Genomic DNA, 47,351 nt, shown 5'->3' on the forward strand with positions numbered 1-47,351 from the left:
TACACCCGGGACAACGAGTACGCCAAGGCCCAGGAGGGGCTGGAGGAGGCCCGCGAGACGGGCGAGGACACGCTCAACGGGTTTCCGGCGGTCAACCACGGCGTCGACGGGTGTCGGGAGCTGATAGCGCGCGCGCCCGGTCCCGTCGAGGTCCGCCACGGGACGCCCGACGCCCGCCTGCTCGCGATGGTCACCTTCGCCGGCGGCTTCCAGTCGTTCGAGGGCGGCCCGGTGTCGTACAACATCCCCTACACCAAGCGCCGCGACCTCGCGGAGACGATCGAACACTGGCAGTTCGTCGACCGGCTCGCCGGCCTGTACACCGAACTCGGCGTCCGGATCAACCGCGAGCCGTTCGGTCCGCTCACGGGGACGCTCGTGCCACCCTCTATCGCCATCTCGATCATGCTGATCGAGGGGCTGCTCGCCGCCACGCAGGGCGTGCGCAGCCTCACGCTCGGGTACGGACAGGTCGGAAACCTCGTGCAGGACGTGGCCGCCCTGCGCGCCCTCCGGAGTCTCGGCGAGGAGTACCTCCCCGACGAGGTGACGGTCACGACCGTCTTCCACGAGTGGATGGGCGGCTTTCCGCCGGACGAGGCGCGGGCCAACGGCGTCATCGGGCTCGGCGGCGCGACGGCGGCGGTCGCGAAGCCGGACAAGGTCATCACCAAGTCGCCGCAGGAGTTCCGCGGCGTCCCCACGATGGAGGCGAACGCCGCCGGCCTCCGAACGACCAGACAGCTCATCGACATGCTCGCAGAACAGGAGATAACGCTCGACGGAGTGGACGACGAACAGGCGTTCATCGAACGATCGACCCGCTGTCTCGTGGACGCGGTCTTCGAGCGCGGCGACGGCGACGTCGCCGCCGGGACGGTACGCGCGTTCGAGTCGGGCGCGCTGGACGTGCCGTTCGCCCCGAGCGAGAGCGCGAAGGGCGCGGTGTTGCCCGCCCGCGACGACGACGGTCGGGTCCGGATCCTCGACTTCGGCGACCTCGCGCTCTCCGACGACGTCAGGGAGACGCACGCGGCCCGACTGGACGAGCGCGCCCGGACCGAACGGCGGGCCTGTTCGTTCCGGATGGTCGCTGACGACGTGGACGCGATCAGCGAGGGGCGGCTCATCGGTCGGCCCCGGGGGGGCGAGCCGTGAGGATCGAGGCGGTCCGGGCGGTGCCGACCGTCGCGGGCTTCTTCTTCGACGACCAGCGCGCGATCAAGGCCGGCGCGGAGCGGGAGGGGTTCGACTACCGCGGCTCCCCCCGCACGCCCGGCTTCCGGCGCGTCCGCGAGGCCGGCGAGGCCCTGTCCGTCGAACTCGAACTCTCCTCGGGCGAGGTCGCGGTCGGCGACTGCGCCGCGGTCCAGTACTCCGGCGCGGGCGGACGGGATCCGCTGTTCCGCGCCCGCGAGTACCGCTCCCGCGTCGAGGGGGCGGTCGCGGAGGCGCTGGTCGGCCGCGATCCGGGCGCGTTCGCCGACAACGCCGCCGTCGTCGAGGGGCTCGAACCCGACGGCGACCGCCTCCACACCGCGGTCCGCTACGGCGTCTCGCAGGCGCTCCTCGACGCGGCGGCCCGGGCGACCGGAACGACGATGACCGACGTGCTCGCCCGAGGGTACGACGCCGACCCGGCGGCCGAGGCGATTCCGGTGTTCGGCCAGTCGGGCGACGAGCGCCGCGCGAACGCCGAGAAGATGCTGCTAAAGCGCGTCCCCGTGCTCCCACACGGGCTGTTCAACAGCGTCGAGAAGGTGGGCGAAGCGGGGGGAGAACTCGTCTCCTACCTCGCGTGGCTCGCGGAGCGGGCCGACCGGATCGACGGGTACGAACCGCGCTTCCACGTCGACGTGTACGGCCTCCTCGGTGTTCTCTTCGGCCCGCCCTACGACCGGCCGGCGGTGACGGACTACTTCGCCGACCTCCGCGAGGCGGCCGCGCCGTACCCCCTCCAGATCGAAGGGCCGATGGACGAGGGCGGTCGGCGCGAGCAGATACGCGCGATGGCCGAACTCCGCGAGGGTCTCCGCGACGCGGGCGTCGGCGTCGGGATCGTCGCCGACGAGTGGTGCAACACCCTCGACGACGTGCGGGCGTTCGTCGAGGCCGGCGCGGCCGACCTCGTGCAGGTGAAGACGCCGGACCTCGGCGGGATCCACCGCAGCGCGGAGGCGGTGCTCGCCTGCCGCGGGACGGACACGCGGGCGTACCTCGGCGGCACCTGCAACGAGACGGACGTGTCTGCGCGCGCCTGCGCGCACGTCGCGCTCGCGACCGACGCGGCGCAGGTGCTCGCCAAGCCCGGGATGGGATTCGACGAGGGCTTTCTGATCGTGACGAACGAGATGCGCCGAACGCTCGCCCGCCGGGAGGCCGCCGGGCGGGCGGAGGTGGCCGCCGATGACTGACGACCCGTGGCTCGACCGGATGGGCGACGCGCTCGACCGGGCCGACACCCTCGAAAAGGGGACCTACTTCGAGGGGTTCGCCGAGGGCGAGACGATCGAACACGCGCCGGGCCTTCGACTCAGCCGCGACGGGAGCGAGCTGTGGGCGAGCGCGACGCTCAACCACGATCCGGCGTACTGGCGAGCCGACGCGGCCGCGGAGCGCGGGTTCGACGGACCGCCGATCCACCCCGACTACCTGCTCGCCTGCACGATGGGGCCGAGCGTCGAGGACCTGAGCGAGAAGGGCGGGTACTTCCTCGGGCGCACCGGCGTCCGGTACCACCGCGACGCGGTGTACCCGGGGACGGAGCTGCGCGTCGAATCGCGGGTGGTCGAAACGCGACCCTCCTCCTCGCGGCCCGCGTACGGCATCGTGACGTGGGAGACGACGGGGTTCGACGCCGCCGACGAGCCCCTCTGTTCGTACGAGCGGACGAACATGGTGCCGCGGCGGGAGCCCGTCGAGACCGACGGCGGGGGGTCGTCGCGGAACGAGTCGGGGAGACGTTCCGACCCCGACCTCCCGACGGAACTGCTCTCGCCCGACGGCCCCTTCTTCGAGGACTTCCGGGACGCGCTCGATCGCGCCGAGGGGCGGGACGCGGCCGTCGCCTACCGGCACGAGCGCGGCCGCACGATCGACGACGTTCTCATCTCCGTGCTGCCGCTTCGGACGCTCAACACCGCGAAGCAACACCACGACGCCGACGCCATGGCCGACTCGCCGTCGGGCGAGATCGTCGCCTACGGCGACGTGACCCGGTCGATCGCCCTCGGGCACGCCCGCTCCGACGAGGCGACCCGGCGCGAGATCGGCTGCGACGACGAGCGCTTCCACGGCTTCGTGACGCGCGGGGACACGATCTACGGCTTCACCCGCGTCGTCTCGGCCGAAGAGGGAGAAGGAGACGCGGGCCGCGTCACCTTCGAGCACTACGCGGTCAACCAGCGCGACGAACCGGTGTACTCGGGGACGAGGACCGCGCTCGTGCGACGGCGATGACCGCGATCGCCGCGAATCGCCACGAATCGCCACGAGTCACCACGAAACGACACGAAGAACCACGAGATACCGAGAAACACCGAACCAGAATATGACGACGCAGACCCCGCGGCTCTGCCGCACGTTCCAGACCGCACCGGCCGCCGTTCCGAAGGAGAACACGGCGAAGTACCTCGAATCGGGCCTCGCGAGCGAGGGGTTCGCGAAACCCGACTGGCTCGTGCCGGACGTCGAGGACGGCACCGCGCCGGACATGAAGGAGGCGGCCCTCGAAAACGTGATCGACCGCCTGCCGGACGCCGCGTTCGTCGGCGAGATCTGGCCCCGCGTGGAGTGGAGCTACGACGACGAGCCGTTCCGCGACCGCGGCCGGGAGCAGATCGACGCGCTCGTCCGCGAGGTCGGCGAGCACGTGGACGGCGTGGTCGTCCCCAAGGTCGGCCGGCTGGCCGACGTCGAACGCGCGGAGCGGATCGTCGCCGACGCCGAGGAGGCGTACGGTTACCCCGAGGGGACCGTCGGGATGAGCGTCATCGTCGAGACCGCGCGCGCAGTCTCCGACCTCCGGGAGATCGCCGCCTCCGGCGCGACGTCGCGGCTGGAGGGGTTGATCTTCGGCCCCGTCGACTACGCGGCCGAACTGGGCGGCCGGGAGACGGGCGGCGAGCGCCCGCGGTGGGACGCCCTCCTCGCGACGCTCTCGAACGAGGCGAGCGCGAACGGCCTCGTCGCCGTCGGCGGGCCGTTCGACAGGCTGTTCGGCGAGCGCGCCGGGGTGCGCTTCTACAACGGCGACGCCTACGCCGACCAGGTCGAGCGCGAGGCGCGCGTCGGCCTCGACGGAAGCTGGTCGCTGCACCCCCAGCAGACCGCGCAGGCGAACCGGATTCACATGCCGAGTTCGGACGAACTCGCCCGCGACGTCCGCCGCATCGAGGCGTTCGAGGAGGCGAAGTCCGCCGGCACGGGCGCGGTGACCGTCGACGGGCAGATGATCGACGAGGCGACGTACAAGAACTTCAGGAACACCGTCGAGACGGCGCTCGCCATCGAGCGCGCCGCGCCCGAACAGGCGGCGGAGGCGTACGATTCGGCGCTCCTCGACCGGGCGCGGGCGCTCGGGGAATAACGACGACGGGACCGGTTGACCATCGCCAGTCGCCCGCGTACGTCGCCGATCAGCTCGTCCCCCCGCTCGCAGACGCGTACGAGACCCTCTCGTACTACTACTCGCACGTCGACGAAATCCGTCAACGGCGGCGCGAAAACCGCACCGCGTTCGAGCGCGTCCGCGACGCTTCCTTGAAACCGAAGGAACGAGCCAAGTGACGGGGACACCGAAGATTCTTCTGGACGCGCACGTCAGTCCACCGTCGCGCTCGACGCCCGGTCGAGGTAGTACACCGCGACCGCGCCGAACGCGAGGTCGAGGGCGACGAGGACGGCGAGCGCCGGGAGGATCGTCTCCCACGCCCAGCCGTCGAGGACCAGCGCGCGGGCGGCGTCGACGCCGTACGTGATCGGGTTGACGCCGCTTATCACCTGGATCCACCCCGGCAGGAGGTCGACCGGCAGGAACGCCGAACTGACGAACAGAAGGGGAAGCTGGATGACGTTCGCCGCGATGATGGTCGACTCGCTGTTTCGCGTCCTGATGGCGACGACGTTCGAGAAGGCCGTGAACCACACGGAGAAGACGACGGCGACGCCGATGATGGCGAGCGCGCCGGGCAGGCCGGTGACGACGTTCGCGCCGAGGAGCGTCCCGAGAACGAGGATGAGCGTCACCTGGATCGCGATCCGAAGGACCTCCGAGAGCGTCTTGCCGACGAAGACCCCGAGGCGACTCATCGGGGAGGCGAGCACCTTCTCGAACATCCCCTCCTCTATGTCCCGGACGAGACCGATCCCCGACGTGGCGGCCGCGATGAGCGCGACCTGGATCACGATGGCCGGCATGAGGAAGCTGACGTAGTCCGCGCTCCCGCCGGTCCCGCCGATCGCGCCCGCGGCGACCCGCCCGAACACCTCGGTGAACAGCACGAGGAAGATCACGGGGTTGAGGAGGGAGACGACGAGCACGAAGGGGTTCCTGACCGCCTTCAGGTTCCACCGGAGGAAGTTCACCCACACGTCGCCGAGGAAGCCGTTTCCGGGCGCGAGCGACCGGGCGGCCGCGGGCCGCTCTCGCGGTCGGACGGAACCGCTCACCGGAACGCCTCCCGAGCCTCCCCGTCGCCCGCCGGATCGACCGTCGAGCGGTCGCCGGTGACGGCGAGGAACACGTCGTCGAGGGTCGGCGAGCGGACGTTGAACCCGGTGACGTCGAAGCCGGCGTCCCGGAGCGCGACGAGCAGATCGGTCCCGCTACGTCTCGCCTCCGTGGCGGTGACGCGCACCCCGGACTCGGTCGCGACGACGGCGTCGGTCGCGCCGAACAGCCCCGTTTCGCGGGCGACCGCCGCCGCCCGCTCCGCGTCCGCCGGCGAAGGGCGGTCGAGGTCGATGTCGAGCACGTCGCCGCCGACCCGCCGCTTCAGCTCCGTCGGCGGTCCCGACGCGACGATCTCGCCGTTCAGGATGACCGAGATGTCCGAGCACAGCGCGTCCGCCTCTTCGAGGTACTGCGTCGTGAGAAAGACCGTCGTTCCCTGCCGGTTTATCTCCCGGAAGTACTCCCAGAGGCGGTTTCTCGCCGTGGGATCGAGTCCGGTCGTCGGCTCGTCGAGGAACACGATCGGCGGGCGGTGCACGAGGGCGGTGGCCACGTCCAGCCGCTTTTTCATCCCGCCGGAGAACGTCTTCGCCTGCCGGTCGGCTACGCCGGCGAGATCGACGAGGTCGAGCAGGTCGTCGATCCGATCGCGTCGCTCGGTCGTCGGGACGCCGTACGCCCGGCAGGCGAACCGCAGGTTCTCCCGCGCGGTGAGTTCGGGATCCACGCTCGTCTCCTGGGCCATGTACCCGATCGACCGCCTGACCGCCCGCGGGTCGGCGACCGCGTCGTACCCGTTGACCTCGATCCGGCCGGCCGTCGGCCGCAGCAGGGTGACGAGCGTCTTGATCGTCGTCGTCTTGCCCGCCCCGTTCGGGCCGAGAAAGCCGAAGAACTCGCCGTCGGGAACGGTGAGGTCGACCCCTCTCACGGCCGCCGTCCCGTCGGCGTAGGTGAGTTCGAGACCGACCGCTTCGATCGCGTTCACACCGAACCCAAGCGCGCGACGGGCATAACCCCTCGTTCCGTCGCGGCGGACTCTCCGCCCGTCTCGCGATCGACGGATCGCGAACGGGGCCGGACGGACCGCGCTGCCCTCCGTGCGAACGCCGATTTATCACGGATCGCGCCGTAGGTGATGGGTATGAAACTCGTAGCGTTCGGCGCGAGCGGCCGGACCGGTCGGCCGCTCGTCCGGCAGGCGCTCGCCGCCGGCCACGACGTCGTCGCGTTCGTCCGCGATTCCGCGGCGTTCGACGTCGAGGACGACGGACTCGTGGTCGCGGATGGCGGTCACCTCTCGGTCGTCGAGGGCGACGTTCTCGACTCCGACGCCGTTTCGCGGGCCGTCGACGGGGCGGACGTCGTGTTCAGCGTGCTCGGTCACGCGAGGGGATCGCCGAACGACGTGCTCTCGGTCGCGGCCGACCACATCGTCGAGGCGATGGAGGCGCGCGGCGTCCCCCGGCTGATCGTCCTCTCGGGCGCGGCGGTTCGGACGAACAAGGACCCTTCGTCGCTCGGCGCCCGGGCGATGACGGGGCTCGTGAAACTCGTCCCCGGCGATCTGTTCGCGGATTCGAAGCGGTACGTGGGGCGGGTCGCCGAGAGCGATCTGGAGTGGGTCGTCGTCCGCGCGCCCCGGCTCACCGAGGGAGAACACACCGGCGACTACCGCGTCGGCTACCTGAAGCTCGGCCCGCGCGCGACGGTCTCGCGCGCCGACGTCGCCGACTTCATGCTCGGGGAGATCCGAAGCGACGAGTGGGTCGGCGAGATGCCGATGATCACCTCCTGAGATGCCCGCCAGAGCGATTCTCGTCACCGGCGCGACGGGGACCGTCGGCTCGGAAGTCCTCGCGTCGCTCGCCGACGACGGTGACGGCCGGCGCGCGTCAGACGACGTCGAGCGCGTCAGGGCGGGCGTCAGGAACGTCGGAGCGGACGATCTCGGTGACGGGTACGCGCCCGCTGACTCGTCGCGCCCCGCGGTCGACGCCGTCGAGTTCGACTTCGAGCGCCCCGAGACGTGGGGGTTCGCCTTCGAGGGCGTCCGGGCGATGTTCCTCGTGCGCCCGCCGTCGGTGCCGCGCGAACGCGTCGTCGCCGCCGCGGAGGCCGCGGTTCGATCGGGCGTGGAGCACGTCGTCTACCTGTCGGTGCTCGGCGCGGAGCGGAACCCGCTCCTCCCGCACCGCCGGATCGAAAAGCGCCTCGAATCCGCGGATGCGAGGTGTACGTTCCTCCGCGCGAGCTACTTCATGCAGAACGTGACCGGGATCCACGCGCCGGAGATCCGCGACTGCGACGAGGTGTTCGTTCCCGCGGGCGACGGTCGGATCAGCTTCGTCGACGCCCGCGACGTCGGCGCGGTCGCGGCGGCCGCGCTGGCGGGAGATGGCCCCGGTCGAGGGAGCCGGGCGTACGATCTCACCGGTCCGGCGGCGCTCGACTTCTCGACGGTGGCCGCGGTTCTCTCCGACTCGCTCGGTAGACGGATCGTCTACGCCGATCCCGGCCCGGTCGAGTTCGTCCGACGGATGCGTGCTCGGGACGTGCCGCTCGGGTTCGCGGTCGCGATGCTCGGAATCTACGCCCCCGCCCGGTTCGGCCGCGCGGGGAGAGTCACGGACGACGTCGAGCGCGCGCTGGGTCGGCCGCCGACGTCGCTTCGCGCGTTCGTCGACGACTCCCGCGACGCGTGGGTTCGGACCTGACGGTCGGCCGGACCGCCGCGAGGTCCCGACCGGGCGCGGTTTCGTGACTCTTAAGTACGCCTCCCGAGTTAGTTCGTGTGCGTACACTGTAGGGACGCCGCGTCCCGAGTCGCGGAGCGACGTGCTCGCGGGGCGACGATAATCGGCACGCAGTGTTGCGGTAGCCAAGCCTGGCCCAAGGCGCTGGGTTGCTAACTCAGTGGCGTCAAGCCTCCGGGGTTCGAATCCCCGCCGCAACGCTCACCCACACCATCCAGCCATGAGTGCAGAAGAACCACAGGACGGCTCGCCGGAGGAGGACGAGAACCTCCGTTACTTCGTCCGCATCGGGCAGACGGACCTCGATGGGACGAAGACGGTCGAGCGCAGTCTCACAGACATGAAGGGTATCGGCAAGCGCACGGCGCGCATCGTCGCCGAAACCGCGGGCGTGGACCGAACGGCGACGTTCGGCCGCCTCGACGACGAGGCGATCGACGCCGTCGTCGACGTCGTCGAGAACCTCGACGACCACGCCCCGGAGTGGCTCAGCAACCGCCGGAAGGACTTCTACACCGGCGAGACGAGCCACGAAGTCGGCACCGACCTCGAACAGACGCGCCGGCAGGACATAAACCGGATGCAGATGATCAGCTCCTACAAGGGCGTCCGACACAAGCGCGGTCAGAAGGTGCGCGGCCAGCGGACCAAGTCCACGGGTCGCAGCGAAGGCACCATCGGCGTCAACGTCGAGGCGATCAAGGAAGAGGCCGCCGAGGCCGGTGAGGACGAATGACGACCGGACACAACACCAAGTTCTACGAGACCCCGAACCACCCGTTTCAGGGCGAGCGCATCGCGCAGGAGGCGGATCTCGTCTCCCGGTACGGACTCAAGAACAAGGAGGAGCTGTGGCGCGCGCAGTCGCAGCTGCGTAACTTCCGACGCGAGGCCCGCCGCCTCCTCGGCGAGGCGCAGGGCGACACCGACGCCGCGGCGGCGGCCGGCGAGGGCTTTCTCGCCCGGCTGCGCCGACTGGGAATCCTCGGCGAAGAGGACGACATCAGCGAGATCCTCTCGCTCGACGTGACGGACCTGCTGGAGCGCCGCCTCCAGACCGTCGCCTACCGAAAGGGACTCGCGAACACGCCCCAGCAGGCGCGTCAGTTCATCGTCCACGGCCACGTCACCGTCGAGGGCGCGCGCGTGACCGTCCCCTCGAAGAAGGTCGAGGTGGACGAAGAGAGCACCGTGAGCTTCGACGAGACGAGCCCGCTCGCGGACGAACTGCACCCGGCACGCGCGGAGGCGCAGGAGTAACACCATGAGCGAATCCGACGACAGCAAGTGGGGCATCGCACACGTCCACGCATCGTTCAACAACACGCTCATCACCGTCACCGACCAGACCGGCGCGGAGACGATCGCCAAGTCGAGCGGCGGATCCGTCGTGAAGCAGAACCGCGACGAGGCGTCGCCGTACGCGGCGATGCAGATGGCGGAACAGGTCGCGGAGGAGGTCAAGGCCGCCGGGCTCGCGGGACTGCACGTCCGCGTGCGCGGTCCGGGCGGCAACGGCAACAAGAGCCCCGGTCCCGGCGCGCAGGCGACGATCCGCGCGCTGGCCCGCGCCGGGCTGGAGATCGGTCGCATCGAGGACGTGACGCCGATCCCCCACGACGGCACGCGCGCGCCGAAGAACAAGCGCCTGTAGATCATGCCAGGGGAATTCGACGTCGAGTTCATCGAACGCGACGACAGGAAGGCCCGCTTCGTCGTCCGGGGACTCACTCCGGCACTGGCGAACGGCATCCGTCGGGCCATGGTCGCGGACGTGCCGACGCTGTCCGTCGACACCGTCCGGTTCATCGAGAACTCCTCGGTGATGTTCGACGAGATGATCGCGCTCCGGCTGGGGCTCGTTCCGCTGACGACGCCCCTCGAAGACTTCGAGGAGGGCGAGACCGTCACCCTCGCGCTCGATGTCGAAGGGCCGGCGACGGCGTACTCCGGCGACATCCGATCGTCGGTACCGGAGGTACAGCCCGCCAACGAGAACGTCCCCATCATCGAACTCAAGCGGGATCAGCGCCTCGAACTGGAGGCGGAAGCGGTGCTCGACTCCGGAAAGAGCCACGCCAAACACCAGGGCGGCGTGGCGGTCGGCTACCGGCACCTCCAGCGGGTCGAGGTCGTCGGCGACGCCCCCGAGTTCGAAGAAGCGGAGCCGAACATCGTCCGCGGGGTCGTCGAGACCGACGCGGGCGAGCTCGTCCTCGCGGACGAGTTCGACAACGACCTCTCGGAGCGGTACCCCGGAAAGGAGGTCGAAGTCCACGACGTGCCCGGCGCGTTCGTCTTCCACGTGGAGACCGACGGGTCGTTCAGCGTCGACGAACTGGTCCTGCGCGCGATCGAATCGATCGATCTGCGCGCGGCTGAACTGGAAGAGAAGGTCACAGTCTAACGATCCACACGATGTCCCCTTCGTCCACCGTCCGACAGTCGCCCGCCCCGCGAGTCGCGGGGCACGCCGGCAGCTCCGGGACTCCTGGAGCGGTCGGCGGATCCGACGCAGAGCGCGTCGGCCGGCGTCGGACCGAAAGTGGTTTGAAGGGTCGTGTGGTACAGCGAAACGCGTGCAGGGATAGCCAAGTCTGGCCAACGGCGCAGCGTTCAGGGCGCTGTCTCATAGGAGTCCGCAGGTTCAAATCCTGCTCCCTGCACTTCCTTTCTCAGGAGGTCACATCATGAGCAAGACGAATCCGAGACTCAACAGTCTCATCGCCGAGCTGAAGGCGGTTTCTCGCGAGTCCGGCGCCGGTGTCTGGCAGGACGTCGCGAGCCGCCTCGAAAAGCCCCGGCGCACCCACGCGGAAGTCAACCTCGGGCGCATCGAACGGTACGCCCACGAGGACGAAACCGTGATCGTCCCCGGCAAGGTGCTGGGGAGCGGTGTGCTGCGGAAGAACGTCACCGTCGCCGCCGTCGACTTTTCGGGAACCGCTCGGAAGAAGATCGAACAGGTCGGCGATGCCGTGGCGCTGGAACAGCTAGCCGAACAGAACCCCGACGGGACGAACGTGCGGGTGATCCGATGAGCCTCGCGGAGTTCGACGCGGACGTCGTCGTCGACGCCCGCGACTGCATCATGGGTCGCGTCGCGAGCGAAGTCGCACAGCGCGCGCTTGACGGCGAGCGGGTCGCCGTCGTCAACGCCGAGCGGGCGGTCATCACGGGCTCCGACGAGGACGTGATGAGCGTCTACCGTAAGCGCGCGGAGCTCGGTTCAGACCGGGGGCCGTACTACCCGAAGCGGCCGGACCGCATCTTCAAGCGCGCCATCCGGGGCATGCTCCCGTACAAGAAGCCGCGCGGGCGCGAAGCGTTCGAGAACGTCCGCGTCTACGTGGGCAACCCGTTCGAGGAGGGCCGCGTCGCGCCGGAAGACGGAGAGAGTGTCGAGGCGATCGTCCTCGACGGCACGTCGCTGGACCGGCTCTCGAACATCAGGTTCGTCTCCCTCGGGGAGATCAGCGAGAAACTGGGTGCTAACGTCACATGGTAACGAACACGAGCGGCAAGAAGAAGACGGCCGTCGCCCGCGCCACCGTGCGCGACGGCGAGGGTCGCATCCGAATCAACTCCCAGCCGGTCGAGCTGGTCGAACCGGAGCTGTCGCGGCTGAAGATGCTGGAGCCGTTCCGCATCGCCGGCGACGATCTGCGCGATCGGATCGACGTCGACGTTCGCGTGGACGGCGGCGGCTTCAGCGGGCAGGCGGACGCGGCCCGGACGGCCATCGCGCGGGGGCTGGTGCAGCACCTGAACGACGCGGAGCTCCGCGACGCGTACATGGAGTTCGACCGGTCGCTGCTCGTCAACGACGTCCGGCAGTCCGAACCGAAAAAGTGGGGCGGACCCGGCGCTCGCGCGCGCTATCAGAAATCCTACCGTTGAGGTGATCCAATCATGATGATTCCCGTCCGGTGTTTCACCTGCGGCAACGTGGTCGCGGAGCACTGGGAGGAGTACAAGGCGCGCGCCCGCGAGGGAGACGAGGACCCCGAAGCCGTCCTCGACGAACTCGGCGTGGAGCGCTACTGCTGTCGGCGGATGATGGTGTCGCACAAGGACCTCGTGGACGTCGTCTCCCCCTACCAGTGACCATGATCGGGCAACGCTACAACCGCTACGAGAAGGCGCGGATCCTCGGGGCGCGAGCCCTGCAGGTGTCCTACGGCGCGCCGGTGCTCGTCGAGACCGAACAGACCGAACCGATTCTCATCGCGGCGGAGGAGTACGACGCCGGCGTCCTGCCCTTCACCGTCAGGCGGGAGGGCAAGTAAGATGACGCTCATCACTTCGATTTCACTCAGACGAATCCTCGACTCGCGCGGGAATCCCACGGTCGAAGCGGACGTGCTCACGGAGTCGGCCGGCTTCGGCCGCGCGGCGGCCCCGAGCGGGGCCAGCACCGGCGAGTACGAGGCGATCGAGCTCCCGCCGAGCGAGGCCATCGCGTCGGCGCGAAAGCACGCCATCCCGCGCCTCGTCGGCGAGGTGTACGCGGGCGACCAGCGGTCGGTCGACGGCGCGCTCCGCGCGGCCGACGGGACGGACAACTTCTCGGAGATCGGCGCGAACAGCGCGGTCGCCATCTCGATGGCCGCCGCGAAGGCCGGCGCGGACGTGCTCGGCGCGCCGCTGTACCAGCACCTCGGCGGCGCGTTCCGCGGCGGTAACTTCCCGATTCCCCTCGGGAACGTCATCGGCGGCGGCGAACACGCGAAGGACGCGACCCACATCCAGGAGTTCCTCGCCGCGCCCGTCGGCGCACCGAGCGTCGCCGAGGCCGTGTTCGCGAACGCCGACGTGCACGCGAAAGCGGCCGAGATCCTCGACGACCGAGGCGTTCCCGCGGCGAAGGGCGACGAGGGCGCGTGGGCTCCCGCCGTCGACGACGCGGACGCGTTCGAGATCATGGCGGAGGCGGTCGACGCCGTGAGCGACGACCGCGGATTCGAGATTCGGTTCGGCCTCGACATGGCCGGCGCGGAGCTGTACGACGCCGACGAGGGCGTCTACCGCTACGGCGACGAGACGAAGTCGACCGACGAACAGATCGACTACGTCGCGGGCCTCGTCGACGACTACGACCTCGCGTACGTCGAGGACCCCCTCGACGAGAACGACTACGAGGGTTTCGCGGAGCTGACCGACCGCGTCGGCGATCGGACGCTCGTCTGCGGCGACGACCTGTTCGTGACGAACGTCGAACGGCTGCGGGAGGGCATCGAGACGGGTGCGGCCAACAGCATCCTGATCAAACCGAACCAGATCGGGACCCTCTCGGACGCCTTCGACGCGGTCGAGCTGGCGACGGAGCACGGCTACGACGCCGTGATCTCCCACCGGTCGGGCGAAACCGAGGACGCGACGATCGCACACCTCGCCGTGGCGACCGACGCGCCGTTCATCAAGACGGGCACGGTCGGCGGCGAGCGAACCGCCAAACTCAACGAACTCATCCGCATCGCGGAGGACGCTGTATGAGCGAAAACGACAACGAAGCACTCGAAACCGCGGAGGAGGAGCTCGACACGGAGCCCACCGGCGAGGCCGGTGCGGAGCCGGAGGTCGACCCCGACGTGGACGCGGAAGAAGACCTCCCCACCGACCCGGCCGAGGAGGCCGACGGCGGGGAGTCGGCAGAGACAGAGAACGCACCCGAGGCCGACGACGACCCCGACGAGGGGTCGATGTTCGACGAGGACGTCATGCCCGACGAGGAGGCCGACCTCCTCATTCCCGTCGAGGACTACCTCGGTGCCGGGGTCCACATCGGGACCCAGCAGAAGACGAAAGACATGGAGCGGTTCATCCACCGCGTCCGCGACGACGGGCTGTACGTCCTCGACGTGAGCCGGACGGACGGTCGGATCCGCACGGCCGCGGACTTCCTCGCCAACTACGACCCGGAGCAGGTGCTCGTCACCTCCTCGCGGCAGTACGGTCGCTTCCCGGCGAAGAAGTTCGCCGACGCGATCGGCGCGCGGGCGCGCACCGGGCGGTTCATCCCGGGGACGCTCACCAACCCGCAGTACCGCGGGTACATAGAGCCCGACGCGGTGGTCGTCACCGACCCGATCGGGGACTCGCAGGCGGTAAAGGAGGCCATCACGGTGGGCATCCCGGTCATCGCCATGTGCGACTCGAACAACCAGACGAGCAACGTCGACCTCGTCATCCCGACGAACAACAAGGGTCGCCGCGCGCTTTCGGTCGTCTACTGGCTGCTCGCCAACGAGACGCTCGACCGCCGCGGTGCCGACACCGTCTACGCCCTCGAAGACTTCGAAGAGGGCATCTGAATCGACGCTTCGGCGTTCGCGTTCCCGTTTTCTCGCGCTCGTCTCCGGCGAGCGGCCGGTTCGAGTGGGGCGGGGTAGTTCACTCGTCTCGCGGCCGTCCGGTGAGTTCGTCGAGGCGCTCGAAGTATTCCTCCCGCGGCACCTGATACAGCCCCCGGTAGTCGATCTCCCCCGACGCGAACCGGCGGGCGTACGAAATCGCACCCGCGACGGCCGCGTCGCGGGTGTCGTACGTCTCCGTTCCCGCCTCCACCTCCGGTTCGAGAAACAGCGTCACGTGCCACTCGTCGGTCGGCACCTGCGACGCCCCCGGACGCCGCCGCCGCGAGCCGTTCGTCACGAAGATGGTCGGGAGACACGGGGCGGGGAACCGGTTCGTGTCGAACACGTCCGGCCGGTACGCGAGGATGCCGCGCCCCTCCGGTTCGTCGTTCCACACCGTCCACCCGTCGGGAAGTCCGTCGAAGCCCATACGAACCGTTCGTTCCGCGGACGCTAATGCGTCACGTTCCCGCCGCGAGAGCGCGTCGCCCGCAACCCTTTCGGTGGTCGCCGTCGTTTCTCGTCACGGGAGACCGATGACGGTGACGCCGAAGATATATAAGCGGGGGTATCTCGGGTAACCGTCGTCGGTTATCGAGTGGTCCCCGTCACCGTGTTTCACGCGTCGGACTCGGGGGGGTGCCGCCGAATTCGACGAAACGGTTATATGGGAGCGTATCTCACAGTCTAAATAGTCTCGGTCAGCGCCGACCGGACGACCACTCCCCGCGCCGCCCATCGGTCCCGACGTTCTGTAGGTTCACGCCGCCGAAAATTCACGCCGCGCGGAATGAGTGGTATGATTGAACATGCCACGGACCGGACACCCACTCCGCAGCGACGGTCGACCGCGGCAAGAGCGGCGCGTCCGGACGCTCCGATGGCTCTCGACGCGGTCTCTCTCCTGCCTTCTCCCCTCGTGCCGGGTCGCCTTCGACGCGTCCGGCCCGCCACAAGACGAGACTCCGTCAGTGATACAATGAACGGCGAGATCGAAACCCTCGAAGACCTCAGTCAGCACTACCAGGAATCGGTGCCCGCGGACCTGCGGGAAGCGAAATCGTTCGACTGGTACCTGAAAGAGGTGTACGAAGACCCGCGGATCGCCCGCAACGCGCACCAGCGCGTTGCCGACATGTTCGACCACTACGGCACCCGGTACGACGAGGACGCCGGCGTGGTCGAATACCTCATGGCCTCGGAGGACCCCCTCCACGACGGGGACAACACCTTCTACGGCCGCGAGGTGCACGAATCCATCCACGAGTTCGTGAACAAGGTGAAAAGCGGCGCTCGCGGCCTCGGGCCCGAAAAGCGGATCAAGCTACTGCTCGGTCCCGTCGGATCCGGAAAGTCCCACTTCGACTCGATGGTACGACGGTACTTCGAGGACTACACCATGCGCGACGAGGGGCGGATGTACACGTTCCGCTGGGTCAACCTCTGCGACGTCATCAGGGATCAGGACCCGGCGGACGACACCGTCCAGTCGCCGATGAACCAGGATCCGATCGTGTTGCTCCCGCAGGAACAGCGCGACAGGGTGATAGAGCGGCTCAACGAGGACTTCGACGCCCCCTACACGATCCGAAACGAACAGTCGCTCGACCCCGCGTCGGAGTTCTACATGGACCGACTCTTGGCGTACTACGACGACGACCTCCAGGCGGTCCTCGAAAATCACGTCGAGATCATCCGTCTCGTCGCCAGCGAGAACAAGCGTCAGTGCATCGAGACGTTCGAGCCGAAGGACAAGAAGAATCAGGACGAGACGGAGCTCACGGGCGACGTCAACTACTCGAAGCTCGCGGTGTACGGCGAGTCCGATCCGCGGGCGTTCGACTACTCGGGGGCGTTCTGCAACGCCAATCGCGGCATCTTCTCCGGCGAGGAGTTGCTCAAGCTCCAGCGCGAGTTCCTCTACGACTTCCTGCACGCGAGCCAGGAGCAGACGATAAAGCCGAAGAACAACCCTCGGATCGACATCGACCAGGTGATCGTCGGTCGGACGAACATGCCCGAGTACCGGGACAAGAAGGGCGACGAGAAGATGGAGGCGTTCAACGACCGCACGAAGCGGATCGACTTCCCGTACGTCCTCGAGTACGAACAGGAGGCCGAGATCTACCAGAAGATGCTCCGCAACGCGGACGTCCCGTACATGCACATCGAGCCGCACACGCTCGAGATGGCGGGGCTGTTCGGCGTCCTGACGCGCATCGAGGAGCCGGACGGCGAGCGCATCTCGCTGACGCAGAAGGCGAAGGCGTACAACGGCGAGATCGACGACAGCGACGACGTCGACGTGAAGAAGCTCCGCGAGGAGGGCGAGGGGAAAGCCGACATCTCGGAGGGGATGGCCGGCGTCTCGGCGCGGTTCATCGGCGACGAGATCGCAGAGGCGATCATGGACTCGACCCACCGCGGCCGCGATTACCTCAGCCCGCTCACGGTGTTCAACCACTTCGAGGAGAACCTCGAAAACCACGGCTCCATCCCCGAGGAGAACATCGAACGGTACCACCGCTACCTCGAGATGGTGCGCGAGGAGTACAAAGCGCGCGCCATCGAGGACGTCCGCCACGCGCTGGCGTACGACCTCGACGAGATCCGCCGACAGGGCGAAAAGTACATGGACCACGTGATGGCCTACATCGACGACGCGACCGTCAAGGACGACCTCACCGGCCGCGAGCAGGAGCCGGACGAGAAGTTCCTCCGCTCCGTCGAGGAGAAGCTCGAGATCCCGTCGGACCGCAAGGACGACTTCCGACAGGAGGTGTCCAACTGGGTGTCGCGGCGCGCCCGCGAGGGGACGAGTTTCAACCCGCAGGACAACGACCGCCTGCGCCGCGCGCTGGAGCGGAAACTCTGGGAGGACAAAAAGCACAACATCAACTTCTCGGCGCTGGTGTCCGCGAACGAGCTCGACGACGACGAGCGCAACGCGTGGATCGACGCGCTCGAAGAGCGGGGCTACTCCCGCGAGGGCGCGCGCGAGGTCCTCGAGTTCGCCGGCGCGGAGGTGGCCAAGGCGGAACTGGAAGCCTAACACGATGCGACGGAACTACATCCGGGAGGCCGACCGGGCGCTCGACGGCGCGTACGAGGAGCCGATGAGCCTCGCGGAGTACGTCGACGCCGCGTTCGAGTCGCCCTCGATCGCCTCGCACGCGAGCAAGTACCTCCTCGACGCCATCGAGTCGATGGGGACCCGGACGGTCATAGAGGAGGGCGAAGAGCGCGAGCGCTACCGCTTCTTCGACGATCCGCACAACGACGGCGAGCACGCCATCCTCGGCAACACGGCGGTGTTGAACGGGTTCGTCGACGACCTCCGGACCATCGCCGCAGAACGCGGCAAGGGCGAGAAGATCATCTGGTTCGACGGACCGACGGCGACGGGGAAATCGGAGCTGAAGCGCTGTCTCATCAACGGACTGCGCGAGTACTCGAAGACGCCGGCCGGTCGGCGGTACACCGTCGAGTGGAACGTCGCGAACGCCTCCGACACGCGCGGGCTGAGCTACGGCGACGAGGGGATCGACGACGAGGACGACTGGTACGAAAGCCCCGTGCAGGTCCACCCCTTCGCCGTGTTCCCCCCGGCGGTTCGTCGCCGCCTCCTCGCGGATCTGAACGACACGCTCGACGGACACATCCCCGTCGCCACGAACGTCGGTCTCGACCCCTTCTGCCGGGAGGCGTACTCCTACCTGGAGGAGCAGTACCGGCGCGACGGGAAGAGCGACCTCTTCTCGGCGATCACCGATCCGAAGCACCTCCGGGTGAAAAACTACGTCGTCGACGTCGGGCGGGGAATCGGCGTCCTCCACTCGGAGGACGACGGTACCCCGAAGGAGCGGCTGGTCGGCAGCTGGATGCCGGGCATGCTCCGCGAACTCGACTCGCGGGGGCGGAAGAACCCGCAGGCGTTCTCCTACGACGGCGTGCTCTCGCAGGGCAACTGCCTCCTCACCATCGTCGAGGACGCGACCCAGCACTCCGATCTCCTTCAGAAGCTCCTCAACGTGCCAGACGAGCACCACGTCAAGCTCGACAAGGGGATCGGGATGGACATCGACACGCAGCTCGTCATCATCTCGAACCCGGACCTCGACGTGGAACTGGACAAGTTCGCGGATCGCAACGGACGGGACCCGCTGAAGGCGCTGAAGCGTCGGCTCGATCGCCACGAGTTCCGGTACCTCACGAACCTGAGCCTCGAAACCGAGCTGATCCGCCGGGAGCTCACGAACGAGACGCCGGTCTGGGAGGCGGAGGCGTACGAGGAACTGAGAGAGCGCATCCGCGCGCCGCTCAGGCTCGACGTGCGGGACGGTCACGGCACCGTACGCGACCGCGAGCTCGCCCCGCACGCGCTGGAGGCGGCCGCGCTGTACAGCGTCGTCACCCGGCTCGACGCCGAGGACGTGCCGCCGGGATTGAACCTCGTGGACAAGGCGATCCTCTTCGACCGCGGCTACCTGCAGGAGGGAGACGAGCGCCGCGACGTCGACGAGTTCGACTTCAGCCACGACGGCGACGGCACCCACGGCGTCCCCGTCACCTACACCCGCGACATCATCGCGGACCTCCTCCACGGCGACCGCGACCGCCACCACCCGGAACTGCCGGTCGAACTCGTGATCATGCCCGACGACGTGCTCGACGCGATGGTCGAGGAACTGGCGGACGCGCCGGTGTTCTCGCGCGCGGAGGCGACGGAGTACGAGGGACGACTGGCGTCGGTGAAGAGCTACGTCTTCGAACAGCAGGAGACGGACGTGCTCGACGCGTTGCTCGCGGAGAAAGGCGTCGAAGAGGAGACCGTCGCCGAGTACGTAGAGCACGTCTACGCGTGGGCCGGCGACGAACAGCTCGAAAGCGAGCACGGGCCGGTCGACCCCGACCCGCTCCTCATGAAACTGTTCGAGACGGAACACCTCGGTCGGTTCGGCCCCGGCGCGTACGTCGGCAACGAGCCCACGGAGCCCGTCAAGGAGTTCCGCCGCGAGAAGGTCATCACCGCGCTCAACCGCTACGCGTGGGAGAGCCGCGACGAGGAGTTCTCGGTGTCGAACGTGGACTTCTCGGAGATACCGGTGATAAAGGAAGTGCTCGAAACCTACGACTGGAACGACGTCAGCCGACTCTTCGAGGACCTCGACCCGAGACAGTGGAACGATCCGCCGGCGAACACCGAGACCGCGGCGGTCAAGGAAAAGACGATCGCGCACATGACGACGCGCGGCTACAGCGAGGCGTCCGCCGAACTGACGAGCCGGAAAGTGATGCGCGAGGTGGGGTACAAATGGGACTGAGAGAGGACGTCGAACGGTTCCGCGAGGTCGGCGAGGAGCGCCGCGAGGACTTAAAGGAGTTCATCAGCTACGGCGACCTCGGCGGCAGCGGGCCGAACAGCATCAACATCCCCATCAAGATCGTCGACCTCCCGGAGTTCGCCTACGACCGCCGCGACATGGGCGGCGTCGGGCAGGGGCAGGGCGGCACGCCGGACGTGGGACAGCCGGTCGGCCAGCCGCAACCGCAACCCGGCGACGGCGAGGAGGGCGATCCCGGCGAGGAGGGGGCGGAGCACGAGTACTACGAGATGGACCCGGAGGAGTTCGCCCAGGAGCTCGACGAGGAACTCGGGCTCGACCTCGAACCGAAGGGAAAGGAGGTGATAGAGGAGATCGAGGGCGACTTCACGGACGTCACCCGAACGGGACCGAACAGCACCCTCGACTTCCAGAAGCTGTTCAAGTCGGGGCTGAAGCGCAAGCTCGCGATGGACTTCGACGAGGACTACGTCCGCGAGGCGCTGAAGGTCGAAGGCGCGACGCCGGACGACGTGTTCCGGTGGGCGCGCGAGGAGAACATCCTCGTCTCGCGCGCGTGGGTCGAAGACGCCGCGACTGACATTCCGGAGTCGGAGAAGGACACGTGGGCGAGCTTCGAGGAGATGATGGAGAACGTCGAGCGGACCTCGACGATGCAGCGCATCCGCCGCGACGGGCTGAAGGACATCCCCTTCCGCCGAGAGGACGAGCGCTACCGTCACCCGGAGGTCGTAGAGGAAAAACAAAAGAACGTCGTCGTCGTCAACATCCGCGACGTCTCCGGGTCGATGCGCGAGAAGAAGCGCGAGCTCGTCGAGCGGACGTTCACCCCGCTCGATTGGTACCTCACGGGGAAGTACGACAACGCGGAGTTCGTCTACATCGCCCACGACGCGGAGGCGTGGCGAGTCGAGCGCGAGCAGTTCTTCGGCATCCGCTCCGGCGGCGGGACGAAGATCTCCTCGGCGTACCGGCTCGCGAAGGAGATCCTGGAGGAGGAGTACCCCTGGAACGAGTGGAACCGCTACGTCTTCGCCGCGGGCGACAGCGAGAACTCCTCGAACGACACGCGCGAGAACGTCGTCCCGATCATGCGCGAGATCCCGGCGAACCTCCACGCCTACGTCGAGACCCAGCCCGGCGGCAACGCGATCAACGCGACGCACGCGGAGGAGGTCGAAAGCTCGCTGAGCGATCAGGGGAACGTCGTCGTCGCCTACGTCAAGCGCCCGGAGGACGTGGTCGACGCGATCTACCGCATCCTGAGCACGGAGGACGCGTCATGAGGGACGACCGGATCGACGCGAGAAAGGAGGCCGCGAAGCTCGAGGAACCCGTCCGCGAAGCCGGCGCGCTGGCGCGGAAGCTCGGCCTGGACCCGTACCCGGTGAACTACTGGATCGTCGACCACGACGAGATGAACCAGCTCATCGCCTACGGCGGGTTCCAGACCCGATATCCACACTGGCGCTGGGGGATGACGTACGACCGCCAGCGAAAGCAGGACCAGTTCGGGATGGGGAAGGCGTTCGAGATCGTCAACAACGACAACCCCAGCCACGCGTTCCTGCAGGAGTCGAACTCGCTCTCGGACCAGAAGGCCGTGATCACCCACGTCGAGGCGCACGCCGACTTCTTCGCGAACAACGAGTGGTTCGGCCTCTTCGCCGAGGGCGGCGACTCGTTGGCCGCGGCCGCGATGCTCGAACAGCACGCGGAGGCGATCGGCCGGTACATGGACGACCCGGAGATCGACCGCGGCGAGGTCGAGGCGTTCATCGACGCGGTCCTCTGTCTGGAGGACACGATCGACCAGCACCGCGCGTACGCGAAGGCGGGCAGCCCGCGCGAGCGCGAGGTCCGCGAGGACCTCCGCGAGCGCCTCGAACAGTTGCAGATCTCCGAGGACGTCCGCAGACAGGTGTTCGACGAGGAGTGGCTCGAACGGCGCGAGGCCGCGGAGAAGGAGGCGGCGGAGCTCGAAGAGCCGAGAAAGGACGTGCTGGCGTTCCTCCGCGAGCACGGCCGGCGCTACGACGAGGAGAAGGGGCGCGCGGTCGAGATGGAGCCGTGGCAGAAGGACGTCCTCGACATGCTCCGCGAGGAGGCGTACTACTTCGCCGCCCAGAAGATGACGAAGGTGATGAACGAGGGGTGGGCCGCCTACTGGGAGTCGATGATGATGAGCGAGGAGCGGTTCGCGGGGACCGACGAGTTCGTCACCTACGCCGACCACCAGGCGCGCGTGCTCGGGTCGCCCGGGCTCAACCCCTACAAGCTCGGCAAGGAGCTCTGGGAGTACGTCGAGAACACCACCAATCGCCGCGAGGTCGCCGATAAGCTCCTGCGGGTGGCGGGCGTCACGTGGCGGAACTTCCACGACGTCGTCGACTTCGACGAGGTGGAACGACTCCTCCAGCCCGAGCCGGCCATCGACGCGGTGGGGTCCGACGCGCTGGGCGAACTGGCCGCGCTCGCCGAGGACGACCCGCGCGTCGACCGCGAGGCGCTCGATCGGGCGCGCGACGATCCGGAGGCGGTCGACGTCGACCGCTACCCCTGGAAGGTGCTCACCTACGACGGGCTCGCCGAGCGGCACTTCTCGCTCGTCAAGCCGCAGAATCGCGGGTTCCTCCGGCGCATCCGCCGCTCGGAACTCGAACAGCTCTCGCGGTACATGTTCGACGACGAACGGTACGGAACGGTCGAAGAGGCGATCGCCGACGTGAACTACGCCGTCGGGTGGGATCGGATGCGCGAAGTGCGCGAGAGCCACAACGACGTGACGTTCCTCGACGCCTTCCTCACCCAGGAGTTCGTCACCGAGAACCACTACTTCACCTACGAGTACACGCGGGCGAGCGGCGACTTCCGCGTCACCAGCGACGCCTACGAGGACGTGAAGAAGAAGCTGCTCTTGCGCTTTACGAACTTCGGGAAGCCGACGATCTCCGTCTACGACGGCAACTACGACAACCGCGGCGAGTTGCTCCTCGGCCACCAGTACAACGGCGTGATGCTCGACCTCGAACAGGCGAAGGGGGTCCTCGAACGCCTCTACGGCCTCTGGGGTCGCCCGGTGAACCTCATGACGATCGTGAAGGAGTACGACGATCACGATCTCGAGATCGCCCGCCGCCGCAACCGCGAACCCGAGCCGATCGAGGTCGGACGGCGGATCCGCTACGACGGCGACTCCTTCGAGACCCACGACCTCGAAACGGAGCTGAAAGACCGCATCGCCGCGAGCGACGTCGACTACGACACGAAACCCGACGACTGGCTCGCGTGAGCGGACGGATCACCGTCGTTCGGGCCGCGGTCTGCGGTCGCGATCGTCCGTGATCGACCCGACCGTCTTCGCGGAATAAATAGTCAATTCCGGCAATTTTCCTCATCGTTCGAAGTAGACCCGGCGTGCTATTTAATGTATATTTGAAAATAAAAAATTATTGGATAGATTGAAGCACTGTCAGAAGAGAGTCACCGTCGGGATGAGTTCAGATGGGGCTAGCGAAGAACCGGCGGAGATGACGGACGACGGCGCGCTCGAATCGACCGAGATACACGACGTCCTCAGAAACGCCCGGCGGCGTCGCGTGCTCGAACGGCTCAACGAATCCGGCGGCTCGGAGACCGTCCGGGAGCTGTCGGAGCACGTCGCGGGAATCGAGGCGGGGGAGACGCCCCCGCCCCGGAACGTCCGCCAGAGCGTCTACGTGTCGCTGCACCAGACGCACTTGCCGAAGCTCGACGATCTCGGGATCGTTTCGTACGATTCGGACGCCAAGGAGGTCGCGCTCGCACAGCACGCCGACGAAGTGACCGTCTACCTCGAGGTCGTGCCGAAGTACGGGATCTCCTGGGGGGAGTACTACCTCGGTCTGGGGCTGCTCGGCCTGCTCGTGTTGCTGGCCGAGTCGTTCGGCGTTCCGGTGATCGGCGGGATCGATCCGACCGTCCTCTCCGGCGGCTTCTTCTCCCTCATCATCGTCTCGTCCGCGTATCACATCACGACCCAACAGTGTTCGCTGTTTCACCGTCTTCGAGGTCGGTAATCCCCGTCGACGCGGGTGTCGAGCGAATCGTCTCGGTCGCTGCGGTCGCTTCAGAAACGCTCGCTTCGTTCGTGAAAATGCTCGGTCGGGGATTTGAACCCCGGTCATCGGCTCGAAAGGCCGAAATGATTGGCCGGACTACACCAACCGAGCGCGTTTGAAATTGGCTCGGGAAATCGTTTAAAGATTCCGTTACGGCGTCGGAGTGCTACTTCCCTTCGAACTCCGGCTCGCGGTCGCCCACGAACGCGGTGATCCCTTCCATCAGGTCGTCGGTGTTCATGAGGTGGCCGAACGCCTGCGCTTCGATCTCCAGCCCCGCCTCGATGTCCTCGCGGCCCCGAAGCATCGCGCGCTTCGTGAACGCCTGCGCGATCGGCGGCCCGCCGGCGAGCCGCGTCGCGAGTTCCATCGCGCGGTCGAGCAGCTCGTCGTTTCCGACCACCTCGTTCACGAAGCCGTACCGCTCCATCGTCTCCGCGCCGAACCGCTCGCCGGTGAAGATGATCTCCTTCGCGCGGCCCTCGCCGACGACGTGACGCAGGCGTTGGGTGCCGCCCCAGCCGGGAAGGAGGCCGAGGTTGTGCTCCGGCTGGCCGAGCTCGGAGCGCTCGCTCGCGACGCGCAGATCCGCGCAGGTGGCGAGCTCCATCCCGCCGCCGAGGCAGTAGCCGTCGATGCCCGCGACGACGGGCACGTCGCACGATTCGAGCTTGCCGAACGTCGCCTGTCCCTTCCGCGAGAGCTCGACGGCGGCGAGGGCGTCCGCGCCGCCCGCGGCCATGCTCTGGACGTCCGCGCCGGCCGAGAAAGCGCGGTCGCCCTCGCCCGTGATGAGGATCGCGCGGACCCCCTCGTCGGCTTCGAGCGCGTCGATCGCCGCGTCGAGGTCGTCCAGCAGTTCCGCGCTGATCGTGTTCATCCGGTGCGGGCGATCGAGCACGACGTGACCCACGCGCCCCTCGCGCTCGATCCGGATCGTCTCGAAGTCGAGCGCGCCGCCCGCTCCGTTCGCTCCGGCGGCGTTCTCCGCGTTCCCGCCGTGGAACGTCGAGCCGGACTCGGCCAGTTCGCGGAGGTAGGAGACGGCGTCGTAGCGCGCCTCGCCGGTCTCCTCGTGTAAGTCGTCGAGGCGGTCGACGAGCGACTCGATCCCGGCGTCGTCGGCCATCTTCGCCGGCCCGTCCGGGAAGCCCGCGCCGAGCTGGACCGCGCGGTCGATCGCCGCGGCGTCGGCGACCTCGTTCTCGACGAGGCCCGCGACCTCGTTCGCCATGAGCGCGGTCAGTCGCTCGCGGACGTCCTCGCGGCCCTCGTCGCTCGGGATCTCCGCCCCGTCGCCCCCCTCGTAGTCGTAGAAGCCCGCGCCGGTCTTCTTGCCGAGATCGCCGTCATCGACCTTCTCTTCGAGCAGCGGGCAGGGCCGGTAGGCGTCGCCGAGCACCTCGTGCATGTATTCGAGGACGTGGTAGCCGACGTCGATGCCGACCTGGTCTGCGAGTTCGAAGCTCCCCATCGGCAGGCCCATGTCGAACTTGGTCGTGCTGTCGACTTCCGCGACGGTGGCGTCGCCCTCGCGGACGATCCACGCGGCCTCGTTCATCAGCGGGACGAGCACCCGGTTGACGATGAAGCCGGGGCTGTCCTTGCGGACGCGCACCGGCGTCTTGTCCATCGACTCCGCCAACCCCTCGATCAGGCCGAGCGTCTCGTCGGCCGTGTGCGCGCCGGAGATCACCTCGACGAGCGGCATCCGGACCGGGGGGTTGAAAAAGTGCATCCCGCAGAACCGCTCGGGTCGCCCCGTGACCTCCGACAGCTCCGTGACGGAGAGACTCGACGTGTTGGTCGCGAACACCGTGCGGTCGGGGGCGTGCGACGCCAGTTCGCCGTACACCTCCTTTTTGATCTCCATCTTCTCCGGCACCGCCTCGATCACCACGTCGGCGTCCGCGACGGCCGGTTCGAGGTCGACGAACGTCTCGATCCGGCCGAGCGCCGCGTCCGCCTCGTCCTCGCCGATTCGCTCGTTCTCCGCCAGTTTTCCGAGGCTCCACTCGATCTGGTCGTACCCGTTCCGCACGAACTCCTCGTTGATGTCGCGCAGCGCGACGTCGTAGCCGGCGAGGGCCGCGACCTCGGCGATGCCGTGACCCATGTTGCCCGCTCCGAGAACCGCGACGGTGTTGACGTCGGATAACTCCATAGCCGATGGCTCGGCTGCCGGCGGTTTCAACGTTTCCCTCGTCCGGGTGAAAAACTCGAAGATCGTTTATTCTGCCGCCCGTCCACCGTCGGGACGGTCGTAGACGAACACCGCTCCCGCCGTCTCGACGACGATGAGAAAGCCCCAGTGTTCGAAGATGACGATCCCGTCCGTCCGCGGCGTTCCGTCGTACTGGGCTCGGAACAGGCCGTCGAGCGCGTCGGGGTCGATCGCGTCGTTCAGCGGCTCGTCGGACGTCGTCCGCGACCGGCGGACCGCGTTGACGGCGTCGACGACGGCGGTGCTCAGCTCTTCGTCCTCCTCGAGCGCGTACCTGAGCAGACAGTTCCCGGTGCCGCGTCGGAGGCGCCGCAGGACGTTCGATTGCTCGGAAACCATAGTTCGTTCTATTTAAACCTCCAGCTGATTTAGGACATTAGATGAGTAACGGTAACGGGGTTGAATAGTTCACGATTTCGTGTCGCGCGGACTCCCCCGCGTCGACACCGATCTCCGCTATTCGAGGTACTCCTCTTCCCGCTCGTCGTCGGGGACGTCCGCGTCGGCCCGACGACGGACGTCGACGCGGTAGTGTTCGAGGATGTCCCGGCCGAGGAGCAGCGGGTAGTCCATGTGGCTCCGGTCCTCGACGCTCGCCGTCACCGTGTGCTGTTTGCCGCCGATCCCGATGACGAGGTCGACGACGGGTCGGGCCTTGCCGCGCTTCATACTCCCTGACTTGACGCGCGTCATGCTCTTTATCGGGCCCGCGCCGATCTCGGCGGCGAGGCGGGTGTCGATGCTGGTTCGCGTCGCGCCCGTGTCGGACTTCGCGAGCGCCTGCGTCGACCCGCTCGTCCCGCTGACGACGACTTCCTCGATGTAGCCGATGATCGGGGCCTCCTCCTGTTCCGGCGGCTCGACCCGGGGCATGCTCGCGGGCGCGGAGTCGTCGAGCGTCGCCGAGAGCTCCGCGACGCGCTCGTCGTCGACCTCCCCACCGGCCGCCTCGACGGCCATCTTCGCGATGTACGGCGCGGGACTCCGGCCGGTCGCCTTGTACAGGCCCTTGAAGCCGGCGGTGGGGTTGACTTCGAGGACGAACCAGCCGGCGTCGCCCTCCACGAGGTCGACGCCGGCGTAGTCGAGACCCATGACCTCGGTCGCGTAGAGCGCGGTTTCCGCCGCCGCTTCCGGCAGTTCGTCGGTCGCGTTCTGCACGTCGCCGCCGAGGGCGACGTTCGTCCGCCAGTCCCCCTCCGGGGCGTAGCGGTACATCGCGCCGATGATCTCGTCGCCGACGACGTACACCCGGAGATCGCGGTGGCGGGTCTCGTCGCGCTCTATGAGCTTCTGGAGGAACGCCTGCCGGTTGCCGACCTTCGGGTTGACCGGGTCGGTCAGGTCGACCTTCCACGTCCCGCCGCCGTGGGTTCCGATGGCGGTCTTGTAGACGCCGACGGAGCCGAAGCGCCCCCGGTCCTGGTTGAGGCGGTCGTTCGACAGCGCGAGCAGCGCGTCCGGCACCTGGATGTTCCAGTTCGCGAGCGTCGCCGCCGTCGCGAACTTGTGGATCGCCGTGAGCACCGCGTCGGGTTCGTTCAACATCGGACGGATCCGGTTGAACGTCGTCGCCAGCCCCAGAAGCTCGGCGGGTTCTTCGGTGTTCGAGAGGAGCAGCCGGTTCGCGACGACGTCGATCTCGGGTTCGACGGTGAGTTCGCTGTCCTCGATGTTGATGGCGGTGTTCTCCCGGCGCAACCACACGCCCGCGTGACCCAGATCGTCGACGGCGTTCAGGATGGCCTTCGTCTCCTTGCTGTTGTGTAGCGACAATACGCCGACACGAACGTCGTCCCCGTCTGTGATTCCCATGTGGAAGAACATACTCGCCGCCGGTTTCAAAGACATACCGGTCTCTCAGCCGCTTAAACGACGATACAGGTCCGGTAACTGATGATTAACGGGGAGAAACGACAACGTACCGTCCGCGGATCGTGAAGGACGATTTATATGCGACCGTCGCCGAGTAGGGGTATGAGCGACGACGGGGCCTTCACCTACAACGGGGGGAAGGTCGAGCCGGGGGAGACGCAGAACCTCCGGTACGGGATCAGCGAGACGTACCTCGGCGATCCGGTTCGAATCCCGGTCACCATCGTGAACGGCGAACTGCCGGGACCGACGGTGTACCTCTCCGCGGCGGCGCACGGCGACGAGCTCAACGGGATCGAGGTCGTCCGCGAGGTGGCCCACGAGTGGAACCTCGCCGACCTCGCCGGCACGCTCGTCTGCCTCCCGGTGATGAACGTCCCCGGCTTCCTGTTCCAGCAACGGTACCTTCCGATCTACGACCGCGACCTCAACCGCTCGTTTCCGGGGCGAGCCGACTCGACGAGCGCGAAGCGGATGGCGCACGTCATCTTCGAGAACTTCATCGACCCCTGCGACTTCGGGCTGGACTTTCACACCTCGACGCGCGGTCGCACCAACATGCTGCACGTGCGCGCGGACATGTCGGCTCCGGGCGTCGCCCGTCTGGCGAAGGCGTTCGGAACGAACGTCATCATCGACAGCGAGGGGCCCGAAGGGACGCTCCGCGGGGAGGCGACGATGGCCGGCACGCCGACGATCACCCTCGAGATGGGCGAGGCGCACAGGTTCCAGCGCGGGCTCATCGACGAGGCGCTCGCCGGCGTCGAGAGCGTGTTCGCCGAGTACGGCCTGATGGCGTCCAAAACGGTCCGCTGGCCGGGCTGGCGGACCGTGATCACGGGGGACAGGGAGAAGACCTGGATCCGCGCGGACGCGGGGGGCATCGTCGACATGCACTTCGAGCGGGGGGCGCTCGTCCACGAGGGCGACCGCATCTGCACCATCACCAACCCGTTCAAGGACGACAACGTCGTCGTCGAAGCGCCCTTCACGGGGCTGCTCGTGGGCATCCTTGAGAACCCGGTGGTCTACCCCGGCAACCCGCTCTGCCACCTCGTCGAACTGGACGACGAGACGAGACGCGCCGTCCAACGCGAGCAGTCCCCGGACTCCGACGAAGGGACGTGAGCGCGAGGAAGCCGAGGGACCGAAAGGACGGGGAGAGCACACGTCCGTCGGCGCGAAATCCCGCGAGAACCGCCGCGAAGACCGGATATTCCCGACGCTCGGACACTACGTGTTTCTTAGTTGAGATATATTTATGCGGCTGAGCGGCCATACTCTCACGTTGCCATGACACACGTCATCAATAGGCGCACATTCCTCGCCGGCGTCGGCGCGGCGGGGATCGGACTGGCCGGATCCGTCGGGAGCGTACACGGCCAGCAGGGGGGGCAAGAACTCAGGGTCGGCGTCCTGCAGCCGGTGACGGGCGATCTGGCGTCCGTCGGCATCCCGATACGGGACGCCGCCCTGCTGCCGGCGATTCAACTCAACGACGCGGGCACCGACTACCGGATCGTCACGCAGGCCGAAGACACCCAGACCGATCCGCAGGCCGGGATCAGCGCGGCGCAGGCGCTCGTCGACGCCGGTTACCCGTCGATCACCGGTCCCGCGGCCTCGGAGGTGACGATCCAGGTGGCGCAGAACGTCCTGATTCCGAATCAGGTCGTCGGTTGCTCGCCGTCGAGCACGGCACCGGAGATCACCGGGCTGCAGGACGACGGGTTCGTCTGGCGCACGTGCCCGAGTGACGCCGTCCAGGGGCAGGTGCTCGCGCAGGTCGCCGCCAACCGGGTGAACGCCTCGTCGGTGTCGATCATGTTCGTCAACAACTCCTACGGGCAGGCGCTCGCGAACAGCTTCGCGCAGTCGTTCGACGGCGAGATTCCGGCGCGAGTCGCCTTCGAGCAGGTGCAGTCGTCCTACGCGGCGCAGCTACAGGAGGCGCTCGCGAGCCAACCGGACGCGCTGTTGATCATCTCCTACCCCGAGAGCGGCAACCAGCTGTTCCGCGACTTCTACTCCAGTTACAGCCGCGACATCCAGATCCTCGTGACCGACGGGCTCCGCGATCCGGAGCTGCCCGGAAACGTCGGCCAACCGCTGACGAACGTCATCGGAACGGCGCCGTCGGCCGCCGGCCCGGCCCAGCAGTTCTTCACGCAGCAGTACCAGCGAGAGTACGGCAGCGCCCCCGGCGTCTTCACCGCGCAGGCGTACGACGCGACCGCCATCCAGATCCTCGCCAACGTCGCCGGCGGGGCGCGGAATCGGGGGCCGCCCGTCCGCGACAACATGCAGGCCGTGGCGAACCCGCCCGGGCGGGCCGTCGGCCCGAACAACCTGCCCGACGCGCTGGCGCTGGCCGCGAACGGGACCGAGATCAACTACCAGGGCGCGTCTAGCAGCGTCACGTTCGACGACAACGGCGACGTGACGACGGCCGCGTACGAGATCTTCACCTACACCGAAGGGGGTGGGATCGAACAGCTCGACGTCGTCGAGTTCCAGACGGATCGGGGGAACTGACGCCGTCGACACCCTTCGAGGGAACGTCGGGTTCAGTCACACCACCGTCAGCGTCCGTTCTTCCTCCCAGTCTCCTGCGGTTATCGCGTACTCCCCCGGGAGCACCCGCAGCTCGTCCTTCGAGAACACGTCTCCCGGCACTGTCGCGAGCTGCGCGATCGACGCCCGCACGTTCACGCGGGTCGACTCGCCCGGATCGAGCGACGCGCGGTCGAACCCGATCACTTCGGTCATCGGCGAGGGGATCGCTCCGCCGCGACGGTGGGCGTACACCGGTACCACGTGGTCGCCCGATCGGGAGCCGACGTTCGTCACCCGGACCGACGTGACGATCCGCCGATTCGCACGCTCGGCCGGGATCGTGGCGGGATCCACGCGGAGGTCCTCGTACTCGAACTCGGTGTACGAGAGCCCGTGTCCGAACGGAAAGAGCGGCTCCTGCGTGGACGTCGGCGGAGTTTCGCCCGTCCCGAACAGTTCGGGCGGGTACGCGTTGTGGACGTTAAGCAGTTGGCCGGTGCCGGCGGGCCACGTGAACGGGAGCCGTCCGGCGGGGTTTACGTTCCCGAACACCGCGTCGGCGACGGCGGTCCCTCCCATCGTGCCCGGGAGGTACGCCATCACCGCGGCAGGGAGACGATCGAACACGTCCGTCCCCCGCGGCCGCCCGGCGAAGATCACGCCCGCGAACGGCGTTCCGACCGAATCGAGCGTTCGCACGAGTTCCCGCTGAGCGGCGGGAAGTTCGAGCGTGTCGGTGTCCCCGTGTTCCTCCGCGTAAGGACCCTCGCCGAGAACGGCGACGACGGCGTCCGCGTCGGAGGCGGCCTCCCGGACCGCGGACTCGTTATCGAACTCGTGGAGACCGGTGGGCTCGTGGACGACGTTCGTCGCGTCGCCGACGGCGGTTTCGATCCCGTCGAGCGGCGTGACGGCGGGCGGCAGGGTCTCGCCGACCCTCTGCCACCCGAGGGTCCACCCGCCCATCATGTTGGCGACGTCGTCCGCGCTCGGTCCCGTGACGAGAACCGTCCCGACCTCGGGGTCGAAGGGAAGCGTTCCGTCGTTCTGCAGGAGCGTCACCGAATCGGCGGCGACTTCGTACGCCAGATCGCGGGCCCCGCCGCCGACCTCGGAGGCCCGCCCGGGATCGGCGTACGGGTCCTCGAACAACCCGAGCGCCTCCTTGAACGCGAGCACGTTCGCGACCGCGTCGTCGACGCGGTCGGTCGGAATTTCGCCGCTCTCTACCAGCTCCCGAAGGTACGTCTGGTAAGTGTCGACGGTGTCGGACTCGATGTCCGCCGCGGGAACCATGTACATGTCGATACCCGCGTTGATCCCGAGTCTGACGGCTTCCTTCACGTCGTCCGCGAACCCGTGGACCGCGACCATCCGATAGAAGTCGTGCCAGTCGCTCACGACCAGCCCCTCGAATCCCAACTCGTCCCGGAGGATATCCTGCAGCAGTTCCTTCGAGGCGTGAGCGGGGACGCCGTTGACCGAACCGCTGTTGACCATTACCGTCTCGGCGCCGGCACAGATACCGGCGTGAAACGGCGGTAGGTGCGCGTGTCGGAACGTCCGGTAGGGGATGAGCGCCGGCGTGCGGTCGTCGCCGTGACGGGGTTCGGAGTAACCCGCGAAGTGTTTGATCGTCGCGCCGGCGGCCTTGTACCCGCTCTCCCTCCGCTCGTAGCCCCGAACCTTCTCTGCGACCATCCGCGAACTGAGGTACGGATCCTCGCTGAAGCCCTCGTAGAACCGCCCCCACCGCGGATCGCGCTGGAGGTCGGCCACCGGGGAGAACGTCCAGTGGGTCCCGGTGGCTCGGAGCGTCTCCGACGTGTGTTCGGCCGTCCGGCGGGCGTACTCCTCGTTCCACGTCGCGCCGACCCCGTGGTTGTGGGGGAAGATCGTGGCCCCGTCGAGGTTGTTGTTTCCGTGGACGGCGTCGATGCCGAACACGAACGGAACGTCGTGCGGCTGCGCCTCGATCGAGGCGTCGAGGAGTTCGTTGACGTCCTCCGCGAGTCCGACCGGATCGTCGGTCGTCGCGTACATGAGCGATCCGGGCTGGTACTCCTCGAAGAACGCCGTCGGATCGTCGCCCACCTCGTAGGCCGCGACCTGCGTCATCTGCCCGATCTTCTCCCGCAGGCTCATCTCCGAGACGAGCGTTCGCACCCGTTCGCTCGTTCGTTTCGCCCGCACGGGCTCGCTCGCGAGGTATCCACCCAGAGCCGCCGACAGCCCGATCCCCCCGGTCGCTTCCATGAACCGCCGTCGGGTGGTTCCGCCGTCCGGTGTACTGTGATCGTTATTATCTAGCATTCCGGGAGAAATTCAGTGCTAATAGTATAATAATTAATCTAACGGACGTTGATACTCGCACGGACGGTCGGCGATCCGCGACGCCGGAAGTCGATCGGGAGCGCGCCGAAGCGAGGTCGGTCCTTCCGAACGAGGGGCGGTCTCTCCGACCGCCACCCTAGTACGATTCGCGGTGGAGGACCTCGTCGACGGATCGACGGGGAAGACGCTCGGGTTCCGGGCCGCCACTCGGGCCGACGGCGATCAGCATCACCGGGATTTCGTCGTCGGGCAGGTCGAGGAGCTCGGCCATCCCCTCCGCGTCGAAACCGATCATCGGCGTCGCTTTCAGCCCGCGGGCGTGCGCCGACAGCAGGAGGTTCTGCGCGGCGAGGCTGGCGTTTCGAACGGCGTAGTCCCGGCCGAACCGCTCGTCCTCGTACATCTCGACCGACTGGGCCTTCGTCTGCTCGGCGGCCGCCTCGTCCATTCGACCCGCCTCGACCCACTCGTCGAACACGCGGTCCGCGGTCTTGGCTTCGGTGTGTCCGACCACCAGAATCGCGGTTCCGGCCTCGCGGACGTGTTCCTGGCCGTACGCCAGTTCGACCACGTTTTCGAGTCGGTCCTCGTCCTGTACGGCCACGAACTCCCAGGGCTGGAGGTTGTACGAGGACGGGGCCAGCGTGGCGTCGCGGACGAGCGCTTCGAGCGTCTCGTCCGCGAGGTCCTCGTCCGGATCGAAGTTGTGCCCCGAGCGCCGGGTTCGGACGGCGTCGACGGCCTCCGGGAACGTCTCGTCGTGCGCTACGCGCTCGTCGGCGGCCTGCGAGTGAGACATCGACCGAGGGTAACGTCTCGCCCGTTAACGGCCTGACGGTGGACGGCGGGATTACCGATTGTTATTTGCTACCGTATCACTCTGGAGATCGATCGCGCGCGGTATCGGGCTATCACGTGAGGTTACCGACGACCATCGCGACGAAGAACGCGAGCACGAGTTCGTTGATCACCCACGAGTGCGTCTTCATCCAGTCGCGGGCCCGCGGGAGGAACGCCTCCGCCCGTTCGCCGAACGCGAGCAGGGTGAGCGACGGCAGCGACAGGAACAGCAGCGTGAGCGCGAGAAACGGGAGGGAATCCGTCCACGGGAGGCGGTTGGCCGCGAGGTAGGAGCCGACGGAGACGGCGGTGAGGACGTCGGTCGGGAAAAATCCCAGCAGCAGGAAGCCGAGTTTGAACGCGAACGTCGGCCGCGCCGACTGCAGGGTTCCCATCCACTTCGGCGGCTTCGACTCCCCTCTCTTCAGGTAGGTGTGCGCCATGGCGACGAGGAGGAGAACGAGGACGACGGCGTGGATCGCGTCGCTCGAACCCCCTCGCTCGATGGAGCCGTTACTGAACAGGTACGCGAGCGCGACGAGGAGGCCGACGGAGAGGGCCGCGCCGAGGACGAACGAGGCGGAGTTCCGTCGCCAGTCCTCGCTCGTCGCCAGGAAGACGGCGCTGAGGATCTGCGGTCCCGCGACCATCACGATCGCCAGCGGGAGCACCGTCAGAAAGCTCATGGCTCGATCGTCAGCCGAGAAGCCGCCTCCCGCCCGCCGCCGCGATGCGAACCCGCCGATCCCGACTCGCGATTCTCCACGATCGCCCTAACGCGACGGCTCCGGTTCAAGGTGTCGGTGAAGCATCAAATCCCGAGATCGTCGGATCGCCGGTGAAACCTCACGTCCGGGCGTCCGCGCCGCCGAGGAACCCCCGGCGGACCTCCTCGTCCGCGAGCAGCGCCTCGCCGGTGTCCGTGAAGCGGTTTCGCCCTTGAACGAGCACGTACCCGCGGTCGCAGCGGCGGAGCGCCTCCGTCGCGTTCTGTTCGACGACGAGGACCGCGGTGCCGGCGTCGTTGATCGCGTCGACGCGGTCGAACATCTCCTCCACGAGGTCCGGGGCCAGTCCGGCCGAGGGCTCGTCGAGCAGCAGGAGGTCGGGGTCGAGCATGAGCGCCCGTCCCATCGCGAGCATCTGCTGTTGCCCGCCCGAGAGGGTGCCCGCGCGCTGCGACTGGCGCTCTTCGAGGACGGGAAAGCGCTCGAAGACGTCCCGGAGCGCGTCGTCGGGGACCGAGTCGAGGATGTACGCCCCCATCTCGAGGTTCTCGTGGACCGAAAGCGACGGGAAGACGTTCTCGGTCTGGGGGACGTAGCTGATCCCACGGCGGATCACCGCCTCCGGCGGGAGGTCGCTTATGTCCTCGCCGTCGAAGACGACCCGGCCGCCCAGGTACGTCGTGAGCCCGAAGACGGACTTCAGGACGGTCGACTTTCCCGCCCCGTTCGGCCCGATGACGGCGACGTACTCGCCGGCGTCCACCGCGAGGTCGACGCCGAAGAGGATCTGCAGGTCGTCGTACCCCGCGTCGAGGTCCTTGACGACGAGCAGTCCGTCGCGGTCGTCCCCGTCGCCCCGGTCCTCGCGGTCGGTGCGGTCGACGCCGGTGCTCACACGTTCGCCCCCAGGTACGCGTCGATCACGCGCTCGTCCTCCACGATCGCCGCCGGCGCGTCGTCGGCGAGCACCCGCCCCTGGTGCATCACGATCACGCGCTCGCAGTTGTTCATGATCACGTCCATGTCGTGTTCGACGAGCAGGAAGGTGTAGCCCTCTCGGCGGAGGTCGTGTATCCGGTCGAGCAGCTTCTCCTCCAGCACGGGGTTCACCCCGGCGAGCGGTTCGTCCAACAGGAGCACGTCGGGGTCCGTGAGGAGCGCCCGCGCCAGTTCGAGGAGCTTTCGCTGGCCGCCGGAGAGGGTGCCCGCGTACTCCTCGGCGAGGTGGTCGATCTCGAAGAATTCGAGCGTCTCCCAGACCCGATCGCGGAGTTCGCGCTCTTGCTCCCTGACCGCCCGTCGAGAGCCGGGGAGCACCGACCGCCAGAGCCGCTCGCCCCGCTGGTCCTGCGGCGCGAGCATCATGTTCTCGAGGACGGTCATCTCCGCGAGTTCGCGGGCTATCTGGAACGTCCGAACCAGCCCGCGATCCGCGATCGCGTAGGGCCGAAGTCCCGTGATCTCCTCGTCGTAGAGGTAGACCGCGCCGCCGTCCGGTCGGTAGACGCCCGTGATGCAGTCGAACGTCGTCGATTTCCCCGCCCCGTTCGGTCCGATGAGTCCGGTCAGCGACCCCGCCTCGACGTCGAAACTCGCGCCGTCGACCGCGGTCAGCCCGCCGAACCGCTTTACGAGGTTCTCCACCCGGAGCGGACTCCCCGTCGGCACCCCCCGTGCTGCGTGCTCGACCGGCGACGCGCGTTCCGTTTCCCCGGCATCGGGTGCCGAGGCCGCGTCCGTCGCCGCGTCGTCGGCCCGCCCGTCGATCGTCGGCCGCGCGCCGCCGCCCGCCTCCGAGGCGTCGCTCACGGTCGCTCACCTCCTCGACCGTCGGCCCGCGCCGGCCGCGGCGTGCGTCGCGAGAGATCGACGCTCGCGGCGACCTCCTTGCGGTGGCCGAGCAATCCCCGGGGTCGGTTCTGCATGAAGTACACGAGCACGACGCCCGCGAGCACGAAGCGGAGTGAAGAGAGGTCCGCCAGCGCGTAGGCGAAAAGCGGGGTCACGTCGAACGACGCGAGCGGCGCGACGGCGGCGACGAACGTGTCCGGCGCGTCGCCGACGGGGACCAACTGCGCGACCAACCGCCGGACGAACGTCGGTCCCTCGAAGAGCAGGCCGACGAAGAGCGCGCCGCCGATCACGCTGCCGGTGTTCGACCCCGCGCCGCCGACGATGAGGGCGATGAAGATGTAGAACGTCAGGATGGGTAGGAAGCTGCTCGGGCTGACGTACGACTGGCTGCCCTGCCAGAGGATCCCGCCGAGTCCCATGAGCGCGCAGCCGAGCATGAACGTCTTGATCTTGAAGCGACCGGTGTCCTTTCCGAGCGAACTCGCCACGAGCTCGTCCTCGCGGATGGCCTTCAGCACCCGGCCGAACGGGGAGTTGCCGACGCGCGACAGGAGCAGGTAGAACAGCCCGACGAAGCCGAGGAGCACGAGCGTGTACGCCCAGTCGACCACGGTCGTGTGCCCGATCTCGGCGCTCCGAGCGAGTTCGAACGCGGCCTCGCCGAGGGCGGTCGGCGGCGACGCCGGGCTGCGGGGATCGCTGTAGAACAGCGCGTTGATCGGGTTCGTCGGCAGCGGCAACCCCTGCGAGCCGCCGGTGCCGAGTTCGGTCCCGGCGACGGAAAACGTCCGGAGGGTCGTCGAGTTGTACACGATCCGGATGATCTCGGACAGCGCGAGCGTGACGATCGCGAGGTAGTCCGCCTTCAGCCGGAGCGCGGGCAGCGCCGCGATCGCACCCACGACAGCGGCGGCGACCATGCCGCCGACGACGCCGACGGGGAGCGGGAGTCCGAGCCCGGGGATTCCGCCCGCCGCGGGATCCGTCGGCGCGGTGAGCATCGCCATCGTGTAGACGCCGACGGCCATGAACCCGGCGACGCCGATGTTGAACAGGCCGGCGTACCCCCACTGGAGGTTGAGCGCGAGCGCGAGGAGCGCGTAGACCGCGGCGAAGAAGGTGATCCGCTGGAGGGTGCTCGCCACCCCGTCGACGCCCAGCCCGAGAAAGAGTCCGAGCAGCGTGAATCCGGCGTACAGCGCGAGGAAGACGCCGACGATCAGTCCGGCGTCGCCGCCGGGGAGCCGGTTCGTTCGGCGCTCCGCGTCCGCGCTCACCGGCGGTCACCCCGCGGGACGCATCCGACCCGAGGATCGGCGGCGATCACGCCGTCGTCACCCCCCCGAACAGCCCCGCCGGCTTCGTGAGGAGCACGACGATCATCACGGCGAACGCGGCGGCGCTCGTGAAGTCGGACGGGATCCAAAGCAGCGACAGCGTGCTCGCGACGCCGATCGTCAGCCCGCCGAGCATCGCGCCGTAGATCGACCCGATGCCGCCGAGGATGACCGCCGCGAAGATCAAAAGCAGGAGCGTCCACCCGTAGTCGAACGAGATCGTGCCCGTTTCGAGCACGACGAGGTAGCCGGCGGCGCCCGTCAGCCCGCCGCCGATGATCCAGGTCGCCCGGATCACCCGCTCCGTCGGGATGCCGGTCACGCGCGCGAGGTCGGTGTTGTCGGCCATCGCGCGCATCGCCTTGCCGAGCTTCGTCCGCCGGAGCAGCACGTGGACGCCGCCCATCATCGCGAGGGCGGCGACGACGAGCGCGAGTTCGTGGGCGCTGAAGATGAGGTCGACCCCCGGAACGAGATACGTCGGCAGCGTTCCGCCGGTGATCCCCGTCCTGCTCGTGCCGAAGACGAACGCGAGCAGGTACCGCAGCGCGAGCGCGACGCCGATGCTCGCGATGAGCAGGGCGATCGCGTTCCCACCCCGCATGGGTCGGTACACGACGCGGTCGAGCGCGAGCGCGAGCCCCGCGCCGAACGCGATCGCGACGACGAAGCCGACGAGGACGGCGACCGGCGTCGAAAACACGCTCGCGCCGACGGTCCCCGCGTCCGCGCCGCCGCTTACGCCCACGAGGAACAGATCCCCGGCGCTCACCGTGCCGATCCCGGCGATCAGGTAGGTCGTCGCCCACCCGGCGAACGCGCCGGCCGTGAGGTACTCTCCGTGCGCGAAGTTCGCGAAATTCAGTATGCTGTACGTCATCGAGAGCCCGATGCCGGCGAGACCGATCACCAGCCCGATGACGATCCCGTCCTTCAGAAAGAGGGCGATCGTCAAAGCGGTGACGTCGCCGGCCGTCACTTTCGAAAACAGATCGACGAGCAACGCCGCACCGACCGCCCAGACGAGGAGTTCGAGCGGCCGCTCGGCGACGAACCGCCACCCCCGCGAGTACGTGTCTGCCATTCCCATTGATACCACCCCGCAGGATTGAGGGGGACCGAAGGGCAAATACCTTCGCTCCGAAACGCCCGGTTACCCCGACGAGTACCGTCGGGTGGGCGCGACGACGTCCCTGGATGAGCGGTCGGTGCCGGACCGAACGTCTCGGCCGGTCGACGAATTTTTCAACTGAAATCTTATTCAAAAATACTAACTAAAAAGTTAATAATGTAAACACGGTAAGAACTGTCGAACGTGCGCGAATCGCTTCAGACACAGGTGCAACTCCTGCGCGAAACGCAGCCCGCCAGATACGGACTCGTGCGGGCCCACCACGCGGACGTCCGGCGCGCGATCGAGGCCTCCTCGCGGAACTATCCCACCACCCAGCAGCTCCTCGGAACGCTCGAAAACACGGATCTCAGCGCGCGGATGCTCGGAAACGTGCTTTCGCTCTTCGCGCGGTTCGGCGTCCTCGCGATACACAGCGAGCGAAACAACGGCAACCGATACGACCTCACGGCGTACGATCGGGGCCGGATGGACGAACTCGCTCGCCTGCTCGAAGCCGACAGCCGGCGGTGATCGGCGCGAACGGAGTCGCGGTCGCTCCCGCGCGGGGGCGATTCAAACCCGCTCTACGGTCCGGACGCGGCACGCGTCGCAGCGACTGACCCGCGCTGGCGCTCGCGCGAACTTGACGTTCTCGGGGGCGACCGCGCCCCCGTCCGTCGTTCGAATCTGTTCGAGGGCGACCGTGTGCACCGTCGTCTCCCTGCAGAACGCACACTCCGATCGTACTTGATTTACGGCTAGCTTCTCGTCTCGCAACGTTTCTCCCCTCCCGGATCACAGTTCGTTCCCGAAGTACATAAGGATGCTGTGGATACGAGAAATAGTTTCCATCTAGATCCTAAAACAGGTATGTACCTCCACGAAAGTGTCTTTTTTGCAAAATAGGCTCGGCCAGCACCGCTGACGGCCGTTGGGGGTGTACATCGCCGGCGGCGTTCGCTCGGTTAGCTCCCGCGAAGGAACCGGAGCGCGAGGCCGAGCAGGACGACGAGAATTCCGAGGATCGTCGCGACGGGCGGCACCGGCACGAACAGGAGGACGATTCCGACGAGTATCACTCCGGTTGAGAGTCTGACCATACCGTACGACACGGCGGACGGACAAATATGCGCTGGGGCCGCGGGCGCGAGGCCGCGTTTCGCCGGCAGCGCGACGGACCTTACGTAACTTCTATACCACCCGGGTCCCGACTCTCAAAAGAGTATGAGTCAGTCTTACAATCGGGGCCTCATCGAGGACTTCGGCAGGTGGCGCGAGTTCTCGGCTGGCATGTGGGCCTGGATCTTCCACAAGTTCACCGGCTGGGTGCTCGTGGGCTATCTGTTCACGCACATCGCCGTCCTGTCGACGGCGCTGTCCGGCGCGGCTCCCTACACGGAGACGATCCAGGCGCTCGAAAGCCTGCTGGTCGTTCGCATCCTCGAGGTCGGGCTGCTCGCGGTCGCGGTGTTCCACATCCTCAACGGGCTGCGGCTGCTGCTCGTCGACCTCGGAATCGGGCTGGAAGCACAGGACAAGAGCTTCTACGCGTCACTCGTCCTGACGGGCGCGATCGTCGTCGCGAGCGTCCCGACGTTCGTCGCGGGGGTCTTCTGAGATGGCGGAGCGATACTCCTCGTTCCAGCCCGGCGGCCGCCGCTGGCTGTGGCAGCGCATCACCGCCGCGTTCCTCGTGATCGTGCTCGCGTTTCACTTCTTCCTCCTGCACTTCGTCTACCACGCGGACGAGGTGACGTTCGCGCTGAGCAGCGCGCGGATGGAACAGTGGACGTACTACTCGCTCATGATCCTGTTTCTCGTGACGGCGACGTTCCACGGCGTCAACGGCGTCTACAACGCGCTCGTCAACCAGGGTCTCTCGGGTAGCAAGAAGACGGCGGTGAAGTGGACGCTCGTCGCCGCGAGCGCCCTCCTCATCGTGCAGGGGATCCGCACCGCGAACGCGTGGGCCGGCCTCCCGACCTTCTAACACATGAGCACCCCACAACAGAAACCCAAGAACCAGACCGAGACCGACACCGAATCGGCCGACGAGGAGATCATCGCCGCCAGTTCGCCGCAGCAGCGGCGACTCCGCGAAAAGCGCGGCGAGGAGATCGAATCGCCGAAGGAAGTCGCAGAACAGGAGGACACGTACCACCTGAAGGTGTTCCGCTACGACCCGGAGGTCGCGGACAAACAGGAGCCGCGATTCGACGACTTCTACGTCCCCTACAAGCAGGGGATGACGGTCCTCGACGCGCTCATCTACGCCCGAGACAGCTTCGATTCGAGCCTCACCTTCCGGCACTCCTGTCGGCAGGCCATCTGCGGCTCCGACGCGTTCTTCATCAACGGCCGCCAGCGGCTCGGCTGCCGGACGCAGCTTTCGGACCTCGACGAGCCGGTTCGCGTCGAGCCGCTCCCCCACCAGGAGGTCGTAAAGGACCTCGTCGTGGAGATGGAGCACTTCTACGACCAGATGGAGGCGGTCGAGCCGTACTTCCAGACGAACGACCTGCCCGATGGCGACCTGGAGGAACAGCGGCAGTCGCGCGAGAACCACGAGAAGATCAAGATGTCCACGCGCTGCATCTGGTGTGCCGCCTGCTACTCCTCGTGTAACATCGCCGCCGGCGACAACCAGTACCTCGGACCGGCGGCCATCAACAAGGCGTACCGGTTCGCGATGGACGAGCGCGAGGGCGAGGACCTGAAACAGCACCGGTTGCGGATCGTCGAGCAGGAACACGGCGTCTGGCGGTGTCAGACGCAGTTCTCGTGCACCGAGGTGTGTCCGAAGGACATCCCGCTCACGGAGCACATCCAGGAGCTGAAGCGCGAAGCGGTGAAAAACAACCTCAAGTTCTGGTAACCCAAGGTGAACTCAATGTACGAACACGACGTACTCGTCGTCGGCGCGGGCGGTGCGGGACTCCGGGCGGCCATCGCGGCCCACGAGGAGGGAGCGGACGTCGCGATGGTGACGAAGCTCCACCCGGTCCGGAGCCACACCGGCGCGGCGGAAGGCGGGATCAACGCGGCGCTGCGCGAGGGCGACTCCTGGGAGTCTCACGCCTACGACACGATGAAGGGCTCCGACTACCTGGGCGACGCCCCCGCGATCGAAACGCTCTGTAAGGACGCCCCGGACGACGTCATCACGCTCGAACACTGGGGGATGCCCTTCTCCCGCGAGGAGGACGGCCGCGTCTCCCAGCGACCGTTCGGCGGCCTCTCGTTCCCGCGGACGACCTACGCCGGCGCGGAGACCGGCCACCACCTCCTGCACACGCTGTACGAGCAGGTGGTAAAGCGAGGCATCACGGTGTACGACGAGTGGTACGTGATGAACGTCGCGGTGACGGACGAACCGGATCCGCGCGACCGGACGTGCCACGGCGTCGTCGCCTACGACGTAATGACGGGCGAAGTCGCGGGCTTCAAGGCCCGAAACGGGGTCATCCTCGCGACCGGCGGACCGGGGCAGGCGTTCGATCACACGACGAACGCCGTCTCCTGTACGGGCGATGGACAGGCGATGGCCTACCGCGCCGGCGTCCCGCTGGAGGACATGGAGTTCGTCCAGTTCCACCCGACGACGCTCCCCTCCACGGGCGTGCTCATCTCCGAGGGCGTCCGCGGCGAGGGCGGCATCCTCTACAACGTCGAGGGCGAGCGGTTCATGTTCGAACACGGCTACGCGAACAACGACGGCGAGCTCGCCAGCCGCGACGTGGTTTCGCGGGCCGAGCTCACGGAGGTCAACGAGGGGCGCGGCATCGAGGACGAGTACGTCCACCTCGACATGCGCCACCTCGGCGAGGAGCGCATCATCGACCGCCTCGAGAACATCCTCCACCTCGCGGAGGACTTCGAGGGCGTCGACGGCCTCGAACAGCCGATGCCGGTCAAGCCCGGCCAGCACTACGAGATGGGCGGCATCGAGACCGACGAGAACGGCGAGACGTGCATCTCGGGCCTGTACGCGGCCGGCGAGTGCGCCTGCGTGAGCGTCCACGGGGCGAACCGCCTCGGCGGGAACGCGCTGCCGGAACTCATCGTGTTCGGCAAGCGCGCGGGTAAGCACGCCGCGGGCACGGACCTCGGCGAGGCGAAGATCGTCACGGGCAGGACCGACGACGTCGAGGCGGGCGAGGTGGACTCGCCCGTCGCGCTCGGCGAGGCCGGCATCTCCGACGCCGCGGTCGCGGACGGCGGGGCCGCGAGACTCACGGATCCCGACGAGGTGGTCGAGGCCGCGGTCGACGCCGAACGGCGGCGCGTCGAGCGCCTGATGAGCAAAGACGACGGGATCCAGCACGCGGAGATCCGCGCCCGGGTCCAGAAGGCGATGACGAAGTGGGTCAACGTCTTCCGCAACGAGGAGGGCATCAAGAAGGCGCTGCGCGAGATCCGAAAGGCGCGCGAGGACTACCGCGACGTGTACGTCGACGACCCCTCCCGGACGTTCAACACCGACCTCCAGATGACGATCGAGACGCGGAACGTCATCGACGTCGCCGAGACGATCGCCGTCGGCGCGCTCGCGCGCGACGAGTTCCGCGGCGCTCACTGGCGACAGGAACACCAGGAGCGGAAGGACGAACGCTGGCTCAAGCACACCCTGATGGCCTGGAACGGCGGCGAACCGGAACTGTGGTTCAGACCCGTCGTGCTCGAGGGCGAGTCGAAGACGTACGAACCGAAAATCCGGAGCTACTGACGCGGCTTCTTTTTCGAGCCGACGCCCTCGCCGGATCGGCGTCGGCGGAAGTGATAAGCGTATTAAGTTCGGTACGCGTAGGTCATTGAGGAAGGGTAGCTCAGTGGTAGCGCATCGCCGTTACGGGTTCACACCCCAGCGGCGGATTATCGGCTTCGCGTGGTTCGACTCCCGCCCCTTCCGCTCGTTCTTCCGCCCTCGACAGCGGTCGAAACCGACGTCCCGTACGCCCCGCGTCATCGGCGCGATAGAATTCACCCGAACCCGAATAAACTCTCGCCGCGCCTCGAAACGGCCCGAGACGGCCGACTCGAGGTATTCGACGATCGTTGAATAGGGGTTTTATTATCGTCGAACCCGAGAGTCGGAGTACGATGATGCAGCGGACCACGGAGACGGTTCCGATCCCCGGAGAGCTGCGCTCCCCTCGGGCGAAGCTGGTCTACCTGTACCTCTCCACGCACGGCGCGGCGACGATCACGGAGCTACAGGAGGGCCTCCGGATGAAGAAGCTCTCGCTGTACAGCGTTCTCAGGACGCTCCGCGAGCGCGGTCTCGTCGGCCGGGACGCGGAGCGGTACGTCCTCCGGTAGCCGATCCCGGCGACCGCGGCGTCGCGGGTCGAATCAGACGACGCTGAGAACGAGGCCGAGGAGAATTGCCGCGAAGAGCAACAACGCGACGACGAGGAAGAACGCGTCCGGACCGTCCATATCGATTATCAGATCGCCGTGCGGAATAAGCGTTCACCTCCGGCGACCGGGTCCTCGTTTCGATCAGCGGACCGTGGACTGCGACCCGCTATCGAGCGATCGGCTCCGACGAGAAGACGAGATATCGCGGCTCGTCCTTCGAGACCGCCGCGTACGCCGTGCAGACGAACCGTCGGGGTGCGACGGGAGAGACGGTCAGGATCGTCCGGTCGGCGGACGAGCACGGCGGTGCGCCTCCCGCCGCTCGGTCCGACACGCCGTACAGGTCGTCACGCGACACGGCACGCGCGCGAACTTCGCGTTGGCAGGAGAGACGTCCCGAGAGTTCACCGTCGAAACCAGCGCGATCTGTACGATCTGCTCGGTCCGCTCGCCGCAGACGTCGCAGTGTTCTCTGGCCGTCATCCCGATGTCCGTCTTTTCGCCTTTCATGTTAGTTCCCCTCGCTTCCCGCTCGGTCGGAACGCACCGTCCATCGAGAGACGAAGCCCGAGCGTGCCTCTCGGTACGTCGGGCGGAAGATGCGTGCGATCGAACGCGCCGGCGCGCGGAGCGAATAGAAGCGCTCGAAGTAGATAATCGTTCTTGACACCTTCTGGTTTCATCGACTGTGCGATTCACATTACACACGTTCACGGTAGATATTCTTCTACGTTTGAATGAAGTGGCGGATTTCACGACGGTCCCGGTGTTCCGCGTCGACGACCGCTGGTCTCACTTACCGGACGGTGCCGTCGGAACGGTCGAACGTGATGGTCGAAAATATCAACGCGGGTGTGACTATCGACGCACCGTAAAGAGCAGAACGTGTTAGATTGTAGCCATAATAGTGGTGGAACAGGACGAACGCGACGACGATCCCGGCTGAAATGAGAGCGAACCCTAGAAGACGGATCGGATCGACGCTAACCGTCAGACGGGACGAGTACGACATCACGTACAGATTCGACATACTCACTATAAAAGTATCCATTGCAATGCATGTATGATCGTTCAAACTTTCCCGAGGTTAGTCGAAAGAGCGGTAGCATACCCTCGATCAAGCACTACCTATCGTGACAGTATCGCGTGACGGACGCGTGTAACGGACCTGATTTCTCACTGGGTTGATGTCTGCCATCCATCGATCGCCACCGGACCGATTCCGTCAGATCGGGTGTCGCCACGGTCGTCCCTCGTGCGCTCGAACCGAAAGTGTCAAGCCAGGAGTGGGATTCGAACCCACGAAGTCTCGATTACAAGTCGAGTGCATGAACCGCCCATGCTCTCCTGGCGCGCCGGTCGGTGCGCCTTCGGTCCGTCGGTTACGCATCTTCGCCCGCGTTATTATCGCTTTCGACCCGCTTTTCGAGTTCGACGCGGTGCTGTCGATACCCGTGGCGGCGGTAGAATCTGATCGCGGCGCGGTTGTCCGCCATCGCTTCGAGTGAGATCACGTCCGCGCCGCGATTGACGAGGCGTCGTTCGGCCGCCGCGAGCAGCGCGGAGCCGACGCCGTCGCCGCGGCGATCGGAGCAAACGTAGAGATTCTGGACGAGACCCCGGGAGACGTCCTGTTCGTACGCCCCCATCTCCAGGCCGAACATCACGAAGCCGACGATGTCGGGGTCGCGGGCGACGAGGAGGCCGTCGGTGACGATGTGACGGGTGATCGATTCGAGAACCGTCGATCGATTCGGCGACGCGACGAGGTGCGATCCGTGGGCCCGTTGGCCGCGGGCGAGCCGAACCCAGAGGTCCGCGATGCGGCCGGCTTCGAGCGCGTCCGGTGCTGTGATGTCCATTCTCGTCACACTCCGTGGAGGGAATCCGGTATACGCGTCGTCACGAGCGCAGGGGACTCGACTACTCGTCCGTCGGGCAAAGCGCTTTCTCCGCCGCCGAACGCGATCGGACGGTTCGACTCGACCGGCGCGACGGCCGCTATATTTCGAGACAGTCCGCACAGACCAACTGGCCGTTCGAGTTCGTCAACCCGTTTGCGAACGTTCCGCAGACCTCGCAGATGCTCTGCGTCGTGTACTCTCCGTTTTCAGCGGCGTACCCCTCCTCGGTGGCGTCGGCTCTGTCGTCGGCGAACGTCGTCGACGACGCCTCGTCGACGTCCTGCACGCGCGACCGCCCCGCGGCCATCACGTCACGTCCCTCGACGACGCCGACGAGTTCGTCGTCGTCGACGACGAGCAGTCTGGACGCGGCTTCCGACACCAGCCGCGCTTCCGCTTCGGCGAGCCCGTCGCTCGCGTCGACGGTCGGTGCCGGCGGAGACATGATCTCCGCGACCGGCGTTTCGGACGGGTCGCTCCCGGCCTCGCGGTCGACGAACGCCGCGAGCGCGTCGCGCGCGGACATCGCCCCGACGGGGGTGCGACCGCGGAGAACGACGACCGACCCGACGCCCTCCTCCAGCATCAGCTCCGCCGCCGCGCCGATCGCGTCAGACTCGCTCACCCCGACGAACTCCCGTACCATGATGTCGCGAACCGTGACACTGTCGCGCATGTCCATTGATTCGGAGGAATCTGGCTAAAAGTTACCTCCAGCAGGCTTATGCGGCGAGCGGACCAACGTACACTTTCTCGGAGCCGCCGTCGTCGCGGACGCGTCCCCTCACCGCTCGAAGACGACGTCCAGACTGTCGTGACGGCAGCGTTCGAGGGCGTGTTTGGCGAGCATCCCAGCGTCGTGTGCGCTCCGACCCTCCCCGACGCCGACTTTGAGTTCGACGCCCGCGTCGTCGCGGACGTGAGAGAGCGCCGCGTCGTACTCTTCGGGTGCGAGCGCGGGGCACGCCGCGATCACGTTGTCGCCGCCGACGA

49 protein-coding genes and 4 tRNA genes (1 of these 53 cut by a window edge) are annotated in these 47,351 nt (G+C 67.3%); 32 read left to right on the top strand and 21 right to left on the bottom strand.

Going from position 1 to position 47,351, the window contains the following annotated elements; genetic code table 11:
• From C3L37_RS04035 to citE, 4 genes are all read left to right on the top strand, one after another.
• Nucleotides 1–1,158, top strand: partial view of a methylaspartate mutase subunit E gene (locus C3L37_RS04035; RefSeq protein ID WP_129113323.1) — the 3' portion only. Its footprint begins 279 nt before the window's first position; the window shows 1,158 of its 1,437 coding nt (coding positions 280–1,437); the start codon falls outside the window, past its left edge; the stop codon is at nt 1,156–1,158.
• Nucleotides 1,155–2,414 (top strand): methylaspartate ammonia-lyase, encoded by a 1,260-nt coding sequence (locus C3L37_RS04040; protein WP_129113324.1) that lies wholly within the window; start codon nt 1,155–1,157, stop codon nt 2,412–2,414. The genes C3L37_RS04035 and C3L37_RS04040 overlap by 4 nt, the downstream gene beginning before the upstream one ends.
• Nucleotides 2,407–3,459 carry a 2-methylfumaryl-CoA hydratase gene (mch, locus tag C3L37_RS04045; protein WP_129113325.1) on the top strand — a complete coding sequence of 351 codons (1,053 nt, stop codon included), beginning with the start codon at nt 2,407–2,409 and terminating at the stop codon, nt 3,457–3,459. The genes C3L37_RS04040 and mch overlap by 8 nt, the downstream gene beginning before the upstream one ends.
• Before the next feature lie 91 nt (nt 3,460–3,550).
• Nucleotides 3,551–4,588: an L-malyl-CoA/beta-methylmalyl-CoA lyase gene (citE, locus tag C3L37_RS04050; protein WP_129113326.1), complete on the top strand. Its 1,038-nt coding sequence runs from the start codon at nt 3,551–3,553 to the stop codon at nt 4,586–4,588.
• Nucleotides 4,589–4,821: 233 nt separating this feature from the next.
• On the opposite strand, the gene C3L37_RS04060 is transcribed toward citE, so the two are convergent.
• Nucleotides 4,822–5,670: an ABC transporter permease gene (locus C3L37_RS04060; protein WP_129113327.1), complete on the bottom strand. Its 849-nt coding sequence runs from the start codon at nt 5,668–5,670 to the stop codon at nt 4,822–4,824.
• Nucleotides 5,667–6,662: an ABC transporter ATP-binding protein gene (locus C3L37_RS04065; RefSeq protein ID WP_129113328.1), complete on the bottom strand. Its 996-nt coding sequence runs from the start codon at nt 6,660–6,662 to the stop codon at nt 5,667–5,669. Before C3L37_RS04065 ends, C3L37_RS04060 begins: the two co-directional genes overlap by 4 nt.
• A gap of 156 nt (nt 6,663–6,818) precedes the next feature.
• On the opposite strand from C3L37_RS04065, the gene C3L37_RS04070 reads away from it, so the two are divergent.
• The 15 genes from C3L37_RS04070 (at nt 6,819) to rpsB (ending at nt 14,744) form a co-directional block, all read left to right on the top strand.
• Entirely contained in the window at nt 6,819–7,472 is a 654-nt protein-coding gene (locus C3L37_RS04070) for an NAD(P)-dependent oxidoreductase (RefSeq protein WP_164974653.1), read from the top strand.
• A 1-nt stretch (nt 7,473) separates the two neighbouring features.
• Entirely contained in the window at nt 7,474–8,391 is a 918-nt protein-coding gene (locus C3L37_RS04075) for an NmrA family NAD(P)-binding protein (protein WP_129113330.1), read from the top strand.
• A gap of 154 nt (nt 8,392–8,545) precedes the next feature.
• Nucleotides 8,546–8,630: transfer RNA gene (locus C3L37_RS04080), tRNA-Ser, on the top strand.
• Nucleotides 8,631–8,650: 20 nt separating this feature from the next.
• Entirely contained in the window at nt 8,651–9,166 is a 516-nt protein-coding gene (locus tag C3L37_RS04085; protein WP_129113331.1) for a 30S ribosomal protein S13, read from the top strand.
• Complete coding sequence (locus C3L37_RS04090; protein ID WP_129113332.1) at nt 9,163–9,690, top strand: 30S ribosomal protein S4; 528 nt, start codon at nt 9,163–9,165, stop codon at nt 9,688–9,690. Before C3L37_RS04085 ends, C3L37_RS04090 begins: the two co-directional genes overlap by 4 nt.
• Before the next feature lie 4 nt (nt 9,691–9,694).
• Nucleotides 9,695–10,084 carry a 30S ribosomal protein S11 gene (locus tag C3L37_RS04095; RefSeq protein ID WP_129113333.1) on the top strand — a complete coding sequence of 130 codons (390 nt, stop codon included), beginning with the start codon at nt 9,695–9,697 and terminating at the stop codon, nt 10,082–10,084.
• 3 nt (nt 10,085–10,087) lie between these two features.
• A complete protein-coding gene (locus C3L37_RS04100) occupies nt 10,088–10,837 on the top strand; it encodes a DNA-directed RNA polymerase subunit D (protein WP_129113334.1) in 750 nt (249 codons plus the stop codon).
• Between the two features lie 174 nt (nt 10,838–11,011).
• Nucleotides 11,012–11,096, top strand: a tRNA-Leu gene (locus C3L37_RS04105).
• 24 nt (nt 11,097–11,120) lie between these two features.
• The gene (locus tag C3L37_RS04110) at nt 11,121–11,471 is read left to right on the top strand and encodes a 50S ribosomal protein L18e (RefSeq protein ID WP_129113335.1); all 351 of its coding nucleotides are present in this window, start codon (nt 11,121–11,123) and stop codon (nt 11,469–11,471) included.
• A complete protein-coding gene (locus C3L37_RS04115) occupies nt 11,468–11,938 on the top strand; it encodes a 50S ribosomal protein L13 (protein ID WP_129113336.1) in 471 nt (156 codons plus the stop codon). Before C3L37_RS04110 ends, C3L37_RS04115 begins: the two co-directional genes overlap by 4 nt.
• Nucleotides 11,932–12,330, top strand: coding sequence for a 30S ribosomal protein S9 (locus tag C3L37_RS04120; protein WP_129113337.1), 399 nt, complete (start codon nt 11,932–11,934; stop codon nt 12,328–12,330). Before C3L37_RS04115 ends, C3L37_RS04120 begins: the two co-directional genes overlap by 7 nt.
• A gap of 12 nt (nt 12,331–12,342) precedes the next feature.
• Nucleotides 12,343–12,537, top strand: a complete 195-nt coding sequence (locus C3L37_RS04125) for a DNA-directed RNA polymerase subunit N (RefSeq protein WP_129113338.1) — start codon at nt 12,343–12,345, stop codon at nt 12,535–12,537.
• 5 nt (nt 12,538–12,542) lie between these two features.
• Complete coding sequence (locus C3L37_RS04130; protein WP_394345775.1) at nt 12,543–12,719, top strand: DNA-directed RNA polymerase subunit K; 177 nt, start codon at nt 12,543–12,545, stop codon at nt 12,717–12,719.
• Between the two features lies 1 nt (nt 12,720).
• Nucleotides 12,721–13,926 (top strand): phosphopyruvate hydratase, encoded by a 1,206-nt coding sequence (eno, locus tag C3L37_RS04135; RefSeq protein ID WP_129113340.1) that lies wholly within the window; start codon nt 12,721–12,723, stop codon nt 13,924–13,926.
• Nucleotides 13,923–14,744 (top strand): 30S ribosomal protein S2, encoded by an 822-nt coding sequence (gene rpsB, locus C3L37_RS04140; RefSeq protein WP_129113341.1) that lies wholly within the window; start codon nt 13,923–13,925, stop codon nt 14,742–14,744. The genes eno and rpsB overlap by 4 nt, the downstream gene beginning before the upstream one ends.
• 79 nt (nt 14,745–14,823) lie before the next feature.
• Here rpsB and C3L37_RS04145 read toward each other — a convergent pair whose 3' ends face one another.
• The gene (locus tag C3L37_RS04145) at nt 14,824–15,216 is read right to left on the bottom strand and encodes a DUF5820 family protein (protein WP_129113342.1); all 393 of its coding nucleotides are present in this window, start codon (nt 15,214–15,216) and stop codon (nt 14,824–14,826) included.
• A gap of 549 nt (nt 15,217–15,765) precedes the next feature.
• On the opposite strand from C3L37_RS04145, the gene C3L37_RS04150 reads away from it, so the two are divergent.
• From C3L37_RS04150 to C3L37_RS04170, 5 genes are all read left to right on the top strand, one after another.
• Nucleotides 15,766–17,838, top strand: a complete 2,073-nt coding sequence (locus C3L37_RS04150; RefSeq protein WP_129113343.1) for a PrkA family serine protein kinase — start codon at nt 15,766–15,768, stop codon at nt 17,836–17,838.
• A gap of 4 nt (nt 17,839–17,842) precedes the next feature.
• A complete protein-coding gene (locus tag C3L37_RS04155) occupies nt 17,843–20,110 on the top strand; it encodes a PrkA family serine protein kinase (RefSeq protein ID WP_129113344.1) in 2,268 nt (755 codons plus the stop codon).
• Nucleotides 20,101–21,417, top strand: coding sequence for a YeaH/YhbH family protein (locus tag C3L37_RS04160; protein ID WP_129113345.1), 1,317 nt, complete (start codon nt 20,101–20,103; stop codon nt 21,415–21,417). The genes C3L37_RS04155 and C3L37_RS04160 overlap by 10 nt, the downstream gene beginning before the upstream one ends.
• Nucleotides 21,414–23,423 (top strand): SpoVR family protein, encoded by a 2,010-nt coding sequence (locus C3L37_RS04165; RefSeq protein ID WP_129113346.1) that lies wholly within the window; start codon nt 21,414–21,416, stop codon nt 23,421–23,423. The genes C3L37_RS04160 and C3L37_RS04165 overlap by 4 nt, the downstream gene beginning before the upstream one ends.
• A gap of 202 nt (nt 23,424–23,625) precedes the next feature.
• On the top strand, nt 23,626–24,189 hold the full coding sequence (locus tag C3L37_RS04170) for a DUF7344 domain-containing protein (protein WP_228546099.1): 564 nt from the start codon (nt 23,626–23,628) through the stop codon (nt 24,187–24,189).
• A gap of 78 nt (nt 24,190–24,267) precedes the next feature.
• Here C3L37_RS04170 and C3L37_RS04175 read toward each other — a convergent pair.
• The 4 genes from C3L37_RS04175 to C3L37_RS04190 form a co-directional block, all read right to left on the bottom strand.
• Nucleotides 24,268–24,342, bottom strand: a tRNA-Glu gene (locus tag C3L37_RS04175).
• Between the two features lie 55 nt (nt 24,343–24,397).
• A complete protein-coding gene (locus C3L37_RS04180) occupies nt 24,398–26,395 on the bottom strand; it encodes a 3-hydroxyacyl-CoA dehydrogenase/enoyl-CoA hydratase family protein (protein ID WP_129113347.1) in 1,998 nt (665 codons plus the stop codon).
• Between the two features lie 66 nt (nt 26,396–26,461).
• Nucleotides 26,462–26,794: a HalOD1 output domain-containing protein gene (locus C3L37_RS04185; RefSeq protein WP_129113348.1), complete on the bottom strand. Its 333-nt coding sequence runs from the start codon at nt 26,792–26,794 to the stop codon at nt 26,462–26,464.
• Between the two features lie 117 nt (nt 26,795–26,911).
• Entirely contained in the window at nt 26,912–28,270 is a 1,359-nt protein-coding gene (locus C3L37_RS04190) for a putative ATP-dependent zinc protease (protein ID WP_129113349.1), read from the bottom strand.
• A gap of 162 nt (nt 28,271–28,432) precedes the next feature.
• Between C3L37_RS04190 and C3L37_RS04195 the strand changes: the two genes are divergently transcribed.
• Nucleotides 28,433–29,458 carry a succinylglutamate desuccinylase/aspartoacylase family protein gene (locus C3L37_RS04195; RefSeq protein WP_129113350.1) on the top strand — a complete coding sequence of 342 codons (1,026 nt, stop codon included), beginning with the start codon at nt 28,433–28,435 and terminating at the stop codon, nt 29,456–29,458.
• A 165-nt stretch (nt 29,459–29,623) separates the two neighbouring features.
• Nucleotides 29,624–30,865 (top strand): ABC transporter substrate-binding protein, encoded by a 1,242-nt coding sequence (locus C3L37_RS04200; RefSeq protein WP_129113351.1) that lies wholly within the window; start codon nt 29,624–29,626, stop codon nt 30,863–30,865.
• 36 nt (nt 30,866–30,901) lie between these two features.
• On the opposite strand, the gene C3L37_RS04205 is transcribed toward C3L37_RS04200, so the two are convergent.
• The 7 genes from C3L37_RS04205 to C3L37_RS04235 form a co-directional block, all read right to left on the bottom strand.
• The gene (locus tag C3L37_RS04205) at nt 30,902–33,199 is read right to left on the bottom strand and encodes a glycoside hydrolase family 3 protein (protein ID WP_228546100.1); all 2,298 of its coding nucleotides are present in this window, start codon (nt 33,197–33,199) and stop codon (nt 30,902–30,904) included.
• A gap of 157 nt (nt 33,200–33,356) precedes the next feature.
• The gene (locus C3L37_RS04210) at nt 33,357–34,019 is read right to left on the bottom strand and encodes a nitroreductase family protein (RefSeq protein ID WP_129113352.1); all 663 of its coding nucleotides are present in this window, start codon (nt 34,017–34,019) and stop codon (nt 33,357–33,359) included.
• Between the two features lie 112 nt (nt 34,020–34,131).
• Nucleotides 34,132–34,746, bottom strand: coding sequence for a GAP family protein (locus C3L37_RS04215; RefSeq protein ID WP_129113353.1), 615 nt, complete (start codon nt 34,744–34,746; stop codon nt 34,132–34,134).
• A 160-nt stretch (nt 34,747–34,906) separates the two neighbouring features.
• Complete coding sequence (locus C3L37_RS04220) at nt 34,907–35,620, bottom strand: ABC transporter ATP-binding protein (protein WP_129113408.1); 714 nt, start codon at nt 35,618–35,620, stop codon at nt 34,907–34,909.
• A gap of 59 nt (nt 35,621–35,679) precedes the next feature.
• Nucleotides 35,680–36,597 (bottom strand): ABC transporter ATP-binding protein, encoded by a 918-nt coding sequence (locus C3L37_RS04225; protein ID WP_228546102.1) that lies wholly within the window; start codon nt 36,595–36,597, stop codon nt 35,680–35,682.
• On the bottom strand, nt 36,594–37,919 hold the full coding sequence (locus C3L37_RS04230; protein ID WP_129113354.1) for a branched-chain amino acid ABC transporter permease: 1,326 nt from the start codon (nt 37,917–37,919) through the stop codon (nt 36,594–36,596). The genes C3L37_RS04225 and C3L37_RS04230 overlap by 4 nt, the downstream gene beginning before the upstream one ends.
• 46 nt (nt 37,920–37,965) lie before the next feature.
• Nucleotides 37,966–39,069: a branched-chain amino acid ABC transporter permease gene (locus C3L37_RS04235; RefSeq protein ID WP_129113355.1), complete on the bottom strand. Its 1,104-nt coding sequence runs from the start codon at nt 39,067–39,069 to the stop codon at nt 37,966–37,968.
• Between the two features lie 225 nt (nt 39,070–39,294).
• Between C3L37_RS04235 and C3L37_RS04240 the strand changes: the two genes are divergently transcribed.
• Entirely contained in the window at nt 39,295–39,624 is a 330-nt protein-coding gene (locus C3L37_RS04240; protein WP_129113356.1) for a hypothetical protein, read from the top strand.
• Between the two features lie 42 nt (nt 39,625–39,666).
• Here C3L37_RS04240 and C3L37_RS25965 read toward each other — a convergent pair whose 3' ends face one another.
• Both C3L37_RS25965 and C3L37_RS04245 read right to left on the bottom strand, forming a co-directional pair.
• On the bottom strand, nt 39,667–39,870 hold the full coding sequence (locus C3L37_RS25965; protein WP_449267276.1) for a DUF7835 family putative zinc beta-ribbon protein: 204 nt from the start codon (nt 39,868–39,870) through the stop codon (nt 39,667–39,669).
• A gap of 188 nt (nt 39,871–40,058) precedes the next feature.
• On the bottom strand, nt 40,059–40,193 hold the full coding sequence (locus C3L37_RS04245; RefSeq protein ID WP_129113357.1) for a transporter: 135 nt from the start codon (nt 40,191–40,193) through the stop codon (nt 40,059–40,061).
• A 124-nt stretch (nt 40,194–40,317) separates the two neighbouring features.
• On the opposite strand from C3L37_RS04245, the gene sdhC reads away from it, so the two are divergent.
• The 5 genes from sdhC to C3L37_RS04275 all read left to right on the top strand — a co-directional run bounded on the left by sdhC (nt 40,318) and on the right by C3L37_RS04275 (nt 44,412).
• On the top strand, nt 40,318–40,710 hold the full coding sequence (gene sdhC, locus C3L37_RS04250) for a succinate dehydrogenase, cytochrome b556 subunit (RefSeq protein WP_129113358.1): 393 nt from the start codon (nt 40,318–40,320) through the stop codon (nt 40,708–40,710).
• 1 nt (nt 40,711) lies between these two features.
• On the top strand, nt 40,712–41,083 hold the full coding sequence (locus tag C3L37_RS04255) for a succinate dehydrogenase hydrophobic membrane anchor subunit (RefSeq protein WP_129113359.1): 372 nt from the start codon (nt 40,712–40,714) through the stop codon (nt 41,081–41,083).
• Nucleotides 41,084–41,086: 3 nt separating this feature from the next.
• Nucleotides 41,087–41,968: a succinate dehydrogenase/fumarate reductase iron-sulfur subunit gene (locus tag C3L37_RS04260; protein WP_129113360.1), complete on the top strand. Its 882-nt coding sequence runs from the start codon at nt 41,087–41,089 to the stop codon at nt 41,966–41,968.
• A gap of 15 nt (nt 41,969–41,983) precedes the next feature.
• Nucleotides 41,984–43,819: an FAD-binding protein gene (locus C3L37_RS04265; RefSeq protein ID WP_129113361.1), complete on the top strand. Its 1,836-nt coding sequence runs from the start codon at nt 41,984–41,986 to the stop codon at nt 43,817–43,819.
• Between the two features lie 377 nt (nt 43,820–44,196).
• A complete protein-coding gene (locus tag C3L37_RS04275; protein WP_129113362.1) occupies nt 44,197–44,412 on the top strand; it encodes a helix-turn-helix domain-containing protein in 216 nt (71 codons plus the stop codon).
• 315 nt (nt 44,413–44,727) lie between these two features.
• Here the strand turns inward: C3L37_RS04275 and C3L37_RS04280 are convergent, their stop codons facing one another.
• From C3L37_RS04280 to C3L37_RS04300, 5 genes are all read right to left on the bottom strand, one after another.
• On the bottom strand, nt 44,728–44,964 hold the full coding sequence (locus C3L37_RS04280; RefSeq protein ID WP_129113363.1) for a DUF7835 family putative zinc beta-ribbon protein: 237 nt from the start codon (nt 44,962–44,964) through the stop codon (nt 44,728–44,730).
• A 768-nt stretch (nt 44,965–45,732) separates the two neighbouring features.
• Nucleotides 45,733–45,806, bottom strand: a tRNA-Thr gene (locus tag C3L37_RS04285).
• 30 nt (nt 45,807–45,836) lie between these two features.
• Nucleotides 45,837–46,316, bottom strand: a complete 480-nt coding sequence (locus tag C3L37_RS04290) for a GNAT family N-acetyltransferase (RefSeq protein WP_129113364.1) — start codon at nt 46,314–46,316, stop codon at nt 45,837–45,839.
• A 139-nt stretch (nt 46,317–46,455) separates the two neighbouring features.
• Nucleotides 46,456–47,034 carry a CBS domain-containing protein gene (locus C3L37_RS04295; protein ID WP_164974654.1) on the bottom strand — a complete coding sequence of 193 codons (579 nt, stop codon included), beginning with the start codon at nt 47,032–47,034 and terminating at the stop codon, nt 46,456–46,458.
• Nucleotides 47,035–47,142: 108 nt separating this feature from the next.
• A partial coding sequence (locus C3L37_RS04300) for a GTP cyclohydrolase IIa (RefSeq protein ID WP_129113366.1) occupies nt 47,143–47,351 on the bottom strand: 209 nt, incomplete at its 5' end.

The organism is Halegenticoccus tardaugens (genome assembly GCF_004116405.1).
Taxonomy (GTDB): Archaea; Halobacteriota; Halobacteria; order Halobacteriales; family Haloferacaceae; genus Halegenticoccus; species Halegenticoccus tardaugens.

Bases quoted from the DNA above. Each gene is read 5' to 3' on its own strand.
- C3L37_RS04075 (WP_129113330.1), top strand. From the start codon at position 7,474: ATGCCCGCCAGAGCGATTCTCGTCACCGGCGCGACGGGGACCGTCGGC.
- C3L37_RS04210 (WP_129113352.1), bottom strand. From the start codon at position 34,019: ATGTCTCACTCGCAGGCCGCCGACGAGCGCGTAGCGCACGACGAGACG.
- C3L37_RS04180 (WP_129113347.1), bottom strand. From the start codon at position 26,395: ATGGAGTTATCCGACGTCAACACCGTCGCGGTTCTCGGAGCGGGCAAC.
- rpsB (WP_129113341.1), top strand. From the start codon at position 13,923: ATGAGCGAAAACGACAACGAAGCACTCGAAACCGCGGAGGAGGAGCTC.
- C3L37_RS04215 (WP_129113353.1), bottom strand. From the start codon at position 34,746: ATGAGCTTTCTGACGGTGCTCCCGCTGGCGATCGTGATGGTCGCGGGA.
- C3L37_RS04125 (WP_129113338.1), top strand. From the start codon at position 12,343: ATGATGATTCCCGTCCGGTGTTTCACCTGCGGCAACGTGGTCGCGGAG.
- eno (WP_129113340.1), top strand. From the start codon at position 12,721: ATGACGCTCATCACTTCGATTTCACTCAGACGAATCCTCGACTCGCGC.
- C3L37_RS04165 (WP_129113346.1), top strand. From the start codon at position 21,414: ATGAGGGACGACCGGATCGACGCGAGAAAGGAGGCCGCGAAGCTCGAG.
- C3L37_RS04265 (WP_129113361.1), top strand. From the start codon at position 41,984: ATGTACGAACACGACGTACTCGTCGTCGGCGCGGGCGGTGCGGGACTC.
- sdhC (WP_129113358.1), top strand. From the start codon at position 40,318: ATGAGTCAGTCTTACAATCGGGGCCTCATCGAGGACTTCGGCAGGTGG.
- C3L37_RS04115 (WP_129113336.1), top strand. From the start codon at position 11,468: ATGAGCCTCGCGGAGTTCGACGCGGACGTCGTCGTCGACGCCCGCGAC.
- C3L37_RS04100 (WP_129113334.1), top strand. From the start codon at position 10,088: ATGCCAGGGGAATTCGACGTCGAGTTCATCGAACGCGACGACAGGAAG.
- C3L37_RS04190 (WP_129113349.1), bottom strand. From the start codon at position 28,270: ATGGGAATCACAGACGGGGACGACGTTCGTGTCGGCGTATTGTCGCTA.
- C3L37_RS04110 (WP_129113335.1), top strand. From the start codon at position 11,121: ATGAGCAAGACGAATCCGAGACTCAACAGTCTCATCGCCGAGCTGAAG.
- C3L37_RS04235 (WP_129113355.1), bottom strand. From the start codon at position 39,069: ATGGGAATGGCAGACACGTACTCGCGGGGGTGGCGGTTCGTCGCCGAG.
- C3L37_RS04280 (WP_129113363.1), bottom strand. From the start codon at position 44,964: ATGAAAGGCGAAAAGACGGACATCGGGATGACGGCCAGAGAACACTGC.
- C3L37_RS04185 (WP_129113348.1), bottom strand. From the start codon at position 26,794: ATGGTTTCCGAGCAATCGAACGTCCTGCGGCGCCTCCGACGCGGCACC.
- C3L37_RS04290 (WP_129113364.1), bottom strand. From the start codon at position 46,316: ATGGACATCACAGCACCGGACGCGCTCGAAGCCGGCCGCATCGCGGAC.
- C3L37_RS04195 (WP_129113350.1), top strand. From the start codon at position 28,433: ATGAGCGACGACGGGGCCTTCACCTACAACGGGGGGAAGGTCGAGCCG.
- C3L37_RS04120 (WP_129113337.1), top strand. From the start codon at position 11,932: ATGGTAACGAACACGAGCGGCAAGAAGAAGACGGCCGTCGCCCGCGCC.
- C3L37_RS04170 (WP_228546099.1), top strand. From the start codon at position 23,626: ATGAGTTCAGATGGGGCTAGCGAAGAACCGGCGGAGATGACGGACGAC.
- C3L37_RS04245 (WP_129113357.1), bottom strand. From the start codon at position 40,193: ATGGTCAGACTCTCAACCGGAGTGATACTCGTCGGAATCGTCCTCCTG.
- citE (WP_129113326.1), top strand. From the start codon at position 3,551: ATGACGACGCAGACCCCGCGGCTCTGCCGCACGTTCCAGACCGCACCG.
- C3L37_RS04070 (WP_164974653.1), top strand. From the start codon at position 6,819: ATGAAACTCGTAGCGTTCGGCGCGAGCGGCCGGACCGGTCGGCCGCTC.
- C3L37_RS04150 (WP_129113343.1), top strand. From the start codon at position 15,766: ATGAACGGCGAGATCGAAACCCTCGAAGACCTCAGTCAGCACTACCAG.
- C3L37_RS04275 (WP_129113362.1), top strand. From the start codon at position 44,197: ATGCAGCGGACCACGGAGACGGTTCCGATCCCCGGAGAGCTGCGCTCC.
- C3L37_RS04255 (WP_129113359.1), top strand. From the start codon at position 40,712: ATGGCGGAGCGATACTCCTCGTTCCAGCCCGGCGGCCGCCGCTGGCTG.
- C3L37_RS04295 (WP_164974654.1), bottom strand. From the start codon at position 47,034: ATGCGCGACAGTGTCACGGTTCGCGACATCATGGTACGGGAGTTCGTC.
- C3L37_RS04145 (WP_129113342.1), bottom strand. From the start codon at position 15,216: ATGGGCTTCGACGGACTTCCCGACGGGTGGACGGTGTGGAACGACGAA.
- mch (WP_129113325.1), top strand. From the start codon at position 2,407: ATGACTGACGACCCGTGGCTCGACCGGATGGGCGACGCGCTCGACCGG.
- C3L37_RS04095 (WP_129113333.1), top strand. From the start codon at position 9,695: ATGAGCGAATCCGACGACAGCAAGTGGGGCATCGCACACGTCCACGCA.
- C3L37_RS04260 (WP_129113360.1), top strand. From the start codon at position 41,087: ATGAGCACCCCACAACAGAAACCCAAGAACCAGACCGAGACCGACACC.
- C3L37_RS04155 (WP_129113344.1), top strand. From the start codon at position 17,843: ATGCGACGGAACTACATCCGGGAGGCCGACCGGGCGCTCGACGGCGCG.
- C3L37_RS04205 (WP_228546100.1), bottom strand. From the start codon at position 33,199: ATGCTAGATAATAACGATCACAGTACACCGGACGGCGGAACCACCCGA.
- C3L37_RS04160 (WP_129113345.1), top strand. From the start codon at position 20,101: ATGGGACTGAGAGAGGACGTCGAACGGTTCCGCGAGGTCGGCGAGGAG.
- C3L37_RS04200 (WP_129113351.1), top strand. From the start codon at position 29,624: ATGACACACGTCATCAATAGGCGCACATTCCTCGCCGGCGTCGGCGCG.
- C3L37_RS04090 (WP_129113332.1), top strand. From the start codon at position 9,163: ATGACGACCGGACACAACACCAAGTTCTACGAGACCCCGAACCACCCG.
- C3L37_RS04085 (WP_129113331.1), top strand. From the start codon at position 8,651: ATGAGTGCAGAAGAACCACAGGACGGCTCGCCGGAGGAGGACGAGAAC.